The organism is Accumulibacter sp. (genome assembly GCF_036625275.1).
Taxonomy (GTDB): domain Bacteria; phylum Pseudomonadota; class Gammaproteobacteria; order Burkholderiales; family Rhodocyclaceae; genus Accumulibacter.
In genome coordinates this window covers 1-49,275 of the sequence record NZ_JAZKUD010000025.1, presented here as the reverse complement: position 1 = coordinate 49,275, position 49,275 = coordinate 1, and the positions used below count along the sequence as shown (strand labels likewise).

The following is a 49,275-nucleotide window of genomic DNA, read 5'->3' as shown; positions in this document are numbered from 1 at the left end:
CGTCCGCTTTTTCCAAGTCGCCGCCCGCATCCTCCACCACCCCGAGCAAGCTTTCAAAACGGGCACGTAGCACCGGGTGATCGTTGAGCCGCTGTAAAAAGGCAAGGTCTTGTTCTGGCAGGGGGGGGGCATAGTTGGCTCCTCAAGGACATCATGACGGACATCGAGAGGGGAATTGTATGCCGCGCATCACTTTGAATCACACCCGCTCCTGGGGACCCCAAAAAAGCTTGACCTCAGACACGGTTGCTCCCCCAACCCCTTCTACGGCCCGCGCTGCAGCGCGGGCCGGCTACGGCAGCGCGGAGCAGTGCTCCGCGAAACCCCGCCTTCGCCCCCCGCGAGGGGAGGGGAGCCATCGGTACCTCCCAACACTTTCATTCACACCCGATTCTTCTATTCCATTCCGCAATCAGATGAATTGCTGCTACGCTGCAAATCAGGTTACATTGCCACCGTCGGCCAGCCGTGTGCGGTTGTCGAGCCAGTCACGAATCGGACGGCGACAAGAACTTCGCTCGCTTTGACCCCTGCCTCCTGCATACCCCGACCACAGAGATGCTCACCATGCGAAAATATACGTTCGTTTTCCTTCTTCTGGTCGCGCTCGGCGTTGCCGCAGAGACCGGAATCCCGGTCGGCAAGGTCAAGCGTAGCGAAGGGAACGTCACTGTCGACCACGCCGGCCAGGTGCAGACGGTCAAGGTGGGCACACTGGTGTATGTCGGTGACCGGATTCGCACCGGTGACGATGGGGCGGTGGGCATCACCCTGTCCGACGATACCTTGCTCACCGCCGGAGCGCGCAGCACACTGCTGATCAACGAGTATCAGTTCAACAGCACGACCCGGGAAGGGGGAATGCTGTTGAACCTGCTCAAGGGGACGCTGAGTGTGGTGACCGGGCTGATCGGCAAGCAGGCACCGGAAAACGTGCGCATCAGAACGCCGACCGTGGTACTCGGCATCCGGGGTACCGAGTTCATTGTCGAAGCGCGTACAGAGGACGAATGAGGGGATCGATTCGTTGGCTGTGGGTGTTCGCGTTGAGTCTTGCCGCCTGTACGCGACCCACCAGCCACGTCGTTTTGTTGCCGGGGCCGGATGGCCGTACGGGGGCGTTGCTGGTCACCAGCGCAGCGGGTGCAGTGGTGCTTTCCGAGCCTTATGCCGGCGTCGATGTGGTTGACGGCAAGATGGCTCCGACCAAGACCAGCGCAGCCATGGTGAGTCAAGCCTACGGCCGCTTGCTGGCCATGCAACCGGCACGACCGCGCGTCCATATCGTGTATTTTGAATTCGGACAGAGTGTGCCGACTCCGGAATCGCAGGCACGGCTGCCACGCATTCTGGCCGAAGTGTCTGCCCTGCCGGCCGGTGAGGCGGTGGTCATCGGACACGCGGATCGAGTGGGTCGTGCCGAGGCCAATGAGCAGTTGTCCTGGCAACGTGCCAACATGATCCGCGAGTTGCTGGTTGGCGCGGGTTTGGCGCGTGAGGCGATCACCACTGCTGGTCGAGGCGAACGCGAACCGGCGGTCGCGACCGCAGACCATATTCCGGAACCGCGCAACCGCCGTGTCGAATTGAAGCTGCGCTGAGTTGACCTCGATCTTCGGCCGTCGGCGGATGGTGTCTCTCGACCTCTGGCAGTGGCTGGGTGTCGCGTTGCTCGGCGTCCTGCTCGCGCATAGCCTGCGCTACATCGAGATCGATCCATTGCACCGTTTCGACGCCTTCCTTTACGATTCGCGTGTGCGTTTGTTCGCGCGCGGAGCGATTGACGAGCGTATTGTTATCGTCGATATCGACGAGCGATCGCTGGTCGAACTGGGCCGTTGGCCGTGGAATCGGGCTCGTCTGGCGGCGCTGATCGAGCAGATTTTCGAACGATACGGCGCGCTGTTGCTGGGCCTGGACGTGATCCTGGCAGAAGCGGACGAGAGCTCCGGGCTGCCTGCGCTGGAGGCGTTGGGCCGCGGGCCGTTGCGCCAGCATACCGCTTTCCAGGCGGCGCTTGCAGAGTTGCGGCCAGAGCTCGATTACGATGGCCGACTGGCGAAGGTTTTACACCGTTATCCGGTCATTCTCGGTTTCCATCTGTCGCATGGGGAGGCGGCGGCCAGGAGTGGTGCCTTGCCGTTGCCGCTGCTGCCGGAGGTGGCCGTACAGGCCGGGCAATTTTCGCAGTGGAACGGCTATGGCGCTAACCTGCCGAGGCTTCAGCAGGCCGCCATCGGTGCCGGATTTCTCAGTGCGCCGGTTGAACTGGACGGTGTAACGCGGCGCGCCTGGTTGCTGGCAGCTCATGACGGGCAGGTATACGCGGCGCTGTCGCTGGTGATGGTACAGGTGTTACTGGGCAATCCGGCGCTACAACTCCGGTTTGCCGACCATGCGCCCTGGCAGTCCGCTCCCCGGCCAGTTGAGTCGATCGAACTGCTGACGGCGCGCGCGCCGCGACGCATTCCTGTCGCCGAGCAGGCGAGCGTCCTGCTGCCTTTTCGAGGGAGTCTGGGCAGCTTTCGCTATCATTCCGCCGCCGATGTACTCGCGGGCCGCTTACCGGCTGACAGCCTGCACGGCCGGGTCGTACTGCTGGGCACCACGGCACCGGGCCTGCTCGACCAGCGCGTGACGCCGGTCGGCGAAGCCTTTCCGGGAGTCGAGGTGCATGCCAACCTGCTCGCAGGCTTGCTCGATGGTCGCCTGCTGCAGTCGCCGGCCTACACTGCGACGATCGAGGCCGGCTTGCTGATCGTCGTTGGCGTCGGCCTGTTGTTTGGTCTGCCCCGCCTTTCGCCGCTGCGGGCGGTCGTCCTCGCGGTGTCGATGTCGGCGCTGGTGACGATCATCAACCTGGCGGCCTGGACTGGCGCGCGGCTGCTATTGCCGATGGCGGCGAGTCTCCTGTTGGTGGCAATGCTGCTTGCCCTGCATTTGTTCTTCGGCTATTTTGTCGAACATCGTGCCAAGCGGCGCCTGGCAACGCTTTTCGGCCAGTACGTTCCGCCCGAGCTGGTCGATGAGATGAGTCGTGACCCCGAGCATTACACCATGGAGGGACGCAGTGCCGAACTGACGGTACTGTTTGCGGATGTGCGAGGGTTCACGACCCTTGCCGAGACCCTGCCACCGGATGAACTGGCGCAACTGATGAACGACTATTTGTCGGCGATGACCGATGTCATTCGCGCCTATCGGGGGACGCTCGACAAGTATGTCGGCGACGCCATCGTCGCTTTCTGGGGAGCGCCGCTGGCCGATCCGCAGCACGCCAGGCATGCCGTAGAGGCCGCTCTCGCGATGCAGGCGGCGCTGTCCGGCGTCAATCGGCATTTTGCCAGCCGCGGCTGGCCGGCGTTGCAGGTGGGCATCGGCATCAACACCGGCACGATGGTGGTGGGCGACATGGGGTCCCGCCACCGGCGTGCCTATACCGTGCTTGGCGATGCGGTGAACCTGGCCTCGCGTATTCAGGGTCTGTCGGCACAGTATGCCGCAGGGGTGATCATCGGCGAGGCGACACGTCAGGCCCTGGGTGATTGGCGTTGCCGACGGCTCGGCCATGCCGCGGTACGCGGCCGGTCGGCGCCGGTAGCCATTTATGAGCCGCTGGCCGAGGCGCAGGCGATTGCCCGGCAGGAGCTTTGACCCGAATGGTTGATGGCGGGTAGCGAGCCGGACCAGAATGGCCAAATCGCTAAAGTCGTTGCCGTTTGTGCCGTGAACCTGTCAATGGAAGTCCTGTCAGCAATGATGAATGGAAAGGACGAAAATGAACGGAGTCGCCTGGAAAATCCGTGCTGCCATGCTGTTACAGGTCGCTGCCGCGGCATTGGCCGGCTGGTTGGGCCATTTGGTATTTGGGGGCGGCCTCTACGGTTGGCTGGGCGCTTTGGCCTTGCTGTTGTTCCTGGCCAGCCTGATTAGTCTGTTGATCGAGAGAAATCTGCTCGGCCGTCTGGCGGTGCTGCGTATGGTACTGGCGAAGATGTACCTCGATGGCGATCTGACCAGGCGCGTACCCGTTGCGGGTCGGGACGAAATCGCAGCCGTGGCGATCGATTTCAACCGACTGATGGAAAGCTTCGCAACGATCGTCGGCAAAGTGCTGTTCAACTCGACCGAGGTCGGCAGTGCCTCAAAACGCTTGCTCAGCGAGGTCAGCCGTGTCGCCTCGGGGTCAAGACAGCAACGTGACGCCGCCCTGGCGACTGCCGGCGCCATTGCCGAGCTGACCGAAAACATGAATCAGGTCAGCCAGAATGCCAGCGAGACTGCGGGCATTTCGGAGACGTCGAATCGCCTGTCGGCCGAGGGCATGGCGATCGTGCGCAGTGCTTCGGCAGAAATGGAGCAGATTGCTGCTTCCGTGACGCAGTCGGCGCAGGTGGTGTGCGCCCTGGGTGAGCGCTCGAAAGCGATCAGCGGCATCGTCCAGACGATTCGCGAGATTGCCGACCAGACCAATCTGCTGGCCCTCAACGCGGCTATCGAGGCGGCGCGTGCAGGTGACCAGGGGCGAGGGTTTGCGGTGGTTGCTGACGAGGTGCGCAAACTCGCCGAAAGGACATCGCAGGCCACCGGTGAGATCAGCCAGATGATCGCCGCCATTCAGGACGAAACGCAGTCGGCAATCACCAGCATTGATGCCGGTAGCGGGCAGGCCCGCAAGGGTGCTGAACTGGCCCGGCAGGCATCCCGGTCGCTGGAGTGCATCAATCAGGGTGCGCGCGAAACGATGGAGAAAGTCGAAGCCATCGCTCATGCCGTCGTCCAGCAGAGTCGTACTGGGCAGGGGATTGCCGAGCATGTACGCAGCATCCGGGAAATGGCCGAGACGAACGACGCAGCCACCGCCGAGACCTTGCAGGCCGTCGACCATGTCGATTGTCTGGCCGAAAACCTTCGGGAGATCGGGTCTGTCTTCAAGCTTGGCAGTGCCGGCGATCAGGCTGTCGCCACGCATGCCAAAATGCCGGCGATCGTCCAGCAAGCGGCGCGGCTGGCCAGCGAAATTTTCGAGACCGCCCTGGATGCGGGGAGGATCAGGATCGAGGATCTGTTCGATGATCGTTACCAGCCGATCGCGAATACCCGGCCGCAGAAGTTCAAGACCCGTTTCGACGACTTCACCGATCAGGCCGTGGTGCCGCTGCAGGAGGGTTTGCTGACCCAGCACCACTGGCTGATCTATGCGATCTGTTGTGATCGAAACAGCTACGTGCCAACGCACAACCGCAAGTTTTCACAAGCGCTGAGCGGTGATGAGAAGGTCGATTTTGTGAACAACCGGACCAAACGAATCTTTGATGACCCGGTCGGCAAGCGTTGCGGCAGTCACCAACAACCTTTTCTCCTGCAGACTTATCGGCGCGATACCGGCGAACTGATGCACGACATTTCGGCGCCGATTTACGTCAAGGGCCGGCATTGGGGTGGTTTCCGGATTGGTTACAAGACCGAGGTTTGATCCGGTTTTGGTCTTTTGCAGTGGGTGAGCATGACGTGGCATCGCTTATTGGATTAAGATGTTCGTGATCAGGCGTACTGTGCTTTACGTGAGGAAATGAGGAATGTCCGATCTACTGAAAAACATCGATGCCCGCACCAAGCTGGCCGGGACCAACAAGCTGGAAATTCTGTTGTTCTCGCTCGGAACCGATGCGCGCACCGGACGACGTGAAACCTTCGGCATCAATGTCTTCAAGGTGCGCGAGGTGATGCGGACGCCGCCGATCACTTCGGCGCCGGAAATGCCGTCCTCGGTCGAAGGGATGGTGAGTCTGCGGGGGGCACTGGTACCGGTCGTCGACCTTGCCCGTTATGCCCATATCGATACCGAGACGCCGCGTTCGATCATGATCGTCACCGAATATGCAGGTCATACCCAGGGCTTTCTGGTCGAGGGGGTGGATACCATCCTCCGTCTCGACTGGAGCCAGATGCGGGTGCCGCCAGCGATGCTCACGGCCGAGATGGGTGGCCTGGTGACGGCGGTGACCGAATTGCCCGACGGTCGTCTGGTGATGATGATGGACGTCGAGAAAGTGCTCTCGGAAACGACCAACTACGACGACGACATCGTTTACCGCAATATCAAGCCGATCGACAATGCCACGCTGACGGTATTCTTTGCCGATGATTCGGCGGTGGCACGCAAGCAGATTCAGCGGACTCTCGATGCGATGGGCGTGAAATTCGTCGCCGCGATCAATGGTCGCGAAGCCTGGGACGAACTGGAGAAAATGGCGGATTACGCACAGGCCTCCGGCCAGCAGGTGACCGACCTGATCAGTCTGGTCCTGACCGATATCGAAATGCCGGAAATGGATGGTTACATCCTGACCAAGAAGATCAAGTCCGATCCACGTTTCGTTGGCGTTCCGGTGATCATGCATTCCTCGTTATCCGGAATGTCGAACCAGCAACTGGGCAGATCCGTCGGCGTCGATGAGTATGTGCCGAAATTCGAACCGCAGCGCCTGTCAGAAACTTTGACACGCAGGCTGCAAGGTGCTCTTCCGGCAGCGCAACTGAACTGAGACTGAGCGATCTTTCTGGAGCGATACCATGGATTTGGCGGATAGAAAGAACCTGCTGGAGAGCGTTGACGCACGCACCCGGCTGGCCGGTTCAAACAGGATGGAGATTCTGTTGTTCTCCCTGGGGACACGTGAGACTTTCGGAATCAACGTTTTCAAGGTGCGGGAAGTCGGGCGGACACCGCACATTACCAAGACACCGAACATGCCGCGTGGGGTTGAAGGCCTGATCTCCCTGCGCGGCAATGTCATCCCGGTGCTGTCACTGATCTCCTTTCTGGAGTACGAAGGGCAGCCTCGCGAGTATGGCAAGACCATGATGGTGGCCGAGTACTCCAAGCGGACCCTGGGTTTCCTGGTCCACGAGGTGGATCGGATCATCCGGGTGGACTGGGAGAAGGTCAAGGCCCCCGAGAGCGTACTTTCGAGCAATCAGGGACTGATCACGGCAGTAACCGAACTCGATGACGGCAAGCTGGTGTCGATTCTCGACGTCGAACAGATTCTGGCCAATGCCTTCGGCGAGGCAATCATCATCGACATCCCGCCGGCGAATGTTGATCAGGACGTCTGCATGTTTTTTGCCGATGATTCGCTGGTTGCCCGACGCAAGATCGTCGAGGTCCTCGACAAGCTGGGTGTCAAGCACAAGCATGCGACCAACGGTGCCGAGGCCTGGAGCCGACTGCAGGGGATTGCCGCACACGCGACACAAACGGGCCGGAGCGTTCGCGACGAACTTCGCCTGATCCTGGTCGATGCCGAAATGCCCGAGATGGACGGCTACGTCCTTACCAAGAACATCAAGAGCGACCTCCGTTTCGCGGGTATCCCGGTGGTCATGCATTCGTCGTTGTCGTCGCAAGCCAATCACGCGATGGGCAAGGCCGTGGGAGTGGACGCCTACGTCGGCAAGTTCGACGCCGAAATCCTCGCCGATACCCTGCGCCCCTTGCTTGAGCGCTGAGCAAACAGAAAGAAGGAACCTGGAGTTAAAGAATGGCTGATCCGAAGATGAAAATTCTGGTGGTGGACGATTTTTCGACGATGCGACGCATTGTCAGGAATCTCCTCAAGGAATTGGGTTTCTCGAACGTAGACGAAGCAGAAGACGGTGCGGTGGCACTACAGAGGCTGCAGAATGGCGACTTCGAGTTTGTCGTCACCGACTGGAACATGCCGAACATGGATGGCCTGCAACTCCTCAAGTCGATTCGCAGTGCGCCGGCGCTCAAGCATCTGCCGGTACTGATGATCACCGCCGAGGCGAAGAAGGAAAACATCATCGCGGCTGCGCAGGCAGGGGCAAGCGGTTATATCGTCAAGCCTTTCACCGCGGCGACGCTGGCCGAGAAACTGCAGAAGATCTTTGACAAGATGGGTGGCTGAGATGAGCGACGCAGATAGGTCCGGGGATTCGAGAGAACTCGAAGCGCTGTTCGACAGCATCGCGGCAGGAGTGGCCGCGGACGCAACACCGGTGCTGCCAGCCTCTCGGGGGCCATCGTTGATGCAGCAGTTACGCGAGGGCGACGGGGCAGATGACAGCGACGAGCTGCAGATCCTTTTCGACTCGGTCGTCGCGGCGCAGAGCACTGCAGCGGGCACGTCCGAAGCGGCGGGCAGCGGTGAGCAGTGGCAAGGCCAGGACCGGGTGTTCCAGCGCATCGGCCAGATGGCCCGGCAATTGCACGACACGCTCGGTGAACTGGGTTACCACGAGCTCATCGAGAATGCCGTCTCCGCCATCCCTGACACCAGGGACCGCCTCAACTATGTCGTCAACCTGACCGAGCAGGCAGCCTGCCGGGTGTTGAATGCGACCGATCTGGCAAACCCCCTGCAGGAGGAACTCGAGACCGCTTCAGTCACGCTGGCGACGAAATGGGATGCCCTGTTTGCCAATCGCATGGGCGTCGAGGAGTTCAAGCATCTGGCCGAGGAGACACGTTCCTTTCTCAAGCAGGGACTGCCCCGGAACACCGGGGCCACAAAAGCGCAACTGCTCGAGATCATGATGGCGCAGGACTTCCAGGATCTGACCGGCCAGGTGATCAAGAAAATCATCCATGTGGCACAGGAACTCGAGTCACAACTGATGGGGGTACTCATCGAAACGCTGCCCGGCGAGCGTCGTACCGATTCGGTAATGAGCCTGCTCAACGGGCCGGTGATCAATGCCGAAGGGCGCGGTGACGTGGTGGCCACACAGCAGCAGGTCGATGACCTGCTCGGCAGCCTGGGATTCTAGGAGGTTCAGGATGAGTGATTTTGCCGGGATGGAAGACCTCTTGCAGGATTTCCTGCAGGAGGCCGGAGACCTGCTGTCGGACGTCGACAACAAACTCGTCGATCTGGAGCGGAGCCCGGACGACCGTCGTTTGCTCAATGACATTTTCCGTGGGTTTCACACCATCAAGGGCGGTGCAGGGTTTCTCAATGCCACTGAGCTGGTTACCCTCTGCCACTTGACCGAAAACCTGTTCGACAAGCTCAGAAACGCCGAGATGAGGCTGACGGCGGGTCTGATGGATACGATCATGGCGGCGACCCAGAGCGTTCGCCATATGTTTGGCGAGATCGCACAGGGCATGCAACCGCATGCAGCTCCCGGCGAGGTCACTGTCGCGCTGCGGGCGATGCTCGAAGGGCGTGTCGAAAGTCAGCCCGACACGGGGATGGCTGCTCCCGTCGCGGTTGCAAACGAAGGTCCGGACTGGCAAGCCCTGCACGCGGCCGTGACTGGGCAGACTGTCGCGGTACCGGCAGTGACCACGCGAAGCACCCCTGCTGTAGCGGTAGATGCGGCCGCAACCCCGGCTGCGACCGTGGATAAGACCGTGGACCTTTCCAAGCTGCAGCCGCATTTCCCGCCGGAAGGGCGCCGCAGTACCGACAAACCTGGCGCTGCGGTGAGCGGCGCGCCTTCCGGTCGCCGTGCCGACGAGCGAGCCGCTGCGCGCGAAGCGACCATTCGGGTCGATACCACGCGCCTGGATCAGGTGCTCAACCTGTCTGGCGAGATTGGTCTGACGAAGAACCGCCTGACCAGTCTGCGCGCTGATATCCTTGCCGGCAGAACCGATTCGGAAACCCTGCAAGCCCTCGATCAGGCGGTCAGCCAGCTGGATCTCCTGGTTTCGGATTTGCAGAACTCGGTGATGAAAACGCGGATGCAGCCGATCGGCCGGCTGTTCCAGAAGTACCCGCGGATTGCCCGCGATCTGGCTCGGCAGTTGGGCAAGGACGTCGAGCTGGCACTGATTGGCGAAGAGACCGAAGTCGATAAGACGATGATCGAGGATCTGGCCGATCCACTCATTCATCTGATTCGCAATGCCGTCGATCATGGCGTCGAAGGGCCTGAAGAGCGTCTTCTGGCCGGCAAGCCGGCAAAAAGCGTGGTCCGTCTCGAAGCACGCCAGGAGGGCGACCACATCGTCCTGATCATTGCCGACGACGGGCACGGGATCAGTCCTGAACGGATCAGGGCCAAAGCGGTCGAGAAGAACATCATCAGCGAAGAGGAAGCGAACACGCTCGATGATCGGCAAAGCCTGAACCTCATTTTTCTGCCCGGTTTCTCGACGATGGCGCAGGCATCGGCAGTATCCGGCCGCGGCGTCGGGATGGATGTCGTCAAGACCAACATCCAGAAACTCAACGGGTCGATCGATATCCGCTCCGAGCCCGGCAAGGGGTCTGTGTTCATCATTTCGCTGCCGTTGACGCTGGCGATCCTGCCCGTTTTGCTCGTCCTGCTCGGTGAGCAACCCTTTGCCCTGCCGCTGTCGATGGTCAGGGAGATTCTGCCGATCGACCACCAGCGGATGCAGGAAGTCGGCGGCAAGGAAACCCTGGTGGTGCGCGGCGAAATCCTGCCGGTAATCGCGCTCTCGCGTCTGCTTGGCTGGCCGCAGGTGCGACAACCCGATTACGGCGTGTTGATGCAGACCGCAGAGCGCAGCTTCATTCTGGCGGTGGACAACTTTGCCGGCCGTGATGACGCGGTGATCAAGGCGCTTGACGACTTCCGTCCACGCGGTGTTGCCGGCGTAACGACGCTCTCGAATGGCCAGATCGTTCTGATCCTGGACATGAAAGAACTGCTCGCCGATCTGACCACGCATACCGACCGAGAACTGCGCAGCACGTCGGCGCGGACTCTGGAGTTCTTCGCCTAGACCCCGAGAGGAATCTGGCGGGTACGGGGGCTGCGGCCCCCGTTTTGTTTTGCGTCTCGGCGACAACTGTTGTTCCTGCGCAACTATCCGGGAATTGGTTTAAATAAGCGCGCTTCCTCATCTCTTGTCACGTCTGTTTTTCTATAATAGCCCGGAGTAAATAGGACACTCCAAATGGCTGAGGAAAGCGACCTCGAAAAAACCGAACCGGCGTCAGCAAGACGTCTGGAGCAGGCGCGCGAGGAGGGGCAGGTCCCTCGGTCGCGAGAGGTTGGCGCGTTCGTGATCCTGATCGTTGCCGCGATGGCGTTCTGGCTGATGGGTCCCTGGTTGGTGCAACGCATGGCGGAAATTTTCCGGGGTGGGTTGCGAGTCGATTCATCACTGGCACGCGAGCCGACGATGATGCTGGTTCGCCTGGCAGACCTCTCGCTCGATACCTTGCTGATTTTTGTCCCATTGTTTGCTGCACTGGTCGCAGCAACCCTGCTGTCGCCCTTCTTCCTGGGTAGCTGGAATTTTTCCATGAAGGCATTGCAACCTGACCTGAGCCGTCTCGATCCGCTCAAGGGCATGGCTCGTCTGGTGTCCTGGGCCGGGCTGGTGGAACTGGTCAAGGCCGTGGCCAAAGCTTCACTGCTTGGCGGCGTTGCGGCGTGGATTCTGTGGCGTGAGCGTGGCGACCTGCTGGCGATGTTTGCGCAATCGCTTCCCGTCAGTCTGTCGAGCGCCGGCCACTTGCTCACTTTCAGCTTCCTGGCGATTGTTGCCGCGATGTTGCTGATCGTTGTGGTCGATGTGCCATTCCAGATCTGGCAACATCACGACAAACTCAAGATGACTCGCGAGGAACTCAGGCAGGAAGGCAAGGAACTCGAGGGCAACCCCGAGGTCAAGGGGCGCATTCGCCAGTTGCAGCGGGAAGCGGCACGCAAGCGGATGATGGCCGCCGTCCCGGCGGCCGACGTGATCGTGACTAACCCGACCCATTATGCGGTTGCGCTGGCTTACAACAGCGGCATGACCGCACCGAAGGTGCTGGCCAAGGGGCAGGGGGAGATCGCCCTCAAGATCCGTCAGGTCGGTGCAGAGAATGCGGTACCGATCATCGAGGCGGCCCCCCTGGCGCGCGCGCTCTACCGCCATGTCGATCTCGATCAGGAAATCCCGGCAACACTTTACGCGGCGGTTGCCGAGGTGCTGGCCTATATCTATCAGTTGAACAACTGGCGCCAGACCGGCGGTAACCATCCGATGCCAACGTTGGCGATGACGATTCCTGACGAACTCATCGGAGAAGCCGCAAATGGCTGATGCAAGCCTGGTCATGCGGGATTTCGTTGCTCGTTTCGGGCAGCGGCAAATGGCCGGCCCAGTGCTGATCATGCTGATCCTGACGATGATGGTCCTGCCACTGCCCGCTTTTGTCCTGGATCTCTTTTTCACGTTCAATATCGCCATTTCGGTGATCGTCATGCTGGTTGCCATGAGCGTGATCAAACCCCTGGATTTCTCCGTTTTCCCTTCCGTGCTGCTGGTCACGACGCTTCTGCGCCTGTCCCTCAACGTCGCTTCGACCCGCGTCGTTCTGCTCGAGGGTCATACGGGCCCGGGTGCTGCCGGGCAGGTCATCGAAGCCTTCGGGCATTTCCTGGTTGGCGGCAACTACACGGTCGGAATCGTCGTGTTCACGATTCTGGTGGTCATCAATTTCGTGGTCATCACCAAAGGTGCCGGACGGGTTGCCGAAGTGGCCGCACGCTTCACGCTCGATGCCATGCCAGGCAAGCAGATGGCGATCGATGCCGACCTCAACGCCGGACTGATCGCCGAGGATGAAGCACGCAAGCGGCGTGCGACGATCGCCCAGGAGGCAGACTTTTTCGGGTCGATGGACGGTGCCTCGAAGTTTGTTCGCGGTGATGCGGTGGCCGGTATCCTGATCATGCTGATCAACGTGATCGGCGGCCTGATCGTCGGGGTGTTGCAGCACAGCATGGATTTCGGCGCCGCTGCCAAGACCTACACCCTGCTGGCCATTGGTGATGGCCTGGTGGCCCAGATCCCGGCGCTGATCATTTCGATTGCTGCCGGCATGGTCGTGACACGCGTTGGCGACAACGAGGATGTTTCGCAGCAATTCGTCTCACAGCTTTTCAGAAATCCGAAACTGCTCTATCTGACGGCAGCGATTGTCGGTTTGTTGGGTCTGATCCCCGGCATGCCCAATTTTGTTTTCCTGCTACTGGCCAGCGCAATTGCGACCATGGCCTGGCAGCTCGAAAAGCGTGCGCATGCTGCCGTGCCAGAGCCGATCGCCGTCGCACCGGCAGCAGCGCCGCGCGAAGCGCAGGAGGCCAGCTGGAATGATGTCACGCCACTCGACGTGCTCGGCCTGGAGGTCGGCTATCGGCTGATTCCGTTGGTCGACAAGTCACAGGATGGCGAATTGCTGCGCCGGATACGCGGCATTCGAAAAAAATTCGCCCAGGAAGTGGGTTTCCTGGTATCTCCTGTCCATATCCGCGACAACCTGGAACTGAAACCCAATGTCTACAAGATCTTGCTCAAAGGCGTCGAGATCGGTCAGGGAGAAGCCTTTCCGGGAAATCTGCTGGCGATCAATCCCGGTCGGGTTGCCGGGCAGGTGCCCGGTACGGTGACCAAGGATCCAGCCTTCGGATTGCCGGCGGTGTGGATTGATCCGGCATTGCGCGAGCAGGCCCAGGCCTACGGTTACACCGTCGTCGATGCCAGCACGGTTGCCGCAACGCACCTGAACCACCTGATTCTCGCGCACTCCGCCGAGCTGCTGGGGCGGCAGGAGACGCAGGCGCTGCTTGATCATTTAGCGAAGGAAATGCCCAAACTGGTCGAAGAACTGGTGCCCAAGGCCCTGTCGCTCGGTGTGGTGCAGAAAGTGTTGCGTAACCTGCTGGAAGAGGGTGTGCCTCTTCGCGACATGCGCACGATCATTGAAACCCTCGCTGACATGGCGCCGCGCTTTCAGGATCCGGAGGTGCTGACCGCACAGGTGCGTACAGCACTGGGCCGTTCGATCGTTCAGGAGGTTTACCCGGAGGGGACTGAAATGCAAGTAATATCGCTGGATCCGCAACTCGAACGCCTGCTCATGCAGGCCGTCGGTGCGGGTGGCGATGGCGTCGGTGCCGGGATCGAGCCGGGTCTTGCGGATACGCTGGTGCGTGAGGCCGTTGCCGCAGCGCAGCGCCAGGAGGAGGTCGGATTGCCAATGGTCCTGTTGGTTCCAGGAAACCTGCGCACATTGCTGTCGCGCTTCCTCCGCCGCAGCATTCCCCAACTGAAGGTCCTGGCACACGCTGAAGTGCCTGAAAACCGGGTCATCAAGGTGACTTCCATCATTGGACAGAGAGTATGAACGTCAGGAAATTCATTGCCGCAACCGCGCGTGACGCCTTGCGCAAGGTCAAGGAGACCCTCGGACCGGACGCGATCATTCTGTCCAATCGAGGGATTCCCGGAGGGGTCGAGATCATGGCGGTGGCTGCTCGCGACATGGAAATGATGGTCCCGACGCAGGAGCGGGAGGCACCGCGCAGCAAGGACTACACGGCCGCTGCACCACCTGCTCCGATGCCAGGACGAGTGACCGCAAAGGATCAGCCACCGCTGCGCAGCATGCCGCCAGCCCTGGGGCAAGCAGGCGCGCGTACCAACCCTCGTCCGCCACCAGCACCGGCGGCGGGACCCTTGCCGCCGGTGGAGGTACCGCAGTCGCCTGCTCGCAGTGCTACAAGGCCGGAGGCGGAAGTGGTGCCTGCGGCCGTGATGGAGGAGATTCGTACGCTGCGCCGGCTTGTCGAGCAACAGTTGGCCGGTTTTGCCTGGGGGGAGGCCGCGCGTGCAGAGCCGGTCAAGACAGAAATGCTTCGTCAGATGCTCGACGTCGGTTTCTCACCACAGGCTGCGCGCGACCTGCTTGCCGAACTCCCCGGCGAACTGGAGGCCGGGCAGGCGCTGTCCTGGGTCAAGGGGGCTGCCGAACGTAGCCTGTTGACCATCAACAGCGAGAGTGACATCGTCGATCAGGGAGGCATCTATGCACTGGTCGGCCCAACCGGCGTCGGCAAGACCACGACCACCGCCAAGCTGGCGGCACGCTGTGTGTTGCGACACGGTGCCAGGAAACTCGCCCTGGTGACGACCGATGGTTACCGGATCGGTGCCCACGAACAGTTGCGTATCTATGGCCGGATTCTGGGTGTCCCCGTGCATCTTGCCAGGGATGCCAAAGACCTGCGCACCACACTGCACGATCTGCAGCACACGCACATGGTTCTCATCGACACCATGGGAATGAGCCAGCGTGACCGCATGGTGAGCGAACAGGTGGCCATGTTCGGGGCCAGTCACGTCAATTCGCTATTGCTGTTGTCGGCGACCAGCCGTGGCGATACGCTCGATGACGTCGTCAGGTCGTACAGCCGGCTGGATCTGGCGGGAAGTATTCTGACCAAGGTTGACGAAGCTGCGAGCCTGGCTTCGTCGCTCGACGTGATCATCCGGCACGGTTTGCGGCTGTACTATGTGTCGAATGGGCAGCGGGTGCCGGAGGATCTGCACTTGCCGAATCGCCAGTACCTGCTGCATCGTGCTTTCAAGGACTTGCCCGAGAGTTCTCCACATCACCTGAGCGGCCTCGAGCCCGGCTTGATGATGGCCAGTTCGGCAGTTGGTCTGCAGTCAGCCGCCGGAGGCCAGCATGGCTGATTTCCGGGGCGATCAGGCGGCCGGCTTGCGGCGTCTCCTGCAGCGCCCGCAGTCGCGTATCGTGACCTTTTCTGCCGGCAGCATGGGAGTCGGCAAGAGCGTTCTGGTGGCCAATCTGGCGGCCGCACTGGCCGGCCAGGGCAGAGAAGTTCTGGTGGTGGACGAGAACATCGGGCACGGTGTCGCCACCTTTTATGGCGTCTTTGCGGCATACGATCTGCAGCAGGTCATCGATCGGGAAAGGTCGCTCGCGGAAGTGATTCTTTCGGTCGCGCCGGGGATTCGAGTGCTGCCGGCGGCCAGAGTCGTCAAGCAACTCGCCAGGCTCAACGATGCCGAGCAGAGCATCTTGCTCGACTGTCTTGGAGGCATCCGGCCGGCTGCCGACGTCGTTCTGGTCGATACCTCGCGCGACCATCCGCTGGGTTTTTCGCCGCTCGGTCTTGCCGCGCACGATACCGTGATTGTCGTATCACCGAACAGCCGGTCGATTACCGAGGCCTACGCACTGATCAAGAAAGTCAGTCTGGGTTACGCGCGCAGACACTTCCGCATCCTGGTAAACAAGGTGCGGGCCACCGTCGACGCGCAAGCCATCCATGACAATATTGCACAGGTGACCAGCAGTCGCCGACTGGCCCGTCTCGATTATGCGGGTTGCGTGCCTTTCGACGAACATCTGCAGCAGGCCGCCCGGCTGTGCCAACCGGTTGCCGGCTTGTTTCCGAACTCGCCAGCAGCGAAAGCCTATCAGATCGTGGCCAACGAACTGTTGAATTGGCCTGCCGCCGAAGACGATTTCGGAGGGCTCGAACATTTTGTGCAACAACTGCTACACTTGTGCCACCGCATCGATCCGGTTGCTATCTACGCCTGATAGCTCCTTCAATAACGCATGTATAACGCTGCTGGTCAACTCAACAAGGATCAGCTGGTCCAGCGCTTCGCCCCGCTGGTCAAGCGCATCGCTTGTCACCTGATGGCTCGCCTGCCTGCCAGTGTGCTGGTGGAGGATCTGGTTCAGAACGGGATGCTCGGCCTGCTTGACGCCATTGGCCGTTTCCAGGCTGGCATGGGGGCTCAGTTCGAAGCCTATGCGGTACAGCGTGTGCGCGGCGCGATGCTCGACGGGCTGCGTGATAATGACTGGTTGCCGCGCAGCCTGCGCCGCAACTATCGGCGTATCGAAGTCACGATTTCCCGACTCGAACAGGAAAATGGCCGCGCACCGACAGAAAGGGAACTGGCGGATGCTCTGGAAATGCCTCTTGCCGATTACCAGAAGATGCTGCAGGAGGCACGAGGGCATCAACTGATCTACCTGGAGGACATGATTTCCGAAGGGGGTGAGGAATATCTCGAACATCATCTGGCGGATGCAGGCGCCGACCCGGCCACCATCCTCGAAAACGAAACTCTCCGTCGCGAACTGGCGCAGGCGATCGAAGGGCTGCCAGAGCGTGAGAAGCTGATGATGGCGCTCTATTACGAGCAGGATCTCAACCTGCGCGAAGTCGGCGAGGTGATGGAAGTCAGCGAATCGCGCGTGTGTCAATTGCACAGTCAGGCGGTGATGCGATTGCGCGCCCGCTTGTTCGGCACTGGCGGCCGGAAGCTGGGCAAAGCCGCAAGTTATGGATAGAACCAGTGTCCTCGGCCTGCTGATCGGTCTGTTGGCGATCGTTGCCGGTCAGATTCTCGAAGGGGGGCATCTCGGATCGCTCTCGCAACCGACGGCGCTGCTGATCGTGGTGGGCGGCACGCTGGGTGCGGTGATGTTGCAGAGTCCCTACACCACTTTCGTGCGCGGTATTCGCATGGTGAAATGGATGTGGTATCCCCCGGAGGTCAATCATCAGCAGTTGATCCAGCAGGTTGCGAACTGGAGCCAGGTGTCGAGGCGCGAGGGGCTGCTGGCACTGGATGCCATCCTCAACGAGTTGAAGGACGAGTTTACCCGCAAGGGCCTGCAACTGCTGGTCGATGGTGCTGAGCCGGAAAGATTGCGCGAGGTTCTCGAAGTCGAGATTGGCACCTTTGAACAGGAGATGAAACTTTCGGCAAGAATATGGGAGGCCGCCGGCGGTTATTCGCCGACCATCGGTATTCTCGGTGCCGTCATGGGATTGATCCAGGTGATGGAGAATCTCTCCGACCCATCGAAGCTTGGTGCCGGCATCGCCGTCGCTTTTGTCGCCACGATCTATGGTGTTGGCCTGGCCAATCTGGTCTATCTGCCGATGGCCAACAAGCTCAAGGCGCATGTCAATCGCCTCATTGTGCAACGCGAAATGATCGTCGACGGTTTGGTGGGTATCGCCAACGGGGATAATCCACGCATCATCGAGAGTCGTTTACGGGGTTACGTCTTTTAACTGATGGCACGGCGAAAACACGAGGACGAGCACGACAACCACGAACGCTGGCTGGTCTCGTACGCCGATTTCATCACCCTGCTGTTTGCCTTCTTCGTGGTGATGTACGCGCTCTCCTCGGTGAATGAAGGAAAGTACCGCATTCTGAGCAATTCGATGATCAGCGCCTTTCGCAATGCCCCTGTCAACAGTGCTGGACAAACACCGACGATTCTGCCGCCGTCTGCGCCGGTAGTACAGAAACCGAACCCGGTCAACAAGACGCAGGAAGCCGTCAAACAGCAACAGCGCGAGAAAATGCGTAACGTTGCCAAGGAGATCCTCGAAGTGATGGCACCGCTGATCGAGCAGGGGAAGGTGCGTGTTCTGGAAAGCAGCCGCGGTGTGAGCATCGAAATCAACGACAGCATCCTGTTTGCTCCCGGCCAGGCGCTGCTGCAACCGCCCATGGCCAGAGCCATGCAGTCGGTTGCCGAAGTGCTGGTTGCCGCGGAGTTTCCGATCATCATCGAAGGGCACACCGACAATATCCCGATCAGGAACGTGCAGTTCCCTTCGAACTGGGAGCTTTCCGCCGTGCGTGCGACCACCGTCCTGCGCCTGTTCGCCGACGCCGGCGTTGCTGCCGAGCGACTGACCGCGATTGGTTATGCCGATACGCGCCCGGTCGAGCCGAATGTGCTGGCTGACGGGCGAGCGCGCAATCGCCGGGTGACGATCCAGATCGAATCGGAGATTCCCGAAAAGGGCACGGACATCACGCCGGCAGACCGCAATTGAAACGGATTCAGGAAATACGGTGGCGCATCCCGACAGGATCGCGGATCTGCCCCAGGGCAATCCGGAAACCACTGCTGCGCGGACGGTAGGCAGGCTCGATGCGGCTGCGATTGGCAGAGCGTGCGTAGCGGGCGGGGTCGCTCCAGGTGCCACCGCGCAGGACGCGCATCTTGCCGATGATGGGGCCACGCGGGTCGAATTGCGGTGTCGCCGGGTATTCGCCATACCAGTCGGCGCACCATTCCCAGACGTTGCCGTGCATCTCGTACAAGCCCCAGGGGTTTGCCGGCAAGGAAGCGACGGGCACGGTGCGCTGCCGATAGAGGCCCTGGTCGCCGCCGATGCAGGGATAGTTGCCATGAAAATTGACCTGCTCGACAGTGACCTGATGGCCAAAAGAGAACGGTGTCGTGGTCGTGGCCCGGCAGGCATACTCCCATTCGGCCTCGCTCGGCAGGCGGGCGTACAGTCCCGGAAAGCGTCTGTTCAACTCAGCGATAAAACCCTGTGCATCGTGCCAACTGACATTTTCGACGGGATTCTGCGGGTGATTCTGGAAATGGCTCGGATTCACCGGCCATACTGCCAGCCAGAAGGCCTGCGTGCAGGGCGTATCGGCGAGCCAGTAACCACTGCTCAGCGTCACCTCGTGCTGCAATTCAGCGCTGCCTCGCTCGCTCTCGTCGGCTGGTGCGCCCATCAGGAACTGCCCCGGTGCAATCCAGCGAAACACCTGCTGGGCATGGCCCACACGCAGTGTCACCGATAGTCCGAAGCGATCCTCGACGACATGGCTCACCCAGGGTAGCGGGATAGGCCCGGGGGGGATGATCTCTGACATCATGGGCTTTCGTGGCGGGTAACCGGAAATGGTCTGTCGGGTAGTACAGAGCAGCGGACAGGATCGTCAATCAGTGGCTGGTCGCGACTGCCGGGGCGACGTCGACGCCACTCGGCGGCGACAGGTTTTCAGTGTACCCGCCGAACGCCCTGCCGGGAAGGGCTGAGCATGACCAGGAACGCCGTTATACCCGTGACGGCTCATGGAGAACAAATTTACCGGGAGACCCACGCCACTCCGACCGACCCCACGCTTGCTGCACATGGTAGTATGGCGATGGCTCTCTTTTCTTCAACTGTCGGCCAACAGGATCCCACAAGCAGACAAGGAGCACACCCAATGACTGAACTGAACCCGACCGAAGCATTCTTTCGCGAACTTGCTGAAAAAGTCAAAGGCCCTGCCGGCGCGCTTGAAGGCAAGAAAGCGCTGGTCATCGGAATCGCCAACAACCAGTCGATCGCCTATGGCTGCGCGCTCGCTTTCCGCGCCCTGGGCGCCAGCGTTGCAATGACCTATCTCAACGCAAAGAGCAAGCCTTATACCCAGGCGCTGGCCGATCACCTGGGTGTCGATCCGGCGCTTTATCTTCCCTGCGATGTGCGCATCCCTGGGCAGCTCGAGGCCGTTTTCGAGGCCATCGAGCGGACCTGGGGCCAGCTCGACATCGGCCTGCACTCGATTGCCTTCGCGCCACGCGAGGATCTGCACGGCCGCGTCACCGACTGCTCGCGCGACGGATTCCTGATGGCGATGGACATCTCCTGCCACTCGTTCATCCGCATGGCGAAGCTCGCCGAGCCGCTGATGCAGGGCGGCGGCTCATTGTTTACGATGAGCTACTACGGCGCCGAGAAAGTGGTCGATCGATACAACCTGATGGGCCCGGTGAAAGCGGCCCTCGAAGCGTCGGCACGTTACCTCGCTGCCGAACTCGGGCCGAAGGGGATTCGGGTGCATCCGATCTCGCCCGGCCCGATCAAGACCCGTGCGGCTACCGGCATCGATCGTTTCGACGAGTTGATGGAAATCGCTGCGACGCGCGCGCCGAGCCGCATGCTGGTCAGCATCGAGGATGTCGGCATGGCAACGGCGTTCCTCGCTTCCGACTACGCGAAGCTGATCACCGGCGAAACGATGTACATTGACGGTGGCTATCACGTCGTCGGCTGAACAGGGCGAAGATGGCCCTGCATCATTCCTGGTCACAGCCATTCCTGTCATCTGCTCGTGGTATCGAATAGTCCTCACCTGGAGCTTCGATCTGCAGGATCGGGCACCCTGTTTGCACTGCTCCGCGAGTGATGACGGCCATTGTCTACCCAACGGCACCCTTTGAGGGTTGGTTTGGCCCAGGCCAGGCAACAGGATCACAGGCCCAGCAGCTTGCGCGTATGACGGGCGATCATCAGCTCTTCGTTGGTCGGCACCACCCACACCGAAACCCGGCTGTCGGCGCTGCTGATGCGTGAGCCATTCTGATCGTTGGCCGCCTCGTCGAGCTCGACACCCAGCCAGCGGGCCTTCTCGCAAACGAGTTGCCGGATGCGCGCGCTGTTTTCGCCAATCCCGGCGGTGAACACCAGTGCGTCGAGGCCGCCGAGCACGGCGGCGAGCCCGCCGAGTTCGCGGGCGATACGGTAGGTGAACAGGTCGATCGCCAGGCGGGCACGTGGCGAGTCACTGGCCTCCAGGACGCGCATGTCGTTGCCGATTCCGGAAAGGCCGAGCAGCCCGGAGCGCTTGTAGAGCAGATCCTCGATCTGTTTAGCGCTCATCCCCTCCTGTTGCAACAGGTACAGGACGATCCCGGGGTCCATGTTTCCCGGTCGGGTGCCCATCATCAGTCCGTCGAGCGCGGTGAAGCCCATCGAACTGCCGACGCTGCGGCCGTTGTGGATCGCGCACATGCTGGCACCACTGCCCAGGTGAGCGACCACCACCCGTCCGTTGGCGATTTCGGGTGCGACCGCTGGCAGGGTCGCGGCGATGTACTCGTAGGAGAGACCATGGAAGCCATAACGCCGAATCCCGCGTTCGTAGTATTCATAGGGCAGACCGTAGAGATCCGCGATCATGCTCTGGGTCCGGTGGAAAGCGGTGTCGAAGCAGGCCACTTGCGCCAGCTCGGGTCTCGCCTGCTGCACGGCGCGAATCGCTGCGAGGTTGTGGGGTTGATGCAGCGGCGCCAGCGGTACGAAAGTGTCGAGCTTTTCCAGGGCCTCCGCGCTGATGAGTAGCGGCGCCGAGTAATCGGGGCCACCATGCACCACCCGGTGGCCGACACCCGCCAGTTCGTTTTCCTGGAAGCGGGAACGCAACAACCCGATGATTTCCTGCAAGGCCTGTGCGGGGTTCGCCACTTCCGCCGTACTCCAGCGGGTATCGGCAATGACCTCTCCCTGGCCATCCTTCGCCTTGAGGCGCGGTGCCGTGCCCAGCCCTTCGACCTGGCCAACGGCAAGGGGACGCATCTCACCTGCCGCCGGGAGGGCAAAGAGAGAGAACTTCAGGCTCGACGAGCCCGCGTTGAGGACCAGAATCACCTTTTCCATGTCAGCCTCCGGTCTTTGTCTGGCCCACCCCAAGCGAGCCGCTGGCCATCAGGCAGGCGACCGCACACGAGGCAAGCTTGGTGCGTTTGTTGTCGGCGCGGCTGGTCAGAATGATCGGCACGCGCGCGCCGAGCACGATCCCCGCGCCATCGGCATTGCTCATGAAAGTGAGCTGCTTGGCGAGAATGTTGCCGGCAGCGAGATCGGGAACGACGACGATGTCGGGATCGCCGGCGACCACCGAGTCGATCTTCTTGATGCGTGCCGCTTCCTTGCTGATCGCGTTGTCGAGGGCCAGCGGACCATCGAGGATGGCACCGGTGATCTGGCCACGATCGGCCATCTTGCACAGCGAGGCGGCGTCAGTCGTGCAGATCATGCGCGAATTGATCGACTCGACCGCGCAGATGATCGCCACCTTGGGGAGTGCGATGCCGAGCGTCCGGGCCAGATCGATGGCGTTCTGGCAAATGTCGCGCTTGGTGTCGAGATCGGGCGCGATGTTGATCGCCGCATCGGTGACGATCAGCGGCTTGTGGTAGGTCGGCACGTCCATCACGAAAGCATGCGTGATGCGCCGCTCGGTGCGCAGGCCGGTTTCCCGACTGACCACTTCGGCCATCAGTTCGTCGGTGTGCAGGCTGCCTTTCATCAGCGCCGCGGCCTTGCCGAGGCGAACCAGTTCGACGGCACGAAAAGCGGCGGCATGGCTGTGCGGCACGTCTTCGATCTGCACGCCCGAGAGATCGAACCCATGCTGCTCGGCAAGCGCCCGCAGCCTGGCCAGCGGTCCGACCAGAATCGGCTCGACCAGACCCTCACGTCTGGCCTGCAGTGCGGCGCCTAACGACGACTCATCGCAGGGATGCGCGACCGCCACCGATACCGGCGACAGTTGCTGACAGAGTTCGACGAGGCTCTCGAAGCGATCGTGACTCTGGATTGACACCTGCGCCTCTTCCGGACTTGCCATCGTGATCCTCACCCGTGGCGCGATCACCCGGGCGGTACCGGTCATGATCGTATCACCGCGTGCGTTGTCGCCACGACAGTCGAAAGTCACTCGCCGGCTTGCGGCATCCTTGGCGGTGGCCGTAATCGTGATCGTGACCTGCTCACCGATCGGTAGTGGCCCCAGAAACTCGAGATCCTGCCCCGAGTGAACCGTTCCTGGACCCGGAAGTTGCTTGCCGAGCAGTCCTGAAACCTGCGCACCCAGCCACATGCTGTGTGCGCCGAGGTCGGACGGGCCGAGTTGTCTGTCGAGTTCGTTGTCGAGCGAGGTCGGACTGATGTCGCCCGAAACCGCCGCGAAAAGCTGTACGTCGCGCAAGCTGAGGGTACGGCTGACACTGGCCGTGTCGCCGATTTGGATTTCGTCGAAGCAACGATTCTGAAGGGTTTCGCTTGTCATGTTCTGCTCTGCCTGAAAGGTGATGAGGGTCTTCGGCTGGCGACGGCTGGGTCGCGTCGGGCGACCGAATGAGGAGCAACCGGACCTGCAAGGGGATCTCCCTGGTTGAGATACGGGGAGCGGGAAACGCCACACTGGTGATTATATCCCTAGCTGCTGGGGGAAGATTTCCAGATGAAGTCCTCTCAAGAATACCCGCGTTGCGGTCGCCAGCCCGATTCACGGGCCGGCGAAGCCGATGTCAGTCATTGACTGGACTCCCGGCGTCACGCGGAGCACGTGATGGCCGACGCCACTCGTCGATCAGAATGAACACGCTGACCAGCAGTACCCACAACGGGAAGACCAGGACGATCCGCTCGATGTGGCGGTTGCTGAGCAGCATCAGCAAGGCCAGTGCGTAGCCGACGAAGGCGATCCAGCGGGCGATGAAACGCGTGCGCAGGGCCATCGTCGAGGTCACCATCATGAACACGCCGGCCATCCTGACCGCGTAAATGTTCATCACCTCGTAGACGATCGCGCGGCCGAGCGTAAAGGCCGTCGATCCGAGCAGGCGAGTCGGGTCGACGGTGTAAGAAACGATCAAGCCGCCTGCGACGGCCGCCGAGTGGAAGAGCATGGACAGAAAGAGCAGACCGCTGCCGAGGAAGACCGTCGACAACAGCCTGTCCTCGAGCGCTCCGAGCCGGTCGCGCAGCACACCGATGAACCAGAGGAAGGCGATGCCGGCGAAGGGAACCAGATTCAGCGCCGTGACCACCGTCGACGCCTTCGTCGCGAGCCAGGCGCCGGCGTCGAGCGGGTCCTCGGGAACCGATTCGCGAAGCAGCCACAGGCTGATCATCAGCAGCACCGAGAAGAGGATGCCGGCAACCGCCGCCGCACGCGGTGCGCGCAACAGACGGCTGGCGCCTGTCGGCACGACCGTTCCTGCGGGTTCAGTGGCCATCGCCTGCCGGGCCGGGCGATCGCCGCCGCAGTGGCCGCTCGCTCGAGCCTTGGAGATCGACCAAGTGTTTCCATTCGTCTGCCCGAAATACGGCGGCACGATGCGGATCATGGCCTGTCATCGACGACGCGGCGGCAGTCAAGAATCCTCCCGCACTTGCATCTTGATCAGGTGCTGTAGGATCGCCATCAGGGCTGCCGCGCTCATGCCCAGCATCAGCACGCCGTTGATCGCCTCGAGCGGCCCAAGCAGCTTCCACTGCTTGCGCATGACGATGTCGCCGTAGCCAAGCGAAGCAAAATTGACCGCCGAGTGGTAGACCGCCTCGTAGAATTCGGAGAACTCGCCGAGCCAGACGAAGAGCAAGCCCCAGAGCCCGACCTGAACGAGGGTGCCGGCCATCATCGCGATCATTGCGGTCAACAACGGGCGGATACCCGGATTCGTCGCTCCGCCATCTTGCCGCTTGCGTACGCAGCGGATGTAGTGGCGGACGCACCAGAAGGAAACGCCGGCCTGGATGGCGATGCAGAGCAGCATGACGGGCAAGCCGATGGCGAAGTTCCCGAGGATCATGTCGAGTTCTCTTTGGTGACGGTGACAGAAATCGGTAACGGGGTATGCCGGGCACGCCAACGTTCGATCAGCCAAGGCATAGAGCGCGATGCCGACGAACAGCATGGTGCGCACGGCGGCGCCCTGGAGCACGCTCTTGCCACTGGCGCTGTCCTCGATGGCGAGGCCGAGCAGGATCAGCGCCGTGATCAGGGCATTGCTTCAGAACGTCAATGTTAATGTGAAAATCGCGTCAGCGACTCACGAATTTCCCCTTCCCACTCGCGGGGGAGGGGCCGGGGGGTGAGATGGGGAATTCGCAGAGCCTGCTCTGCGCCCATCGAACGATTCCGGCGTGCAAGCCGGAATGCGCCCTGCAAGGGAGGGAAACGGTCATGACTTTCATGATCGGGGGTGCCTGGAAAAGTCATGACCGTTAACCGGAACAGCAACGTCAATGCCAAGTTTTTTGTCGTGGCTGCTGCGGGGACCGCGACGGTCTTGGTCAGGTCGCCGCTGTCTCCGCCCGCCCCTGGAACTCGTCGATGATGTCCGCCAGGGTGATCCGGCGACCGAAGTCGCCGAAGTTTTCCTCGAGTCCTTCGGCGCGCAGGAGGTCGCGCACCGCCGCATGCGCCGCCACCAGCCGCAGGCGAATGCCAGCTGCTTCAAGCTCTGCGTGCAGCGTCCTCAGCATTCGCGCGCCAGCCAGATCGACAGCGGGTGAAGTGGACAGATCGCACACTGCCAGGGTCAACGGTCGGGGCATCGTGCAAATCCTTTGCCAGACGGCATCACGCACATGTTCGGCATTGAAGTACAACAGAGAGGCCTCGACACGGAACAGCAACGCCCCCGGAACAGCCTCGTTGTCCGGGTTACGCTCCATGTCGGAGTAACTCCGGGTACCGGGGATGTGGCCAAGGAACGCCACATGCGGGTGCGCGGCACGCCGGATGAGCAACAGCAGTGACACCAGGACCGCAACGATCACGCCCTTGAGAATGCCAAGCACCAGCACGCCGGCGAATGCAACCATCGAGACGCCGAACTCGAAACGGCTGACCCGCCACACGTGGCGCAGTTCGCCAACATTGATCAATCCTTTGACGGCAACCAGCACGATCGCCGCGAGAACCACATTCGGCAGGTTGTGCAGCATCCGGGTCAGATACAGCAGGCAGAGGCCAATCGTCAGCGAGGCGAAAACGAGCGCCAGCGGCGTCCTGGCGCCAGCCTTGTCGTTCACCGACGACTGCGACAGGCCTCCGGCCACGGGGTAGGCCTGGAACAGCCCCGCTGCCAGATTTGCCGCGCCCAGACCGAGAAGTTCCTGGCGCGCATCGATCTCGTAGCCGCGCGCCTGCGCCAGGGCACGAGCGGCAGAAACGCTTTCCACGTAGGCCAACAAGAGGCACGCGAACGCCAGCGGAATCACCCCGTCCACATCGCGCACCCGCAAATCCGGGAGTTTGAAGTCGGGCAGTCCCTGCGGCAATGCGCCGACGATCTTGAAGCCGAGTTCGCCCAGCGGGGTCACCGACAGCAGGAGGATCGAGACGACCACCACGAAGAGGGCGATCGGGCGGCCGGGCAGAAATTTTTCCCCCAGCAGCAGCACGGCGAGCGCGGCAAGACCGAAAGCGAGCACGGCGAAGTGGGTATCGGGGAGCTGGCCAGCCAGAGTGACAACGGATTCGAAGAAGCCGTGCCCGCCGCCCTTGACGCCGAACAGCTTGGGCAATTGAGTCATCGCGATGGTCAGCGCGGCACCCGCCTTGAAACCGAGGAGGATGGTTTCGCTGATGAAGTTGACCAGCGAACTCAAGCGAAACAGCCACGCCAGCACGCACATGGCGGCGATGACCACCGCCGTCAACGCCGCGATGGACGCCCAGCGTTCCGGATCACCCTGCGCCATGCCAGCGACCGTAACGCCGACCAGCATTGAGATCGCTGAAGTGGGACCGATCGCCAACTGGCGCGACGAGCCGAACAGCGCGTAGAACAGGCCGCCCACCAGATAACAGTAGATACCGTATTGCGGCGGTAGCCCCGCAAGCGAGGCGTAGGCGAGCGACACCGGAATGCCGTAGGCCGCCAGCGTCACGCCGGCGATCGCATCGTTCGCCAACCACTTCGTCTGATACGAAGTGAGCCACTGTGCCGGCGGAAACACTGCGCGCCAGCCGCCAACCGGAGTCTCGTGTGCCATGGTGCTAACGGGCCGAACTTGTTCTTGATTTGCCATCGGACTTAGGGATTTTCTTCAGGTTGCACTTCGAGCCGTCCCTCCCGAACCGCCCTGACGAAGGCACGGTAGTCGCGCTGATTCTGGTCGCTGTACTCGACGGCAAACTCGCAGATCGCGTCGTCGAAGACGGCACTGGAACCCATGTAACCGGCGATCAGCGCCGCGTCGCCCGAACGCGCATGTGCTCGTGCCAGCGCCCACGCGCACAGCCGGCCATAGGTGGTCAGGCGGTCGACGTCCCATCCCTCAACGATCGCGCTGATCTTGACATCCCGTAACTGGCGGAAATAGTAGTGCCGGCCATTTTTCCCCGTCGTCCAGCCGAGGAACATGTCGCTCGCCGATTGCATCAGGCGCTGTCCAGCAACCACGCGCTGGCCGTGATTGGCATGCAGGCTCGCGCCCGCATACGGTTCGAGGACCGATGCCCGTGCTTCCTTGATCTGCAGGAAAAGCGGGTCATTGTCGGCGGCCATGAACAGAGCGACGAGGCATTGGGTGCCGACGCTGCCGACACCGACGACCTTGACCGCCAGGTCGCAGAGCTGGAAACGGTCGAAGAGCACGCGCACGTGCTCCGGCAGTGACTCGCGGTACATGGCCAGGGCTTCGCGGTACTGCGTCCGGATTCCCGGCGCCTGTTCCTCGCTGGGGTGGAAGATGAGTGGCGGATTGTCCTTGATCTTCGGCAATGCGCCGTGATATTCGGCAAGTTTCAGGAAGACGTTTTCGACCGCGCTTTGCTGGTGCGCTTTCTCAAGCCGCTTGGCGGCGAACTTCCTGAGCCTGGCGTTGCTTCCACTCATCTCGGCGATCGCGCGCTCCAGCGGGATGTTGTCGTACCAAACGCCAAGCGCGCGCATCGACGAATAGTCGACCATCCGCTCGCGGTAGGCACGCACCGTCGCCGTCGCCGCCCTGGCGGCCTCGTTTTCCTTCAGGTGAAGATACTGCGCGGCAATGACGATGCTCGCGGTCAGACGCTTGAGGTCCCACTCCCAAGGTGCGGGCAGCGTTTCGTCGAGGTCATTGACATCGAAGACCACTTGCCGCTCGGGTGTTGCAAAGCCGCCAAAGTTCAGCAGATGCGCGTCGCCGCAGGCCTGCACCCGGAGTCCGGAATTCGGGGTGGACGCCAGGTCGGCCGCCATGATTGCCGCCGAACCGCGGTAAAAGGTGAACGGGGACTGCAGCATTCGCCCAAAGCGGATCGGAACGAGTTCGGGCATCCGCCCCTCGTTCGATTCCGTGAGGATTTGCATCGGATCGCGCCGCTTCCTGGGCGGCTTCCATCCGCCCTGCGCCTCGCGCGGCACCACGTCGCGCAGCGCGCTTCCCTGTGCGCGGCGCTCTTGCGGCGACAGAACCGCCGCCTGGGTGTTTGCGGTGGCGCTTTCCTGCGGGTCATCGAACTTGTTCTTCGACATCGTACAACCCTCCCTGTGAAAGACCGCCAGAAAATCAGTATAGACTCGCCAGAAAGCATTGACCAGCAGAGTCACCCGTGACAGCAGGGCAAATGGGGGTTCTAACCGCCCACCGTCATTCCGGCGTCCGCCGGAATCCAGATTCGTTCGTCCAATCAGGCTTCTAAACCGCCGTTGGAGTGACCGCTCGGGGGCTTGCTCGCTCCCGCAGGAAGAACTGAAAATCAACGGGTTACGGGCAGAATAAATTTACCCTGTCAAGGCTTGCATTTCTCGCGGTCCTCGGTTCTAATGGGGCCTCCTGGACTTGAGGCTGACGACGATGTGCCGTTTCCAAAACCCTGCTCAACTGCTGGCTATGGCCCGGCTTGCGGGTTTTGCCGTGGGCGGTGCTGCGGTCGCCGTACTGGTCGTACGCGTGCTACGTGTAGAGCCTGACACACCGTCGAGGGTCGGAAGAAGATAAGTCGAAGCCCAGAAAATTCCAGAAACCCCCCGCCGGTGCAAGCCGAGCGGGGGTTTTCATTTCCGGACCCACGGTCATGACCCTATCCCGTATCCCTCACCCCCGATCCCTCTTTCGCACGCGGGAGAGGAGAGTTTTGTGAGTCGCCGAAGCGACTTTCACGGTCAGCTTTGGCGATGCCGAAGGTAGCCGTTCATTTTGAGGAGATTCCCTTGTCCCAACAAACCCCCGAAACCCTCACCGGCGCCCAGATCGTCGTCCGTCTGCTCGAACGCCAGGGCGTCCGAACGCTGACCGGTATTCCCGGCGGCGCCATCCTGCCGATTTACGACGCCCTGTCGAAATCGGCGCTGATCCACCATGTCCTCGCCCGGCACGAGCAGGGCGGCGGTTTCATGGCCCAGGGGATGGCGCGCGCCACCGGCGTACCGGCGGTCTGCATGGCCTCGTCCGGCCCCGGCGCGACCAATCTGCTGACCGCGATTGCCGATGCCAAACTGGATTCGATTCCCCTGGTGGCGATCACCGGGCAGGTGCCCAGGCCGATGATCGGCACCGATGCCTTTCAGGAAGTCGATACCTATGGCCTGAGCATTCCGATCACCAAACACAACTTCCTGGTCGGTTCGGCCGACGAACTGCTGAGCATCCTTCCTCGCGCCTTCTGCATCGCCGCTTCGGGGCGTCCCGGGCCGGTCCTGATCGATATTCCCAAGGACGTGCAGAATCAGCTCGTCGAGGTCGACGAATGGCCCGAGCCGGGCCGTGCCGACCGTGTGCCGGCACCGTCCAGCGAATTGATCGAGGCGGCGGCAGCGATGATCAACGCCGCCGCCAGGCCGATCCTCTACCTCGGCGGCGGTGTCGTGCATTCGTGTGCTTCCGGAGCGGCCGTGGCGCTCGCCGAAAAAGCCCGCCTGCCGACGGTCATGACCCTGATGGCGCTCGGTGCGATGCCGGTCGATCATTCCCTGTCGCTCGGCATGCTCGGCATGCACGGCGCGCGCTGCACCAACCTCGCGCTCGACGAGTGCGATCTGCTGATTGCCGTTGGCGCCCGCTTCGACGACCGGGCAACCGGCAAGGTGGCCGGTTTCTGCCCGCAGGCGAAGATCATCCACATTGACATCGACCCTTCCGAACTCGACAAGATCAAGACCGCACACATCGGCATCGCCGGCGACGTCGGCGCGGCCCTGGCGATGCTGCTGCCGGCGATCGAGACGCCGGCACGTGCGGACTGGCTGGCGCGGGTGGCCAGCCTCAAGGCCGGGCATCCGCTGCGCATGCCGGGCATCGATGATCCGCGCACCCCTTACGGCCTGATCCGTGCCGTCGCCGATTGCCTCGACGACCAGGCGATCATCGCCACCGACGTCGGTCAGCACCAGATGTGGGTTGCGCAAGCGTATCCGCTGCGCCGACCCCGGCAATGGCTGACCTCCGGCGGGCTCGGCACGATGGGCTTCGGCATGCCGGCGGCGATCGGCGCTGCGCTCGCCGAACCGCAGCGCACCGTGGTCTGTTTTACCGGTGACGGCAGCATTCTGATGAACATCCAGGAACTGGTCACGGCCGCCGAGGAAGGGGTGAACGTCAAGATCGTGCTGATGAACAACGCCTCGCTGGGCCTGGTCTTCCAGCAGCAGACGCTGTTTTACGGCGAGCGCATCTACGCTTCCCAATTCAAGGGCATGCCCGACTTCGTCCGGGTCGCCGAGGGGTTCGGAGTGCCTGCCATCGATCTCGACCGGGAGAGCGATCCCCCGGCCGCGCTGGCCAGGGCGCTGTCGTCCTCGGGCCCGATGCTGATCCACGCCAGCATCGCCATGCACGAGCAGGTCTTGCCGATGGTGCCGCCGGGTGCGGCCAACAAGGAAATGATCGGAGGCTGAACGATGAACTCGATTACCCGTACGGAAAACCAGGCACTGTCGCGCACGGTGCTCGAACTGGATGTCAATAACCACGCCGGCGTCATGTCACATGTCGTCGGCCTGTTCTCGCGGCGAGCGTACAACGTCGAAGGCATCCTGGTGATGCCGGTCGGCAGCGGTGTGACCAGTCGCATCTGGCTGCTGGTCAACGAGGATGAACGACTGGACCAGATGGTCAAACAGATCGAGAAGCTCGAAGATGTCCTGGCCGTGCGCCGGCATGGCGCCGAGCATGAAGTGTTTGTGCGGCTGGAGGAGTTCTTTCGCTAGCCAGAGCCAGGTTTGCAGGGCGGGCTGCCGGGATCTCGGCCGGGCGGCATCCGGCAGCGCCCGCCGGGCAGATTGGTTTGGTGGGGCAGGGGCGGGAGACAGTCGGCAAGAACGCTGCTGACGACTCCGACCAGCGCCTGCGTGCGCACTCAAGCTAGGGTTGCACCTGGTCGATCAGCACGCGCAGATTCCGGCTGCCGGGCTTGACGCCGCTGAGGGTGCCGAAGAGGTCGCCGCTCGAACTCTGCGCCTGGCCCGCCTTGGCAATCCGCGCTTCGATGCGGATCGTGGCGAAATCCGAAATCTTCTTGCCGCCGGCGAGGGCCATCGAATCGTCGAACTCGAAGCGCAGCGGCAGGTCGGCGACGCTGGCGCGTCTGGCGGCGAGCGGCATGCGCGGTCCTTCCTCGGCGCGTGCAAAGACGAACAGCACGTCGCCGGGCTGGACCGTGCCGGCGAGCTTGCCGCTCAGCGTCACCTCACCACTGACGGCGCCGGCGCTGGCGCCGGGTTTTGCGCTGCCGCCGGCCTGGGCGGTGGCGAATTCGCGCGCCTTGCCGATCGCGGCGGTGAGGGCAGCGGCTTCCTCGGAGCCGGGTTCGACCAGTTCGAGGAGGCGCGACCAGTAGTCGGCGGCGGCTGCGAACTGCTGGCGGTCGGTGGCGGCAGCGCCGGCCAGCAACAGCGCTTGCGGTTCCCTGGGGTTGATCCGCAGGGCGCGTTCGATCAGTTCGCCCGGCCTGCCCTGCAGGCTGCCGCCCTGGGTCTGCGCGAGGACATCGGCGTAGTCGGCGAGCAGCGCCGGGTCCTGGTTAACCAGGGCGGCGGCGCGTTCGTAGGCCTGCGCCGCTTCCGGGAAACGTTCGAGCACCTTGTACGATCGGGCCAGCATCACCCAGCCCTGGGGGTCGTCGGGGTTCTTCTGCAGCTTGTCGACGAGGCCGTCGAGCATGGCCTCGATCTGTGCGGGGGCGATGCGCGCCTGCCGCTGCAGCGGGTCGAGCGCGCGCGGATCGCCGAGCAGCGCGTAGCCGGCGGCAGCGGCGAGCGGGATGAGCACCAGCAAGGCCAGCGCGGTCCTGCGACCGCCGCCGTCGGCGGTCGTCGGCGCGGTCGGCGCAGGCATTTCTTCGAGCAGACGGCGTTGCAGTTCGCTTTTCGCCTGAGTGAAATCGGCCTCGGCGAGCGAACCGTCGCGGCGTTCGCGTTCGAGTTCGGCGAGCTGGTCGCGGAGAATCGCGAGGTTGGCTTCGCTCTGGTCGGTACGGCCCGAAGACCGTGGTGTGCGCAGCAGCGGTGGCAGGAGGAGGGCGATGACGGCGGCGACCAGCAGGGCTGCGGCGATGAGGAAGGCGGTCATGGCTGTCCTTGCCGTGCATCCTGCTCGTGCAGCAGCGCTTCGGCGCGGCCCTGCTCGTCGGCGCTCAGGGGAGGGTCGCTGATCGCCCGGTCGCGTCGGCGCAGGTAGACCAGCAGTGCCGTCAGGCCGGCGACGAACAGCAGGCCCGGGCCGAACCACAGCAGCAGCGTCGTTCCCTTCAATGGCGGCCGATAGCGGACGAAGTCGCCGTAGCGGCTGACCATGAATTCCATGATGTCGGCGTCGCTCCTGCCGTCCTGGATCAGCGTGCGGATTTCGCGGCGCAGGTCGTTGGCGAGTTCGGCCTGCGAACCGGCGAGCGATTCGTTCTGGCAGACCAGGCAGCGCAATTCGGAAGCAATTGCGATCAGGCGCTTTTCGGTCTGCTCGTCTGCCGCCAGTGGCCGGGCCTCGCCGGCGTGCAGGAAGGGCATGTGCAGCTTGCACACGGCGAGCAGCAGAAGCATCAGGAAGAATCTCATTTCGACAGTTCCGAAAGCAGCGGCAGGATCTTGCCGGAGAGGACCTCGGGGGTGATCGGGCCGGTGTGCTTCAGGCGGATGATTCCCGCCCGGTCGATGACGTAGGTCTCCGGTACGCCATAGACGCCGTAGTCGATGCCGGCGCGGCCATCGATGTCGAGCACCGACAGGGTGTACGGGTTGCCGTGCCTGGCGAGCCAGTCGGCGGCGCGTTCGATGACCATTTTCCGTTCGCTGCCGGCGGGCAGCCGGTCGATGTCGATGCTGCCGTCGCCGCGCACTTCCTTGTAATTGAGGCCGATCAGCGGCACCGTCTGGCGCTTCGCCAGTTCGACCAGCAGGGGATGTTCCTGGCGGCAGGAAACGCACCACGACGCCCAGACATTGAGCAGCCAGACCTTGCCGAGCATGTCCTGCGGCGAGAACGACTGCGCGGGCGCGTCGAGGCGCGACAGCGAGAACGGCGGCGCCGCTTTGCCGACCAGCGGCGAAGGCAGGTCGCGCGGGTTGAGCCGGAGTCCGACGGCGAGCAGCGCGACGAGTACGACGAAGCCGATCAGCGGCCAGAGAAATCGGTTCATGGTCCGTCTCCTATGCTTTCTGGGCGAGCGCCGCGGCGGCCGCGGCAGGCGCGCCGGCGCGCGCCCTGACACGGTAGCGGCGGTCGCTGATGGCCAGCAGTCCGCCGATGCCCATCAGCAGGCAACCGCCCCAGATCCAGTCGACGCAGGGTTTGTGGTAGACGCGCACCACCCAGGCGGCGTCCGGCCTGGCCTTGTCGATCGGTTCGCCGAGCGAGACATAAACGTCGCGGAGGAAGCCGGTATCGATCGCCGCTTCGGTCATCGGCATCGATGACGCAACGTAGAAACGCTTCTCCGGAAACATCTTGCGCACCGGCACACCGTCCTTGAAGAGGTCGATGTCGCCGACCAGCGCGCGGTAGTTCGGTCCTTGCTGCGGGCGAACGCCGTTGAAGCGGAAGTGGTAGCCGCCGACGCCGACGCTGTCGCCGACCTCCATCCTGACATCCTTCTCGGACTGATAGGCGCCGACCAGGGTGACGCCGACGACGAAGACGGCGACGCCCAGATGCGCCAGATGCATGCCGAAGAAGCTGCGCGGCTGCCGCAGGGCGGTGGCCAGGAAGGACCGGCCGGCGCGCGTCGCCTGCACGCGTTCGACACCATTGAGCAGGGCGCAAAGAACGATCCATGCCGACAGCAGCAGGCTCAGGGCGACCAGCGGTTTCCATTCGCCATACAGGAAAGGGGCGCCGAGGCCGACCAGGGCCGCCGCGAGAAAAGCCCAGCGCAGCGTGCGCGCGAGTTCGCCGGCGCTGGCGTGCTTCCAGCGCGCAAAGGGCGCCACGCCGATCAGGAACAGCGCCGGCAGCATCAGCGGCACGAATACCGCGTCGAAGTAGGGCGGGCCGACCGAGAGCTTGCCGGCGCCAAGCGCGTCGATCAGGAGCGGGTAGAGCGTGCCGAGCAGGACCGAGGCGCAGGCGACGACCAGCAGCACGTTGTTGGTGAGCAGCAGCGACTCGCGCGAGAGCAGGCCGAAGCGTCCGCCGAGACCGACCTTCGGCGCCCGCCAGGCGAACAGCGCCAGCGAGCTGCCGATGACCGTTCCCAGAAAGGCGAGGATGAAGATGCCGCGGGTCGGGTCGGTGGCGAAAGCATGCACCGAAGTCAGCACGCCGGAACGGACCAGGAAGGTTCCGAGCAGCGACAGCGAGAACGCCGAGATCGCCAGCAGCACCGTCCAGTTCTTGAAACTGCCGCGTTTCTCGGTTACCGCCAGCGAGTGCATCAGCGCCGTGCCGACCAGCCAGGGCATGAAGGAAGCGTTTTCCACCGGGTCCCAGAACCACCAGCCGCCCCAGCCGAGTTCGTAGTACGCCCACCACGACCCGAGTGCGATCCCGAGCGTCAGAAAGATCCACGCCGCCGTGGTCCAGGGTCGCGACCAGCGTGCCCAGGCGGCGTCGAGCCGACCCGAGAGCAGTGCGGCGATGGCGAAGGCGAAAGCCACCGAGAATCCGACATAGCCCATGTACAGCATCGGCGGGTGAATGATCAGTCCGGGGTCCTGCAGCAGCGGGTTGAGGTCGCGCCCCTCTTCGGCCGCCGGCAGCAGGCGCTCGAAGGGGTTCGAGGTGAGCAGGATGAACAGCAGGAAACCGGCGCTGACCAGGCCGAGAACGCCGAGCACGCGCGCCACCAGGGGGATGGGCAAGGGCTTCGACAGCAGCGCGACGGCCAGCGACCACAGCACCAGCATCAGCATCCACAGCAGCAGCGAGCCTTCGTGCCCGCCCCAGACGGCCGCGACACGGTACTGAAGCGGCAGCAGCGTGTTCGAATGCTGGGCGACATAGAGCACCGAAAAATCGTTGTCGACGAAGGCGCTGGTCAGGCAGGCGAAAGCCGTCACCAGCAGCAGGGCCTGCGCGATCGCCGTCGGCCGGGCCAGAGCCATCCATGGCTGGCGGTCGAGGTGGGCACCGAGCAGCGGCAGCGTGCCCTGTGTCAGGGCGACGCAGAGCGCGAGGATCAGGGCGAAGTGGCCGATTTCCGGGATCATGATCGTGTCGTCAGTAAGAGTTGAAGTCGCGCCCGCGACTCACGAAACTTCCCTCGCCCGCTTGCGGGAGAGGGGGGTAGGGGGGGTTAGGGAAACGGTCATGGCTTTCATTATTGGGGGGCTGGAATGGCCATGACCGTTACGGTTTGAGGGTCCTGGCGGTGGCTTCCGCCGCTGCCTTGTTGCTTGCTGCGCGTTCGTGGGCATCGCTGACGGCCTTGGCGGCTTCCGGCGGCATGTAGTTCTCGTCGTGCTTGGCGAGCACCTCGGTGGCGGCAAAGACGCCATCCTCGGCGAGCTTGCCCTGCGCGACGACGCCCTTTCCCTCGCGGAAAAGATCCGGCAGGATGCCCTTGTAGGCGACGGTCATGTCCTTGTCGGTGTCGGTGACGACGAAGCGCAGGGTCACGCCGTCGGGCTGGCGCTGCAGCGATCCCTCCTTGACCATGCCGCCGATACGGAAGCTCTTGCCCCTGGGCGCTTCGCCGGCGGCCACCTGCGTGGGCGAAAAGAAGAACACCAGATTGCTCTGGAAGGCATTGAGCACCAGCGTTGCGACCAGGCCGAGAAGCGCCAGACCGCCGATGATCAGCGCCATGCGTTGGTGACGTGGTTTCAATTCGGACTCCTGCGGGAACTGTTTTCGCGCTTGCGCCGGGCTTCGGTTCGCTCGGCACGGTATTGGTGCCTCAGACGGGTGACGAGTTTCTTCCGGTCATGCAACAGCAGGAGCGGTTCCAGCAGCATCAGCAGCGCCATCACCGCCAGCGATCCCCAGACATAGAGACCGTGGTTGCCCATCGCCAGAAAGTCGGCGAGACTGTTCCAGTGTATGCCGGGCATTCTTCTACTCCGGGTCGGTGAGCAGCTCGCGCACCCAGTCGGTGTGCCGCTCGCGCTCGAGCATGATGGTGCGGACACGCATCAGGGCGATGGCGATGCTGTACATCCAGCAGGCCAGGGCGCACAGCAGCATGCCCCAGAGCATCAGGCTGGCCATGCTGGGGGCTCTGGTCAGGCTGACCGAAGCGCCCTGATGCAGGGTGTTCCACCACTTGACCGAAAAATAGATGATCGGAACATTGACCACGCCGACCAGCGCGAGGATCGCGCCGGCCTTGTCGGCGCGGCGTGGATCGTCGATCGAGGCCTGCAGGGCGATGAAGCCGATATAGAGGAAGAGCAGGATCAGTTCGGAAGTCAGGCGCGCATCCCAGACCCACCAGGTGCCCCACATCGGCTTGCCCCATAGTGCGCCGGTCCATAGCGAGAGAAAGGCAAAAAGGGCGCCGGTCGGCGCCAGCGCCGAGGCCATCATCCCGGACAGGCGGAAGTTGAAAGCCAGCCCGATGGCGGCCCAGAAAGCCATCACCAGGTAGATGAACATCGACATCCACGATGCCGGGACATGCAGGAAGATGATTCGATACCCTTCGCCCTGCTGTGCATCGGTCGGCGCCAGCAGAAAGCCGATCGTCAGTCCGAGCACGCCGAAGATCGCGGCGAGCGTCCAGAACCAGGGAATCAGCTTGCCGGCGAGCGGGTAAAAGGTCTGTGGGCTGGCGTATCTGAACCAGTTGATTACGCGCTTACTCATCTATTCCAGGGCTACTCTCATTCCAGGGCGACTCTCAGGGCCGCGGCAGTCGGCCACGGCGCAAAAAACACGCCGCCCAGCGCGAGCGCGCCAAGCAGCGACAAATGGGCCTGCGGGCCGAGTCCGCTCAGCGTCGCATCGACTGCCCCGGCACCGAAGATCAGCACCGGGATATACAGCGGCAGGACCAGCAGCGATAGCAGCACGCCGCCGCCGCGCACGCCGAGCGTCAGCGCTGCGCCGATCGCCCCAATCCCGGACAGGGCCGGCGTGCCGATCAGCAGCGACAAGGTCAGCACCGCCAGCGCGTCGCCGGCCAGGTCGAACTGAATGCCCAGCAGCGGCGCCAGCAGGACCAGTGGCAGGCCGGCCACCAGCCAGTGCGCGATGACCTTGCCGAGCACGATCAGCGCCAGCGGCTGCGGCGCCAGCGCCAGTTGTTCGAGCGTGCCGTCGCGGTGATCGTCGGCAAACAGGCGCGGCAGCGAGAGCATCGTCGCCAGCAGCGCGGCCACCCACAGCACGCCTGGCGCCAGCCGGCGCAGTTGCGCCGCTTCGGGTCCGACACCCAGCGGGAACAGGCTGACGACGATGATGAAAAAGAACACCGCCGCAACGATGTCGGCCTGCCGCCGCATCGCCAGTCGCAGGTCGCGACCGATGACGGCGCGGATCGATTCTAGCATCAACGACAACCGCTATTGCACTGCGTCATCGGCGCCGAGCCACAACTCGCGCAGCGCTGCGGTCGGTATGGCAACCGCCTGGTGAGTGGTCAGAACCGCCAGACCGCCGCGTTGCAGATGCGCGCCGATCAGGCCGGAGATCAGCTCGACTGCGGCTGCGTCGAGGGCGACATAAGGTTCATCGAGCACCCACAGCGCGCGCCTCTCATGCACCAGCCGGGCGAGCGCGGCGCGGCGCTTTTGCCCTTGTGACAGGTAGCGGCAGGGAAGGTCGGCGCGGCTAAGCAGTCCGAGCTGTTCGAGGGCATCGAGCGCCGCGTCCTCGTCGAGCGTTTCCTGTGCCAGGGTGGCCGACGACCGGATATTCTCCAGCGGCGTCAGTTCCTCCTTGATCGCGTTCTGATGGCCAAGGTAGCACAGTTCGCTGCGGAACTCGTCGCCGAGTTTGCCGATCGGCCGGCCGCGCCAGCGAATGTCGCCACCGGCCGCTGGGGTGAGACCGCAGAGCATGCGCAGCAGGCTGGTTTTTCCCGAACCGTTCTTTCCCTGCAAATGGAGCATCTCGCCGCCTGCGAGCCGAAAACTGACGCCGGCGAACAGGTGGCGTTCGCCGCGTATGCATTCCAGATTCGAAGCTTCGAGCATGCAGAGGGTGATCCGGGAAATGGTCAGGACCGGGTCAAAACCGGGTCAAGGCCGGGTCAAAACCGGCGAGGGCATATTGTGAAGGCGGGAGTTTAGCCCCGGATTGACGAAAATCAAAATCGATTCAGTGGCTTTGCGTATTCTTCACGAGGTTCTTCCGGGAGCGTGGCAGTGGAACAAGGCGTTCTGCAGTTGACACTGGCGTGGGACGGCCAAGAAATTGTGTCGGCCGAGATCGTTTCCTCCCGGCCGATGTTGGCCAAAGCACTGCGTGGGCTGCCGGTGGCGCGAGTTTCCGGGATCATTCCGCGTGTTTTCAGTCTCTGCCGCCATGCCCAGAATGCCGCTGCGCGCCTGTCCATCCAGGCGGCGCAGGGTCGCTGCGTGGCAGTCGATGAGGCCCAGGATCTGGGGTTGGCGGTTGCGGTCGAAGCGATCGTCGAACACCTGTCCCATTTGTTGATGGCCTGGCCACCCCTGCTGCAGAAACCCGGTCGAGCCAGGCGGATCGAAGAGTTCGGTCTCTGGCGCAAGCGCCTGCTGGCGGTCGTCGATGCCGCGGCGGTCGCGGCACTCGGGGTCGATCTCTCGAACTGGCTGGCCGACCTGGAAGCACCGCCGTTTGACGACCAACTGGCCGCCGCTGCGGTCGCGTTGCTGCCACAACTTTCTGCCGCCGAGTGGGCCCCGCTGGTCGATCCTGAGGATTTCGCGACGCGGCCGACCTTTGCCGGTCAGGCTGCGGAAACCGGGGTTCTGGCTCGACACGCCGGCGACCCCGGAGTGGCCCTCCTGCTTGCCGACGGCCAGCGTATCCAGGCGCGCCTGGCAGCGCGCCTGCTCGAATTGCGCTGGCTGGCGGCAGGACTCGTTGACCCGTCGCGCCTGTCGGCGCTCGTCGATGCCACGGTCGTCGCGGTCGGTTGCGGTCTGGCACGCGTCGAAACGGCGCGGGGGACCTTGCTCCACCGCGTCGAACTCGCGGCTGACTGCGTCGAGGACTATCGGATCATTGCGCCGACCGAATGGAATTTTCATCCGCAAGGCGCGTTTTTCCGCGAGATGTCCGGTTGTCCGGCACAGACCCGCGACGAGGCACGGATCAGGGCCGCTCGCCTGGCCCTGTCGCTCGATCCGTGCGTTCCCTCCGAATTGAGGATCGTCGATGCATGAAATGTCGCTGGCCATGGGGGTGTTGCAGATCGTTGAGGACGCCGCGCGCGCACAGTCGTTTCAGCGCGTGCGCCTGGTGCAACTCGAAATCGGTGCGCTGGCTGCCGTGGAACCCGAGGCGATGCGCTTCTGTTTTGATGCCGTCAGTCGCGGCACCCTCGCCGAAGGCGCCATCTTGGAGGTCATCGAGGTCGCCGGCCAAGGTTTATGCTTTAATTGCAATATGACAGTGCCGCTTGCGGCGCTGTACGACCCTTGTCCGGCCTGCGGCGGGCACCCGGTTCAAGCGACCGGGGGGACCGAGATGCGGGTGAAGGAACTGGAAGTCGAATAACAATGAGGAGACAGCACAAAGATGTGTACCACTTGCGGTTGTGGCACCGGGGAGACCCATGTCGATGGCAAGGCCCTGTCCGGGCCTGGGAATGTACAGGCAACCCATTCGGCGTCGGTTCCGCCGCCGAATGGCGAGGGCGCCGGGGAGATTCCGGCCGGGATGAGCTACCGCGCCGTCGGCGCTCGGCATGGGCAGGCCCATTTGCACGCCGACGGCCGGCGGCACGTGCATGACCATGACCATGCCCACGACGCTGCGCACGGCCATGCGCATGCCTCGGTGGCCGCGCAGGGGTCGGCAACGACACCATCACGGCTGATACAGATCGAACGCGACATTCTCGCCAGGAACGATGGCTACGCAGCCGAGAACCGCCGGCGCTTCGACGAGCAGGGGATTTTCGCGCTCAATCTGGTATCCAGCCCCGGTTCGGGAAAGACCAGCCTGCTCTGCCGTACCATCGACGCACTCAAGGGACAACTGTCGATTGCCGTCATCGAGGGCGATCAGCAGACCAGTCGTGACGCCGAACGGATTCGCGCTACCGGCGTTGCCGCGCTGCAGATCAATACCGGCAAGGGTTGCCATCTCGACGCGCATATGGTCGGCCATGCCCTGCACGAGCTGGCGCCGGCCGACGACTCGCTGCTGTTGATCGAGAACGTCGGCAATCTCGTCTGTCCGGCGGCATTCGATCTCGGTGAAGCCTGCAAGGTGGTGATCCTGTCGGTCACCGAAGGCGAAGACAAACCGCTCAAATATCCGAACATGTTTCATGCGGCCTCGCTGATGCTGCTCAACAAGGTCGATCTGCTGCCCCATCTTTCCTTCGACAGCGATCTGGCGATCGCTTATGCCCGCCAGGTCAATCCGGCCTTGCAGGTGATTCCCTTGTCGGCAACGACGGGCGAGGGCTGCGAGCAGTGGCTGGCCTGGCTACGAGCCGGCTGCAGCGCACGCCGGGAGCAGAAGCGGGTGACGATGGCGTCGCTGCAGCGCCGCATCGCCGAACTCGAAGCACGGCTGGCAGCGGGAGGCTGAGATGTCCGAGTCCATCGTTTGTCAGCACATCCGCGTCAGTGGGGTCGTTCAGGGCGTCGGTTTTCGTCCTTTCGTCTGGCGCCTGGCCCGGGAACTGGGTCTTGCAGGCTGGGTACGCAACGATTCGCGCGGGGTCGAAATCGAGGTTCGCGGCGCCGCTGCACAGGTGCAGCGTCTCGTCGAGCGTCTGGAACTCGACGCGCCACCGCTGGCCCGGGTCAACTCGGTGACCACCCGCGATACGGTGTCGGCGCGCGGCGGCGAAGGCTTCGTGATCATCGACAGCCGCAGCGGCCGGGCCGCGACGATGATCGGCCACGATACGGCGGTCTGCCGTGATTGTCTGACCGAGATGTTCGACCCTGGCAGTCCTCGCTGGCGTTATGCCTTTACCAATTGCACCAACTGCGGGCCACGCTACACCATCAGCCGCAGCCTGCCCTACGACCGTGTGCGCACCAGCCTCAAACCCTTTGTGATGTGTCACCGCTGTCAGTATGAATACCGCCGGCCCGAGGACCGGCGTTTTCATGCCGAGGCCAATTGCTGCCCGAAATGTGGGCCGCATCTGTTTCTGCTCGACGGCGAAGGACACCGCCTGCCCGACGACCCGCTCACCACTGCCCTGGCCCTGCTGCGCCAGGGGAAGATCGTCGCCATCAAGGGCCTGGGCGGTTTTCATCTGGCCTGTGACGCCCGCAACGCGGTCGCCGTCGCCTTGTTGCGCGAGCGCAAGCAGCGTGACGAGAAACCCTTTGTGGTGATGCTGGCAAATGCCGCTTCGGCCGCTCGGCTGGTCCAGATCGGCATCGGCGAACCGGGTCTGATGGCGCTGCCGACACGCCCGGCAATTCTCCTCCGCAAACGCGGCAGTTGCGACGACGCCTTGCCCGGTGTCGCCCCTGGCCTGGCCTGGCTGGGCGTCATGCTGCCGTACACGCCGGTGCAGTTTCTGCTTTTCCACGAGGCCGCCAAACGCCCGGCAGGGGTCGGCTGGCTGGAACGTGCGCAGGATCTCGCGCTGGTCATGACCAGCGCCAACCCCGGTGGCGAACCGCTGGTGGTCGGCAACAGCGAGGCCCTGCTGCGTCTCTACGGGATCGCCGACGCTTTTCTGATGCACGACCGCGACATCGTCACGCGTTGCGACGATAGCGTCGCGCGGATTACCACCGGCGGCCTGCAGTTCATCCGTCGCGCACGCGGTTACACGCCACGCGCGATCAAATTGCCGGTCTCCGGACCTTCGGTGCTGGCGGTCGGAGCCTGGTTCAAGAACACCATTTGTGTGACCCGTGGTGATGAAGCCTACGTTTCACAACATGTCGGCGACCTCGACAATGCAGCCGTTTGCGATTTCCTCGAGGAAAGCGTCGCGCAGTTGCTGAAACTGCTGGGTGCCGAACCGGCGATCGTGGCGCACGACCTGCACCCGGATTTCCATTCGACACGTTTTGCCGCCGACTTTGCCCAGCAGCGTCACCTGCCGCTGCTGGGCATCCAGCACCATCATGCGCACGCGGCGGCAGTGCTCGCCGAACACGGCCTGCAGGGCGCACACCTGGCGCTGTCGCTCGACGGCGTTGGCCTCGGGACCGATGGCGCGGCCTGGGGTGGCGAATTGTTGCGTGTTGACGGCACCCGCTTCGAGCGTCTCGGTCATCTATCGTCACTCGCGCTGCCGGGTGGCGACCGCGCCGCCAACGAGCCGTGGCGAATGGCGGCGGCAGTGCTGCACCAACTCGGTCGCAACCGCGAAATCAGCGAACGTTTTATCGGCCAGCAGGCCGCACCGGCAGTTGCGCAGATGCTGGCGGGCGACATCCATTGTCCGCCGACGACGAGCATGGGCCGGATTTTCGATGCCGCTGCCGGCCTGCTGGGCATCCGGTCGGTGATGGCCTACGAAGGGCAGGCGGCGATGTTCATGGAAGGTCTGGCGCAGTGTTACGGCGACATTCTGCCGCTCGATCAGGGCTGGCGGATCGAACAGGGCCGCCTCGACCTGTTGCCGCTGCTGGCGGTACTCGCGGATGAAAAGAATGCCGAGCGGGGCGCCGCGCTGTTCCATGCCACGCTGGCTGCCGCCATTGCCGACTGGGTGCGAGTCCTGGCGCCTGACGAAAAGGCGGTGGTCGGCAGCGGCGGCTGTTTCCTCAACCAGGTGCTGGTGCGTGGCTTGCGCGCTCGCCTCGGCGCGCAAGGAATCAAACTGGTGGAAGCGCGCCAGGTGCCACCCAACGATGGTGGACTATCGGTCGGTCAGGCCTGGATCGCCCTGCAGCATCTGCTGGGCCATTAGAGGAGCGCTGAACATGTGTCTTGCACTGCCTTGCCGGATCGTCGAACTGCGGCCGGATGAGCGGGCGCTGATCGATGTTGCCGGCGTCGGCAAGGAGGTTTCACTGGCGCTCGTGGAAGACGTCGCCGTCGGTGACTACGTGATCGTGCATGTCGGCTACGCGCTGACCCGGCTCGATCCGGAAGAGGCCGAAAAAACCCTGGTACTGTTTGCCGAACTCGGCGAAGCGGCTTTGCAGGAGGCCGGCGTTGCAGGTGAAGCGATCCGCTAGGTCGGCAAGCTTCAGCGCTCGGCCTGAGCCGGTCGAAAGCCTCTTCTGTGCAATGGACCAGGACCCACCGGCCTTCTTGTGATCGGGGCGTGCATGGCTAATTCCCTGCGGAAAAACTTCTCATGGAGTCTTGTCGGCAACATTGTTTATGCATTGTGTCAATGGTTGATGCTGATCATTATTGCCCGCCTCGGAAATGCTCGGGACGTCGGCGTCTATTCGCTGGCCCTGGCCATTTCTGCACCGGTGATGCTTTTTCTGGGCATGAATCTGCGGGTGGCCATTGCCACCGATCAGAAACGTCAATTCGATCTTCAGGACTATTTCATATTGCGTGTCTGTTCCAGCACCGCCGCGCTGGTCATCATTTCATTCGTGGCCTTTTTTCTGTACCGGACCGAAACCTATGTACTGATCGCCATCATCATGGTTTCACTGATGAAACTGGTGGAGTCACTGAGTGATGTCTGTTATGGATTCTTCCAGCAGCAGGAGCGCAATGACCTGATCTCCAGGTCATTAATTCTGAGGGGAGTCAGTACGGTCTTGCTGCTGCTACCGGCTTATGACTACCTCGGGTCGCTGACGGAATCGCTCGGGGTTGTCTTGTCGGTCTGGCTGGCAATTCTGGTGGTTTTTGATGCACGAAATCTTCGAGATCTGTCGGTTGCCGGAACCGACCCTCCGATCCGCTCTGCGCAATGTCTGGGTTTGCTCAAGGTCGTCTTTCCGCTGGGTTTCGTGGCCCTTCTTGATTCATTGACACCGAACATCACTCGCTACGCCGTCGAGTATTTTTTTGGCCTCGAAAAATTAGGGTACTTCTCCGCGATTGCTTATCTGATGGTGGCTGGAGGGACCGTTGCCGGTGCCTTGGGAAATGCGGCGACGCCGCGGATGGCCCGGCATTTTGCGAACAACGAATGGTCCGAATTTTGTCGCGTAGGCCTGATGGCGGTCCTGTTGGGTTCGGGTGTCGGAGTTTGTGGCCTGATCGTATCGGTTTTTTATGGCGAGCAATTGCTGGGCTTCATTTATGGCGAGCCATACATCGCGTATCAGCCGTGCTTGGTGATCGTCATGCTGGCCAGTATCCTATGGTACGCTGCCGGCCTGACAGGCTGCATGCTCAATGCTGCCCGTCGGTTCGGACACCAGTTGCTGGCAAACTGGCTGGCCATCTCAGCCGTTTGCATCGCCGTTGCCGGATTTGGGAGCAAAGGCGGAATCAATGGCATCGCCTGGGCGTTGGTGATAGGCATGGGTGCAAGATTGGCTGCGTCTCTGGGTTTGCTCTTCATGACGCTCCGGAAAGGCACGGGCTGAATGTCAATATCCTATCTGTTGCGGAGAAGCGGTATTTTCCTCGCGCTTGTACGCCTGCCATTCCGGATCATGAGGAGGATCGGGAATAAAATAAACACCTTGTGGTGGAAGCTGCATTTGTTGCGCCTGGGCCGGAATTCCCTTGTCGAGATTGGCGTATCGATCGAGAACCCAAGGCAGGTCGCTGTGGGTGAGAATTGTCTGATCTGCCGTGACGCCACCCTGGTGTCGGAGACCATTGACGGAAATCTCTTCCTCGAGGATCAGGTGCAGATCAATCGAGGGGTCAAAATCGATCATACCGGTGGTGTGTTGATCAGGGAATACTCATTGATCTCGGAAGGCGTGACAATCTACTCGCACACGCACGGGACAGACCCGCACTCCCGTCCTAAAGGCATACCTAAAACAATCGGCGCAAAGGTGTGGATCGGCGCGCACGCCATCATCATGGAAAACTGCAGCAGCATTGGCGAGGGGAGCGTCGTGGCTGCTGCTTCCGTGGTGACCAAATCGATTGACCCCTATGTCGTGGTCGCTGGCAATCCCGCACGGGTGGTACGCAGGCTTGGCAATGATTGAGAGGTTTCTGGCGATCATGATCATGACCGGATTCCTGCTGATTCCCTGGGCGATCGAGCGTGGTCAGGGGATTTTTGCTCCGCTGCGAACCTATTCGATATTGAGCTTCGTGACGACGGTTCCGTATCTGCTGCTTCTCTCCTTCGACCCTTCGGTCATGTATCCTCCAGTTGCCCAGCATATTCGCTACAACGAGTTCAATGATTTGTTCCTGAAATACACATTTGTTCAGGGGGTGGCGTATCTGTGTGTTTTTGCCGGCTATCTGACTGCCGGACGGCTGTCGTTTGGCTGGGTTTCATCCGTCGGTGTACCCGTGGTACCTGCCCTGTCGGAGAGCACGATCCTGAGAGCCGCCGTCATCGCTCTTCTGCTTGGCATGGCCTTGTGGATCGTACAGGTGCAGCTTGTCGGCGGATTGGAGTTTTTGCTTCTCAACCTGGGCGATCGTACCAGTCTCACCGCTGGCCTCGGCTATCTATCAACCGCGGCTAATGCCATGCTCGCCTTCAGCGTACTCCTGATGGCATATTCATTTCAATACGGCAATGGAGTGGGGAAAAAAATCTGTTTGGCACTTTTTTTCGTCATCGCGGCGATCAGTTATACTGTTTTTGGAGGCAGGAAGCACCTTCTGCATTTGCTGCTGATGCTGTTGTTGACCTGGCATTACAGCATCAAGAAAATAAATTCGGTCAAACCCTCTCATGTCGCCCTGGGTTTTTTCGTGGCATTCTATTTCGTCAGCGTTTTGCTGCTCAGGCAGGGGGATGCTCTCGAGTATTATATGAATCGTCCAGGCGAGCTGTTTGCAGATGTTCTGGATAACGTGAACATCTTTGTCATCCAGTTGAGTTATGTCGATACCTATATGTTCATCATCCAGCATTTCGATCAGAACGACTACTGGTGGGGACGCTCGTACATCGATCTGCTGTATGCTCCGATACCAAGCACGTTCTTTCCTGACAAGCCTCCTGTCGATGATGGCGTTTATATCCGAAGCTTGATGGAGGGATGGAACGTGATTCCGCCAACACCGTTCTGGAAAATGTACCCTTCCTCCACGCCACCGGAAACCATCGGCATCGGCTATGCCAGTGCCGGCTTGTTGGGAGTGGTGATCGGCATGTTCATCCTGGGAATGATCATTCGTTTCTCGTATTCGTTGATGATGTCGAGAAGAACCTTTTTTAGCCTGTATGTCTTTTTGATGGTCCTTCTCAATTTTCAGTTGACAAATCTGCGACTCGCCCAGTTTCTGACCAGTTTACTGATTGCCTGGCTGTTCTGCTCGGTCATGCTGCGCTACAGGAGGAGTGGAAAATTCGCTCGATTGGTGTGAGGCTGGTGCCATCCTTTCATGTGAAAGTCGCGTATGCGACTCACTCATCTCCCCTCCCACTCGCGGGAACGAAGGCGGGATTTCGCGGAGCACGGCTCCGCACCCATCGAACAATCCCGGCGTGCAAGCCGGAATGCGCCCTGCAAGGGAGGAAAACGGTCATGACTTTCATGATCGGGGGTGCCTGGAAAAATCATGACCGTTCGCTTCGACCCCTTCACGGAAACGACATTTGCAATATGAAATCCAGGATTCTGGTCTTCAGTGATTATTATCTTCCGGGCTACAAGGCAGGAGGACCGATCAAGAGCATTGCCAGCATCGTCGACCTGCTGGGTGACGATTTTTCGTTTTACGTGGTGACTTCGGCGAAGGATCTGGGTGAGTCGCAGCAATACGAGGGAATAAAACTTGGAGAGTGGGTGAGGGTCGGCAAGGGACATGTGTTTTATACCGACTCGGGCCTGCCGCCATGGAACGACTTGATGAACCTGCTTTCCGGGAACTGGGCGTGTGTGTACCTCAACAGTTTCTTCTCCAGTCACACGATCAAGGTTCTGCTGGCACTCAGGATGCTTCGCAGAAGAACCCCGGTACTGCTTGCTCCGCGTGGCGAATTCTCGCCCGGAGCATTGAACCTGAAACGCAGGAAAAAACAGGGCTACCTGGCGGTCGCGAGACTGCTGGGGTACTACGATCGAGTCTGCTGGCACGCCTCGACGCCGCGTGAGCAATCGGAGATCTCGGCGTATTTTCCGTTGCCTTCGGATAGCAGGCGTGGGTCAGGTCAGTTTTTCGTTGCCGGCAATCTTTCAACGAACCAGGGGGGCGTCGTCAATCCTCTGCCGGAGAAACAGTCCGGTCAGTTGCGGGTAGCCTTCCTGTCGAGAGTGGCGCGCAAGAAGAACCTGCACTACGCGCTCAAGGTTCTCTCGGAGGTCTCCGGAAGCATCGCGTTCGATATCTGGGGACCGCTCGAAGACCAGGCCTATTGGCATGAATGCCAGGCGATCATCGAGACGGCACCGACGACTTTGCAGGTCACCCAGAAGGGGTCCATCGAGTCGAAGGAGGTCGTCACCATGCTGGGCAAATACCACGTCTTTCTGTTCCCGACGCTGGGCGAGAACTTCGGGCACGTCATTCTCGAAGCCATGACTGCTGGTTGTGCAATCCTGATCAGCGATGCCACCCCCTGGCGAGGCTTGCAGGAAAAGGGGTACGGCTGGGAGCTCCCGCTTTCTCGGCCAGAATCCTTTGTCGCAGCCCTGAACGAAGCCGTCCGCTGGGACACGGCAAGATTCGCGGAAGTGTCAGCAGCGGCTCGAACTGCCGCCGCGGCATACCTGGAACATGCTGGAAACGTCGAGGCGAATCGAAACATGTTCGCCGCCATGGTGAATTTGTCCTCAGATTCCGGGCCACTGCCGCGACCATGACGATCCAGGAATTGCGGGACAAACGCCGGGACTTCGTCCAGGCCGTCCAGAACGCTGTCACCGAAGATCTAACGGTCATGACTTTTCCAGGCACCCCCGATCATGAAAGCCATGACCGTTTCCCTCTCCCCCGACCCCTCCCCCGCGAGGGAGGAGGGGAGATTCTTGAGTCGCATACGCGACTTTCACATTTTCGCGCGCGCAGCGGGCCGCCGCGCCGCCACCGACGCGATCCGGCGGGCCCTCGACGATGGCGGCGATGCGACATGGAACCCGGCGGATCGTCCGCCGCCCGCTCCGCGCCTTTGGCGCGCAGCACCACCACTCAATCTCGCCAATCCGGGCGAACCGCTGGCCGGCAAATGGCGAACTTGGGCGCTGGCTGACGGCCGGGAGATGCCGCCACTGCCGCCGCTCTTCGGCAGCGAGCGCTACTGGGAAGAAGCGCGTGAGGTGCTGCGGGTAGCGCGCCGCTTGAGCGTCGAGCAGAAGCGCGTCGCCGACGAGTGGAACCTGGACAAGGGTTCGGTGACGCCAGCGGGAGTCTGGAATCGCAAAGCGATGCACTGGGTTGGCCCAGCACGCCCTGGGTACGGCGGAGACCGCACAGGTATTGGCCGCGCTCAACGTGGCGATGGCGGATGCGCTCGTCGCCTGCTGGCAGGCCCCCTGTGTCAGACTAGTTGTCGCCTCGATAGGATCTGAAACCGGGGGCAATAACGAGGTGAGGAAATGGCAAGATACGGACAAGTGATGAAGGATCGGGTGGTAGCGAAGCTGTTACCACCGG

45 protein-coding genes are annotated in these 49,275 nt (G+C 62.1%); 29 read left to right on the top strand and 16 right to left on the bottom strand.

The genetic code is table 11. From position 1 onward, the window contains the following. Positions 1-567: 567 nt before the first annotated feature. From V5B39_RS10515 to motD, 16 genes are all read left to right on the top strand, one after another. The gene (locus tag V5B39_RS10515; RefSeq protein ID WP_332342844.1) at positions 568-1,014 is read left to right on the top strand and encodes a FecR family protein; all 447 of its coding nucleotides are present in this window, start codon (positions 568-570) and stop codon (positions 1,012-1,014) included. After that, positions 1,011-1,601, top strand: a complete 591-nt coding sequence (locus V5B39_RS10510; protein ID WP_332342843.1) for an OmpA family protein — start codon at positions 1,011-1,013, stop codon at positions 1,599-1,601. Before V5B39_RS10515 ends, V5B39_RS10510 begins: the two co-directional genes overlap by 4 nt. A 1-nt stretch (position 1,602) precedes the next feature. After that, complete coding sequence (locus V5B39_RS10505; RefSeq protein ID WP_332342842.1) at positions 1,603-3,654, top strand: CHASE2 domain-containing protein; 2,052 nt, start codon at positions 1,603-1,605, stop codon at positions 3,652-3,654. A gap of 124 nt (positions 3,655-3,778) precedes the next feature. Continuing rightward, the gene (locus V5B39_RS10500; protein ID WP_332342841.1) at positions 3,779-5,476 is read left to right on the top strand and encodes a methyl-accepting chemotaxis protein; all 1,698 of its coding nucleotides are present in this window, start codon (positions 3,779-3,781) and stop codon (positions 5,474-5,476) included. Between the two features lie 103 nt (positions 5,477-5,579). Continuing rightward, positions 5,580-6,548 (top strand): chemotaxis protein, encoded by a 969-nt coding sequence (locus tag V5B39_RS10495; protein ID WP_332342840.1) that lies wholly within the window; start codon positions 5,580-5,582, stop codon positions 6,546-6,548. A gap of 28 nt (positions 6,549-6,576) precedes the next feature. Next, positions 6,577-7,515, top strand: a complete 939-nt coding sequence (locus tag V5B39_RS10490; RefSeq protein WP_332342839.1) for a chemotaxis protein — start codon at positions 6,577-6,579, stop codon at positions 7,513-7,515. 32 nt (positions 7,516-7,547) lie between these two features. Then, a complete protein-coding gene (cheY, locus tag V5B39_RS10485; protein WP_034931543.1) occupies positions 7,548-7,937 on the top strand; it encodes a chemotaxis response regulator CheY in 390 nt (129 codons plus the stop codon). 1 nt (position 7,938) lies between these two features. Next, positions 7,939-8,799 (top strand): protein phosphatase CheZ, encoded by an 861-nt coding sequence (cheZ, locus tag V5B39_RS10480; protein ID WP_332342838.1) that lies wholly within the window; start codon positions 7,939-7,941, stop codon positions 8,797-8,799. A gap of 10 nt (positions 8,800-8,809) precedes the next feature. After that, on the top strand, positions 8,810-10,732 hold the full coding sequence (locus tag V5B39_RS10475) for a chemotaxis protein CheA (RefSeq protein ID WP_332342837.1): 1,923 nt from the start codon (positions 8,810-8,812) through the stop codon (positions 10,730-10,732). 174 nt (positions 10,733-10,906) lie between these two features. Then, positions 10,907-12,046, top strand: coding sequence for a flagellar biosynthesis protein FlhB (flhB, locus tag V5B39_RS10470; RefSeq protein WP_332342836.1), 1,140 nt, complete (start codon positions 10,907-10,909; stop codon positions 12,044-12,046). Continuing rightward, a complete protein-coding gene (gene flhA, locus V5B39_RS10465) occupies positions 12,039-14,132 on the top strand; it encodes a flagellar biosynthesis protein FlhA (RefSeq protein ID WP_332342835.1) in 2,094 nt (697 codons plus the stop codon). Before flhB ends, flhA begins: the two co-directional genes overlap by 8 nt. Continuing rightward, entirely contained in the window at positions 14,129-15,484 is a 1,356-nt protein-coding gene (gene flhF, locus V5B39_RS10460; RefSeq protein ID WP_332342834.1) for a flagellar biosynthesis protein FlhF, read from the top strand. Before flhA ends, flhF begins: the two co-directional genes overlap by 4 nt. After that, on the top strand, positions 15,477-16,361 hold the full coding sequence (locus V5B39_RS10455; RefSeq protein WP_332342833.1) for a MinD/ParA family ATP-binding protein: 885 nt from the start codon (positions 15,477-15,479) through the stop codon (positions 16,359-16,361). Before flhF ends, V5B39_RS10455 begins: the two co-directional genes overlap by 8 nt. 18 nt (positions 16,362-16,379) lie before the next feature. Further along, positions 16,380-17,126 (top strand): RNA polymerase sigma factor FliA, encoded by a 747-nt coding sequence (locus V5B39_RS10450; RefSeq protein ID WP_332342832.1) that lies wholly within the window; start codon positions 16,380-16,382, stop codon positions 17,124-17,126. Next, a complete protein-coding gene (locus V5B39_RS10445) occupies positions 17,119-17,859 on the top strand; it encodes a flagellar motor protein (RefSeq protein ID WP_332342831.1) in 741 nt (246 codons plus the stop codon). Before V5B39_RS10450 ends, V5B39_RS10445 begins: the two co-directional genes overlap by 8 nt. A 3-nt stretch (positions 17,860-17,862) precedes the next feature. Next, entirely contained in the window at positions 17,863-18,639 is a 777-nt protein-coding gene (gene motD, locus V5B39_RS10440; RefSeq protein ID WP_332342830.1) for a flagellar motor protein MotD, read from the top strand. Positions 18,640-18,646: 7 nt separating this feature from the next. Here the strand turns inward: motD and V5B39_RS10435 are convergent, their stop codons facing one another. Then, positions 18,647-19,483 carry a formylglycine-generating enzyme family protein gene (locus V5B39_RS10435; protein ID WP_332342829.1) on the bottom strand — a complete coding sequence of 279 codons (837 nt, stop codon included), beginning with the start codon at positions 19,481-19,483 and terminating at the stop codon, positions 18,647-18,649. A 336-nt stretch (positions 19,484-19,819) separates the two neighbouring features. Here V5B39_RS10435 and fabI point away from each other — a divergent pair, with 336 nt between their 5' ends. Next, positions 19,820-20,653: an enoyl-ACP reductase FabI gene (gene fabI, locus V5B39_RS10430; RefSeq protein ID WP_332342828.1), complete on the top strand. Its 834-nt coding sequence runs from the start codon at positions 19,820-19,822 to the stop codon at positions 20,651-20,653. Positions 20,654-20,850: 197 nt separating this feature from the next. Here fabI and V5B39_RS10425 read toward each other — a convergent pair whose 3' ends face one another. The 6 genes from V5B39_RS10425 to V5B39_RS10400 form a co-directional block, all read right to left on the bottom strand. After that, entirely contained in the window at positions 20,851-22,035 is a 1,185-nt protein-coding gene (locus V5B39_RS10425; RefSeq protein ID WP_332342827.1) for an acetate/propionate family kinase, read from the bottom strand. Position 22,036: 1 nt separating this feature from the next. Next, on the bottom strand, positions 22,037-23,449 hold the full coding sequence (locus V5B39_RS10420; RefSeq protein WP_332342826.1) for a bifunctional enoyl-CoA hydratase/phosphate acetyltransferase: 1,413 nt from the start codon (positions 23,447-23,449) through the stop codon (positions 22,037-22,039). A 241-nt stretch (positions 23,450-23,690) separates the two neighbouring features. Continuing rightward, on the bottom strand, positions 23,691-24,512 hold the full coding sequence (locus tag V5B39_RS10415; RefSeq protein WP_332342825.1) for a hypothetical protein: 822 nt from the start codon (positions 24,510-24,512) through the stop codon (positions 23,691-23,693). 27 nt (positions 24,513-24,539) lie between these two features. Further along, positions 24,540-25,109 carry a potassium channel family protein gene (locus tag V5B39_RS10410; protein ID WP_332342824.1) on the bottom strand — a complete coding sequence of 190 codons (570 nt, stop codon included), beginning with the start codon at positions 25,107-25,109 and terminating at the stop codon, positions 24,540-24,542. A 352-nt stretch (positions 25,110-25,461) separates the two neighbouring features. Then, positions 25,462-27,171: a SulP family inorganic anion transporter gene (locus V5B39_RS10405; RefSeq protein ID WP_332342823.1), complete on the bottom strand. Its 1,710-nt coding sequence runs from the start codon at positions 27,169-27,171 to the stop codon at positions 25,462-25,464. A 41-nt stretch (positions 27,172-27,212) separates the two neighbouring features. After that, entirely contained in the window at positions 27,213-28,637 is a 1,425-nt protein-coding gene (locus V5B39_RS10400; protein WP_332342822.1) for a DUF2252 domain-containing protein, read from the bottom strand. Positions 28,638-29,279: 642 nt separating this feature from the next. Between V5B39_RS10400 and ilvB the strand changes: the two genes are divergently transcribed. Next, complete coding sequence (ilvB, locus tag V5B39_RS10395; protein ID WP_434735682.1) at positions 29,280-30,998, top strand: acetolactate synthase large subunit; 1,719 nt, start codon at positions 29,280-29,282, stop codon at positions 30,996-30,998. 3 nt (positions 30,999-31,001) lie between these two features. Continuing rightward, a complete protein-coding gene (gene ilvN / locus V5B39_RS10390; RefSeq protein ID WP_332342820.1) occupies positions 31,002-31,310 on the top strand; it encodes an acetolactate synthase small subunit in 309 nt (102 codons plus the stop codon). 154 nt (positions 31,311-31,464) lie between these two features. Here ilvN and ccmI read toward each other — a convergent pair whose 3' ends face one another. From ccmI to ccmA, 9 genes are all read right to left on the bottom strand, one after another. Then, positions 31,465-32,670, bottom strand: a complete 1,206-nt coding sequence (gene ccmI / locus V5B39_RS10385) for a c-type cytochrome biogenesis protein CcmI (protein WP_332342819.1) — start codon at positions 32,668-32,670, stop codon at positions 31,465-31,467. Continuing rightward, positions 32,667-33,152, bottom strand: a complete 486-nt coding sequence (locus tag V5B39_RS10380; protein WP_332342818.1) for a cytochrome c-type biogenesis protein — start codon at positions 33,150-33,152, stop codon at positions 32,667-32,669. The genes ccmI and V5B39_RS10380 overlap by 4 nt, the downstream gene beginning before the upstream one ends. Beyond that, positions 33,149-33,733, bottom strand: coding sequence for a DsbE family thiol:disulfide interchange protein (locus V5B39_RS10375; RefSeq protein ID WP_332342817.1), 585 nt, complete (start codon positions 33,731-33,733; stop codon positions 33,149-33,151). Before V5B39_RS10375 ends, V5B39_RS10380 begins: the two co-directional genes overlap by 4 nt. A gap of 10 nt (positions 33,734-33,743) precedes the next feature. Beyond that, on the bottom strand, positions 33,744-35,741 hold the full coding sequence (locus tag V5B39_RS10370; RefSeq protein ID WP_332342816.1) for a heme lyase CcmF/NrfE family subunit: 1,998 nt from the start codon (positions 35,739-35,741) through the stop codon (positions 33,744-33,746). 139 nt (positions 35,742-35,880) lie between these two features. Beyond that, on the bottom strand, positions 35,881-36,360 hold the full coding sequence (gene ccmE / locus V5B39_RS10365; RefSeq protein WP_332342815.1) for a cytochrome c maturation protein CcmE: 480 nt from the start codon (positions 36,358-36,360) through the stop codon (positions 35,881-35,883). Beyond that, entirely contained in the window at positions 36,357-36,584 is a 228-nt protein-coding gene (gene ccmD / locus V5B39_RS10360) for a heme exporter protein CcmD (RefSeq protein WP_332342814.1), read from the bottom strand. The genes ccmE and ccmD overlap by 4 nt, the downstream gene beginning before the upstream one ends. A gap of 4 nt (positions 36,585-36,588) precedes the next feature. Next, entirely contained in the window at positions 36,589-37,338 is a 750-nt protein-coding gene (ccmC, locus tag V5B39_RS10355) for a heme ABC transporter permease CcmC (RefSeq protein ID WP_332342813.1), read from the bottom strand. Positions 37,339-37,355: 17 nt separating this feature from the next. Beyond that, entirely contained in the window at positions 37,356-38,024 is a 669-nt protein-coding gene (gene ccmB, locus V5B39_RS10350; protein WP_332342812.1) for a heme exporter protein CcmB, read from the bottom strand. 12 nt (positions 38,025-38,036) lie between these two features. Then, positions 38,037-38,669 carry a cytochrome c biogenesis heme-transporting ATPase CcmA gene (gene ccmA / locus V5B39_RS10345; protein ID WP_332342811.1) on the bottom strand — a complete coding sequence of 211 codons (633 nt, stop codon included), beginning with the start codon at positions 38,667-38,669 and terminating at the stop codon, positions 38,037-38,039. 171 nt (positions 38,670-38,840) lie between these two features. Between ccmA and V5B39_RS10340 the strand changes: the two genes are divergently transcribed. From V5B39_RS10340 to V5B39_RS10290, 10 genes are all read left to right on the top strand, one after another. Beyond that, positions 38,841-39,842, top strand: a complete 1,002-nt coding sequence (locus tag V5B39_RS10340; protein ID WP_332342810.1) for a nickel-dependent hydrogenase large subunit — start codon at positions 38,841-38,843, stop codon at positions 39,840-39,842. Beyond that, complete coding sequence (gene hypA, locus V5B39_RS10335; RefSeq protein WP_332342809.1) at positions 39,835-40,176, top strand: hydrogenase maturation nickel metallochaperone HypA; 342 nt, start codon at positions 39,835-39,837, stop codon at positions 40,174-40,176. Before V5B39_RS10340 ends, hypA begins: the two co-directional genes overlap by 8 nt. Before the next feature lie 21 nt (positions 40,177-40,197). Continuing rightward, positions 40,198-41,220 carry a hydrogenase nickel incorporation protein HypB gene (gene hypB / locus V5B39_RS10330; RefSeq protein WP_332342808.1) on the top strand — a complete coding sequence of 341 codons (1,023 nt, stop codon included), beginning with the start codon at positions 40,198-40,200 and terminating at the stop codon, positions 41,218-41,220. Position 41,221: 1 nt separating this feature from the next. Continuing rightward, positions 41,222-43,522 (top strand): carbamoyltransferase HypF, encoded by a 2,301-nt coding sequence (gene hypF, locus V5B39_RS10325; protein ID WP_332342807.1) that lies wholly within the window; start codon positions 41,222-41,224, stop codon positions 43,520-43,522. Positions 43,523-43,535: 13 nt separating this feature from the next. After that, a complete protein-coding gene (locus V5B39_RS10320; protein WP_332342806.1) occupies positions 43,536-43,793 on the top strand; it encodes a HypC/HybG/HupF family hydrogenase formation chaperone in 258 nt (85 codons plus the stop codon). 93 nt (positions 43,794-43,886) lie between these two features. Next, positions 43,887-45,119 carry a lipopolysaccharide biosynthesis protein gene (locus V5B39_RS10315; protein WP_332342805.1) on the top strand — a complete coding sequence of 411 codons (1,233 nt, stop codon included), beginning with the start codon at positions 43,887-43,889 and terminating at the stop codon, positions 45,117-45,119. After that, entirely contained in the window at positions 45,120-45,701 is a 582-nt protein-coding gene (locus V5B39_RS10310) for an acyltransferase (protein ID WP_332342804.1), read from the top strand. Further along, complete coding sequence (locus V5B39_RS10305) at positions 45,688-47,046, top strand: hypothetical protein (protein ID WP_332342803.1); 1,359 nt, start codon at positions 45,688-45,690, stop codon at positions 47,044-47,046. The genes V5B39_RS10310 and V5B39_RS10305 overlap by 14 nt, the downstream gene beginning before the upstream one ends. Positions 47,047-47,285: 239 nt before the next feature. After that, on the top strand, positions 47,286-48,485 hold the full coding sequence (locus V5B39_RS10300) for a glycosyltransferase (protein ID WP_434735681.1): 1,200 nt from the start codon (positions 47,286-47,288) through the stop codon (positions 48,483-48,485). Between the two features lie 165 nt (positions 48,486-48,650). Next, complete coding sequence (locus V5B39_RS10290; protein WP_332342801.1) at positions 48,651-49,190, top strand: hypothetical protein; 540 nt, start codon at positions 48,651-48,653, stop codon at positions 49,188-49,190. Positions 49,191-49,275: the final 85 nt, after the last annotated feature.

Coding starts and splice junctions, on each gene's coding strand:
- V5B39_RS10515 (WP_332342844.1), top strand. CDS start 568: ATGCGAAAATATACGTTCGTTTTCCTTCTTCTGGTCGCGCTCGGCGTT.
- V5B39_RS10510 (WP_332342843.1), top strand. CDS start 1,011: ATGAGGGGATCGATTCGTTGGCTGTGGGTGTTCGCGTTGAGTCTTGCC.
- V5B39_RS10500 (WP_332342841.1), top strand. CDS start 3,779: ATGAACGGAGTCGCCTGGAAAATCCGTGCTGCCATGCTGTTACAGGTC.
- V5B39_RS10495 (WP_332342840.1), top strand. CDS start 5,580: ATGTCCGATCTACTGAAAAACATCGATGCCCGCACCAAGCTGGCCGGG.
- V5B39_RS10490 (WP_332342839.1), top strand. CDS start 6,577: ATGGATTTGGCGGATAGAAAGAACCTGCTGGAGAGCGTTGACGCACGC.
- cheY (WP_034931543.1), top strand. CDS start 7,548: ATGGCTGATCCGAAGATGAAAATTCTGGTGGTGGACGATTTTTCGACG.
- cheZ (WP_332342838.1), top strand. CDS start 7,939: ATGAGCGACGCAGATAGGTCCGGGGATTCGAGAGAACTCGAAGCGCTG.
- V5B39_RS10475 (WP_332342837.1), top strand. CDS start 8,810: ATGAGTGATTTTGCCGGGATGGAAGACCTCTTGCAGGATTTCCTGCAG.
- flhB (WP_332342836.1), top strand. CDS start 10,907: ATGGCTGAGGAAAGCGACCTCGAAAAAACCGAACCGGCGTCAGCAAGA.
- flhA (WP_332342835.1), top strand. CDS start 12,039: ATGGCTGATGCAAGCCTGGTCATGCGGGATTTCGTTGCTCGTTTCGGG.
- flhF (WP_332342834.1), top strand. CDS start 14,129: ATGAACGTCAGGAAATTCATTGCCGCAACCGCGCGTGACGCCTTGCGC.
- V5B39_RS10455 (WP_332342833.1), top strand. CDS start 15,477: ATGGCTGATTTCCGGGGCGATCAGGCGGCCGGCTTGCGGCGTCTCCTG.
- V5B39_RS10450 (WP_332342832.1), top strand. CDS start 16,380: ATGTATAACGCTGCTGGTCAACTCAACAAGGATCAGCTGGTCCAGCGC.
- V5B39_RS10445 (WP_332342831.1), top strand. CDS start 17,119: ATGGATAGAACCAGTGTCCTCGGCCTGCTGATCGGTCTGTTGGCGATC.
- motD (WP_332342830.1), top strand. CDS start 17,863: ATGGCACGGCGAAAACACGAGGACGAGCACGACAACCACGAACGCTGG.
- V5B39_RS10435 (WP_332342829.1), bottom strand. CDS start 19,483: ATGATGTCAGAGATCATCCCCCCCGGGCCTATCCCGCTACCCTGGGTG.
- fabI (WP_332342828.1), top strand. CDS start 19,820: ATGACTGAACTGAACCCGACCGAAGCATTCTTTCGCGAACTTGCTGAA.
- V5B39_RS10425 (WP_332342827.1), bottom strand. CDS start 22,035: ATGGAAAAGGTGATTCTGGTCCTCAACGCGGGCTCGTCGAGCCTGAAG.
- V5B39_RS10420 (WP_332342826.1), bottom strand. CDS start 23,449: ATGACAAGCGAAACCCTTCAGAATCGTTGCTTCGACGAAATCCAAATC.
- V5B39_RS10415 (WP_332342825.1), bottom strand. CDS start 24,512: ATGATCCGCATCGTGCCGCCGTATTTCGGGCAGACGAATGGAAACACT.
- V5B39_RS10405 (WP_332342823.1), bottom strand. CDS start 27,171: ATGGCACACGAGACTCCGGTTGGCGGCTGGCGCGCAGTGTTTCCGCCG.
- V5B39_RS10400 (WP_332342822.1), bottom strand. CDS start 28,637: ATGTCGAAGAACAAGTTCGATGACCCGCAGGAAAGCGCCACCGCAAAC.
- ilvB (WP_434735682.1), top strand. CDS start 29,280: ATGCCGAAGGTAGCCGTTCATTTTGAGGAGATTCCCTTGTCCCAACAA.
- ilvN (WP_332342820.1), top strand. CDS start 31,002: ATGAACTCGATTACCCGTACGGAAAACCAGGCACTGTCGCGCACGGTG.
- ccmI (WP_332342819.1), bottom strand. CDS start 32,670: ATGACCGCCTTCCTCATCGCCGCAGCCCTGCTGGTCGCCGCCGTCATC.
- V5B39_RS10380 (WP_332342818.1), bottom strand. CDS start 33,152: ATGAGATTCTTCCTGATGCTTCTGCTGCTCGCCGTGTGCAAGCTGCAC.
- V5B39_RS10375 (WP_332342817.1), bottom strand. CDS start 33,733: ATGAACCGATTTCTCTGGCCGCTGATCGGCTTCGTCGTACTCGTCGCG.
- V5B39_RS10370 (WP_332342816.1), bottom strand. CDS start 35,741: ATGATCCCGGAAATCGGCCACTTCGCCCTGATCCTCGCGCTCTGCGTC.
- ccmD (WP_332342814.1), bottom strand. CDS start 36,584: ATGCCCGGCATACACTGGAACAGTCTCGCCGACTTTCTGGCGATGGGC.
- ccmC (WP_332342813.1), bottom strand. CDS start 37,338: ATGAGTAAGCGCGTAATCAACTGGTTCAGATACGCCAGCCCACAGACC.
- ccmB (WP_332342812.1), bottom strand. CDS start 38,024: ATGCTAGAATCGATCCGCGCCGTCATCGGTCGCGACCTGCGACTGGCG.
- ccmA (WP_332342811.1), bottom strand. CDS start 38,669: ATGCTCGAAGCTTCGAATCTGGAATGCATACGCGGCGAACGCCACCTG.
- hypA (WP_332342809.1), top strand. CDS start 39,835: ATGCATGAAATGTCGCTGGCCATGGGGGTGTTGCAGATCGTTGAGGAC.
- hypB (WP_332342808.1), top strand. CDS start 40,198: ATGTGTACCACTTGCGGTTGTGGCACCGGGGAGACCCATGTCGATGGC.
- hypF (WP_332342807.1), top strand. CDS start 41,222: ATGTCCGAGTCCATCGTTTGTCAGCACATCCGCGTCAGTGGGGTCGTT.
- V5B39_RS10320 (WP_332342806.1), top strand. CDS start 43,536: ATGTGTCTTGCACTGCCTTGCCGGATCGTCGAACTGCGGCCGGATGAG.
- V5B39_RS10315 (WP_332342805.1), top strand. CDS start 43,887: ATGGCTAATTCCCTGCGGAAAAACTTCTCATGGAGTCTTGTCGGCAAC.
- V5B39_RS10310 (WP_332342804.1), top strand. CDS start 45,120: ATGTCAATATCCTATCTGTTGCGGAGAAGCGGTATTTTCCTCGCGCTT.
- V5B39_RS10300 (WP_434735681.1), top strand. CDS start 47,286: ATGAAATCCAGGATTCTGGTCTTCAGTGATTATTATCTTCCGGGCTAC.